At 68.4% G+C, this 54,860-nt stretch carries 57 protein-coding genes, 1 tRNA gene and 1 pseudogene (2 of these 59 cut by a window edge); 33 read left to right on the top strand and 26 right to left on the bottom strand.

Annotation, left to right across the window (positions count from 1 at the left end):
* The 4 genes in view from AB0E63_RS03365 to AB0E63_RS03350 are tightly spaced (at most 4 nt apart) and all read left to right on the top strand, a layout consistent with a single transcriptional unit that may run on beyond the window.
* Positions 1-715, top strand: partial view of an ABC transporter ATP-binding protein gene (locus AB0E63_RS03365; protein ID WP_360360610.1) — the 3' portion only. It extends 305 nt beyond the left edge of the window; the window shows 715 of its 1,020 coding nt (coding positions 306-1,020); the start codon falls outside the window, past its left edge; the stop codon is at positions 713-715.
* Positions 712-1,797 carry a dipeptide ABC transporter ATP-binding protein gene (locus AB0E63_RS03360; RefSeq protein ID WP_360360607.1) on the top strand — a complete coding sequence of 362 codons (1,086 nt, stop codon included), beginning with the start codon at positions 712-714 and terminating at the stop codon, positions 1,795-1,797. The genes AB0E63_RS03365 and AB0E63_RS03360 overlap by 4 nt, the downstream gene beginning before the upstream one ends.
* Positions 1,794-2,753, top strand: a complete 960-nt coding sequence (locus tag AB0E63_RS03355) for an ABC transporter permease (RefSeq protein WP_360360605.1) — start codon at positions 1,794-1,796, stop codon at positions 2,751-2,753. The genes AB0E63_RS03360 and AB0E63_RS03355 overlap by 4 nt, the downstream gene beginning before the upstream one ends.
* A 4-nt stretch (positions 2,754-2,757) precedes the next feature.
* The gene (locus AB0E63_RS03350; protein ID WP_360360602.1) at positions 2,758-3,717 is read left to right on the top strand and encodes an ABC transporter permease; all 960 of its coding nucleotides are present in this window, start codon (positions 2,758-2,760) and stop codon (positions 3,715-3,717) included.
* A gap of 70 nt (positions 3,718-3,787) precedes the next feature.
* Here AB0E63_RS03350 and AB0E63_RS03345 read toward each other — a convergent pair whose 3' ends face one another.
* Positions 3,788-4,204 carry a DoxX family protein gene (locus AB0E63_RS03345; RefSeq protein WP_360360600.1) on the bottom strand — a complete coding sequence of 139 codons (417 nt, stop codon included), beginning with the start codon at positions 4,202-4,204 and terminating at the stop codon, positions 3,788-3,790.
* Between the two features lie 214 nt (positions 4,205-4,418).
* Here AB0E63_RS03345 and AB0E63_RS03340 point away from each other — a divergent pair, with 214 nt between their 5' ends.
* Complete coding sequence (locus AB0E63_RS03340; RefSeq protein ID WP_360360597.1) at positions 4,419-5,270, top strand: alpha/beta hydrolase; 852 nt, start codon at positions 4,419-4,421, stop codon at positions 5,268-5,270.
* 117 nt (positions 5,271-5,387) lie between these two features.
* Here AB0E63_RS03340 and acs read toward each other — a convergent pair whose 3' ends face one another.
* The 4 genes from acs to AB0E63_RS03320 form a co-directional block, all read right to left on the bottom strand.
* Entirely contained in the window at positions 5,388-7,502 is a 2,115-nt protein-coding gene (gene acs, locus AB0E63_RS03335; protein ID WP_360360594.1) for an acetate--CoA ligase, read from the bottom strand.
* Between the two features lie 43 nt (positions 7,503-7,545).
* Positions 7,546-7,833, bottom strand: a complete 288-nt coding sequence (locus AB0E63_RS03330) for a hypothetical protein (protein WP_360360591.1) — start codon at positions 7,831-7,833, stop codon at positions 7,546-7,548.
* Positions 7,830-8,261 (bottom strand): hypothetical protein, encoded by a 432-nt coding sequence (locus AB0E63_RS03325; RefSeq protein ID WP_360360588.1) that lies wholly within the window; start codon positions 8,259-8,261, stop codon positions 7,830-7,832. The genes AB0E63_RS03330 and AB0E63_RS03325 overlap by 4 nt, the downstream gene beginning before the upstream one ends.
* Before the next feature lie 120 nt (positions 8,262-8,381).
* Positions 8,382-9,539, bottom strand: coding sequence for an epoxide hydrolase family protein (locus tag AB0E63_RS03320; protein ID WP_360360585.1), 1,158 nt, complete (start codon positions 9,537-9,539; stop codon positions 8,382-8,384).
* 61 nt (positions 9,540-9,600) lie between these two features.
* On the opposite strand from AB0E63_RS03320, the gene AB0E63_RS03315 reads away from it, so the two are divergent.
* The 3 genes from AB0E63_RS03315 (at position 9,601) to AB0E63_RS03305 (ending at position 11,676) form a co-directional block, all read left to right on the top strand.
* Positions 9,601-10,569: a YafY family protein gene (locus AB0E63_RS03315; protein WP_360360582.1), complete on the top strand. Its 969-nt coding sequence runs from the start codon at positions 9,601-9,603 to the stop codon at positions 10,567-10,569.
* Positions 10,570-10,781: 212 nt separating this feature from the next.
* On the top strand, positions 10,782-11,096 hold the full coding sequence (locus tag AB0E63_RS03310) for a cupin domain-containing protein (RefSeq protein ID WP_360360579.1): 315 nt from the start codon (positions 10,782-10,784) through the stop codon (positions 11,094-11,096).
* Between the two features lie 61 nt (positions 11,097-11,157).
* Positions 11,158-11,676 (top strand): hypothetical protein, encoded by a 519-nt coding sequence (locus AB0E63_RS03305; protein WP_360360576.1) that lies wholly within the window; start codon positions 11,158-11,160, stop codon positions 11,674-11,676.
* Between the two features lie 147 nt (positions 11,677-11,823).
* Here the strand turns inward: AB0E63_RS03305 and AB0E63_RS03300 are convergent, their stop codons facing one another.
* Together AB0E63_RS03300 and AB0E63_RS03295 are read right to left on the bottom strand one after the other, a co-directional pair.
* On the bottom strand, positions 11,824-12,087 hold the full coding sequence (locus tag AB0E63_RS03300) for a hypothetical protein (RefSeq protein ID WP_360360574.1): 264 nt from the start codon (positions 12,085-12,087) through the stop codon (positions 11,824-11,826).
* A gap of 516 nt (positions 12,088-12,603) precedes the next feature.
* Positions 12,604-12,689: transfer RNA gene (locus tag AB0E63_RS03295), tRNA-Leu, on the bottom strand.
* Positions 12,690-12,841: 152 nt separating this feature from the next.
* Between AB0E63_RS03295 and AB0E63_RS03290 the strand changes: the two genes are divergently transcribed.
* A complete protein-coding gene (locus tag AB0E63_RS03290) occupies positions 12,842-13,651 on the top strand; it encodes a maleylpyruvate isomerase family mycothiol-dependent enzyme (RefSeq protein ID WP_360360571.1) in 810 nt (269 codons plus the stop codon).
* 8 nt (positions 13,652-13,659) lie between these two features.
* Positions 13,660-14,148: a VOC family protein gene (locus tag AB0E63_RS03285; RefSeq protein WP_360360568.1), complete on the top strand. Its 489-nt coding sequence runs from the start codon at positions 13,660-13,662 to the stop codon at positions 14,146-14,148.
* On the opposite strand, the gene AB0E63_RS03280 is transcribed toward AB0E63_RS03285, so the two are convergent.
* The 3 genes from AB0E63_RS03280 to AB0E63_RS03270 are packed head-to-tail and all read right to left on the bottom strand — an operon-like array spanning position 14,116 to position 15,685.
* Positions 14,116-14,811: an endonuclease V gene (locus tag AB0E63_RS03280; RefSeq protein WP_360360565.1), complete on the bottom strand. Its 696-nt coding sequence runs from the start codon at positions 14,809-14,811 to the stop codon at positions 14,116-14,118. The genes AB0E63_RS03285 and AB0E63_RS03280 overlap by 33 nt on opposite strands.
* On the bottom strand, positions 14,808-15,437 hold the full coding sequence (locus tag AB0E63_RS03275; RefSeq protein WP_360360563.1) for a hydrolase: 630 nt from the start codon (positions 15,435-15,437) through the stop codon (positions 14,808-14,810). The genes AB0E63_RS03280 and AB0E63_RS03275 overlap by 4 nt, the downstream gene beginning before the upstream one ends.
* Positions 15,434-15,685, bottom strand: coding sequence for a hypothetical protein (locus tag AB0E63_RS03270; protein WP_360360560.1), 252 nt, complete (start codon positions 15,683-15,685; stop codon positions 15,434-15,436). The genes AB0E63_RS03275 and AB0E63_RS03270 overlap by 4 nt, the downstream gene beginning before the upstream one ends.
* A gap of 110 nt (positions 15,686-15,795) precedes the next feature.
* Here AB0E63_RS03270 and AB0E63_RS03265 point away from each other — a divergent pair, with 110 nt between their 5' ends.
* From AB0E63_RS03265 to AB0E63_RS03250, 4 genes are read left to right on the top strand one after another with little or no spacing between them, the layout of a single operon-like run.
* On the top strand, positions 15,796-16,455 hold the full coding sequence (locus AB0E63_RS03265; protein WP_360360557.1) for a hypothetical protein: 660 nt from the start codon (positions 15,796-15,798) through the stop codon (positions 16,453-16,455).
* Positions 16,456-16,463: 8 nt separating this feature from the next.
* On the top strand, positions 16,464-17,012 hold the full coding sequence (locus AB0E63_RS03260) for a DUF6529 family protein (RefSeq protein WP_360360554.1): 549 nt from the start codon (positions 16,464-16,466) through the stop codon (positions 17,010-17,012).
* A gap of 11 nt (positions 17,013-17,023) precedes the next feature.
* On the top strand, positions 17,024-17,419 hold the full coding sequence (locus tag AB0E63_RS03255) for a Rieske (2Fe-2S) protein (RefSeq protein ID WP_360360551.1): 396 nt from the start codon (positions 17,024-17,026) through the stop codon (positions 17,417-17,419).
* Between the two features lie 38 nt (positions 17,420-17,457).
* Positions 17,458-18,789 carry a M20/M25/M40 family metallo-hydrolase gene (locus AB0E63_RS03250; RefSeq protein ID WP_360360548.1) on the top strand — a complete coding sequence of 444 codons (1,332 nt, stop codon included), beginning with the start codon at positions 17,458-17,460 and terminating at the stop codon, positions 18,787-18,789.
* 42 nt (positions 18,790-18,831) lie between these two features.
* Here the strand turns inward: AB0E63_RS03250 and AB0E63_RS03245 are convergent, their stop codons facing one another.
* The gene (locus AB0E63_RS03245) at positions 18,832-23,025 is read right to left on the bottom strand and encodes a hypothetical protein (RefSeq protein ID WP_360360546.1); all 4,194 of its coding nucleotides are present in this window, start codon (positions 23,023-23,025) and stop codon (positions 18,832-18,834) included.
* Between the two features lie 216 nt (positions 23,026-23,241).
* Here AB0E63_RS03245 and AB0E63_RS03240 point away from each other — a divergent pair, with 216 nt between their 5' ends.
* Positions 23,242-24,237: a helix-turn-helix domain-containing protein gene (locus tag AB0E63_RS03240; RefSeq protein ID WP_360360543.1), complete on the top strand. Its 996-nt coding sequence runs from the start codon at positions 23,242-23,244 to the stop codon at positions 24,235-24,237.
* 14 nt (positions 24,238-24,251) lie between these two features.
* Here the strand turns inward: AB0E63_RS03240 and AB0E63_RS03235 are convergent, their stop codons facing one another.
* From AB0E63_RS03235 to AB0E63_RS03220, 4 genes and pseudogenes are all read right to left on the bottom strand, one after another.
* A complete protein-coding gene (locus AB0E63_RS03235) occupies positions 24,252-26,702 on the bottom strand; it encodes a glycosyl hydrolase (protein ID WP_360360540.1) in 2,451 nt (816 codons plus the stop codon).
* Between the two features lie 47 nt (positions 26,703-26,749).
* Positions 26,750-26,890 (bottom strand): lysoplasmalogenase family protein, encoded by a 141-nt coding sequence (locus tag AB0E63_RS03230; protein ID WP_360360986.1) that lies wholly within the window; start codon positions 26,888-26,890, stop codon positions 26,750-26,752.
* A gap of 70 nt (positions 26,891-26,960) precedes the next feature.
* A pseudogene (locus tag AB0E63_RS03225) lies at positions 26,961-27,377 on the bottom strand (lysoplasmalogenase family protein); the annotation flags it as partial.
* A 42-nt stretch (positions 27,378-27,419) separates the two neighbouring features.
* Positions 27,420-28,280, bottom strand: coding sequence for a LysR family transcriptional regulator (locus tag AB0E63_RS03220; protein ID WP_360360537.1), 861 nt, complete (start codon positions 28,278-28,280; stop codon positions 27,420-27,422).
* A 73-nt stretch (positions 28,281-28,353) separates the two neighbouring features.
* Here AB0E63_RS03220 and AB0E63_RS03215 point away from each other — a divergent pair, with 73 nt between their 5' ends.
* Positions 28,354-29,559: an MFS transporter gene (locus AB0E63_RS03215; protein ID WP_360360534.1), complete on the top strand. Its 1,206-nt coding sequence runs from the start codon at positions 28,354-28,356 to the stop codon at positions 29,557-29,559.
* Complete coding sequence (locus tag AB0E63_RS03210) at positions 29,519-30,259, top strand: N-acetyltransferase (protein ID WP_360360531.1); 741 nt, start codon at positions 29,519-29,521, stop codon at positions 30,257-30,259. Before AB0E63_RS03215 ends, AB0E63_RS03210 begins: the two co-directional genes overlap by 41 nt.
* Here the strand turns inward: AB0E63_RS03210 and AB0E63_RS03205 are convergent.
* From AB0E63_RS03205 to AB0E63_RS03195, 3 genes are read right to left on the bottom strand one after another with little or no spacing between them, the layout of a single operon-like run.
* Positions 30,256-31,074, bottom strand: coding sequence for an ABC transporter permease (locus tag AB0E63_RS03205; RefSeq protein WP_360360528.1), 819 nt, complete (start codon positions 31,072-31,074; stop codon positions 30,256-30,258). The two genes, AB0E63_RS03210 and AB0E63_RS03205, sit on opposite strands and share 4 nt — an antisense overlap.
* Entirely contained in the window at positions 31,034-31,861 is an 828-nt protein-coding gene (locus AB0E63_RS03200; RefSeq protein ID WP_360360525.1) for an ATP-binding cassette domain-containing protein, read from the bottom strand. Before AB0E63_RS03200 ends, AB0E63_RS03205 begins: the two co-directional genes overlap by 41 nt.
* Positions 31,858-32,343, bottom strand: a complete 486-nt coding sequence (locus tag AB0E63_RS03195; protein WP_360360522.1) for a MarR family transcriptional regulator — start codon at positions 32,341-32,343, stop codon at positions 31,858-31,860. The genes AB0E63_RS03200 and AB0E63_RS03195 overlap by 4 nt, the downstream gene beginning before the upstream one ends.
* A gap of 110 nt (positions 32,344-32,453) precedes the next feature.
* Here AB0E63_RS03195 and AB0E63_RS03190 point away from each other — a divergent pair, with 110 nt between their 5' ends.
* Together AB0E63_RS03190 and AB0E63_RS03185 are read left to right on the top strand one after the other, a co-directional pair.
* A complete protein-coding gene (locus AB0E63_RS03190; RefSeq protein ID WP_360360519.1) occupies positions 32,454-32,873 on the top strand; it encodes an ester cyclase in 420 nt (139 codons plus the stop codon).
* A gap of 10 nt (positions 32,874-32,883) precedes the next feature.
* A complete protein-coding gene (locus tag AB0E63_RS03185; RefSeq protein WP_360360517.1) occupies positions 32,884-33,912 on the top strand; it encodes a GAF domain-containing protein in 1,029 nt (342 codons plus the stop codon).
* Here the strand turns inward: AB0E63_RS03185 and AB0E63_RS03180 are convergent.
* The gene (locus AB0E63_RS03180) at positions 33,887-34,072 is read right to left on the bottom strand and encodes a DUF5703 family protein (RefSeq protein WP_130448421.1); all 186 of its coding nucleotides are present in this window, start codon (positions 34,070-34,072) and stop codon (positions 33,887-33,889) included. The two genes, AB0E63_RS03185 and AB0E63_RS03180, sit on opposite strands and share 26 nt — an antisense overlap.
* A 15-nt stretch (positions 34,073-34,087) precedes the next feature.
* Positions 34,088-35,029: an aldo/keto reductase gene (locus AB0E63_RS03175; RefSeq protein ID WP_360360513.1), complete on the bottom strand. Its 942-nt coding sequence runs from the start codon at positions 35,027-35,029 to the stop codon at positions 34,088-34,090.
* Between the two features lie 51 nt (positions 35,030-35,080).
* Between AB0E63_RS03175 and AB0E63_RS03170 the strand changes: the two genes are divergently transcribed.
* Positions 35,081-36,133, top strand: a complete 1,053-nt coding sequence (locus AB0E63_RS03170) for an LLM class F420-dependent oxidoreductase (protein WP_360360511.1) — start codon at positions 35,081-35,083, stop codon at positions 36,131-36,133.
* Complete coding sequence (locus AB0E63_RS03165; protein ID WP_360360508.1) at positions 36,133-36,960, top strand: undecaprenyl-diphosphate phosphatase; 828 nt, start codon at positions 36,133-36,135, stop codon at positions 36,958-36,960. The genes AB0E63_RS03170 and AB0E63_RS03165 overlap by 1 nt, the downstream gene beginning before the upstream one ends.
* Here the strand turns inward: AB0E63_RS03165 and corA are convergent.
* Positions 36,957-37,937 carry a magnesium/cobalt transporter CorA gene (gene corA / locus AB0E63_RS03160; protein ID WP_360360984.1) on the bottom strand — a complete coding sequence of 327 codons (981 nt, stop codon included), beginning with the start codon at positions 37,935-37,937 and terminating at the stop codon, positions 36,957-36,959. The genes AB0E63_RS03165 and corA overlap by 4 nt on opposite strands.
* Before the next feature lie 52 nt (positions 37,938-37,989).
* On the opposite strand from corA, the gene AB0E63_RS03155 reads away from it, so the two are divergent.
* The 4 genes from AB0E63_RS03155 to mshC all read left to right on the top strand — a co-directional run bounded on the left by AB0E63_RS03155 (position 37,990) and on the right by mshC (position 41,381).
* Positions 37,990-38,685, top strand: coding sequence for a histidine phosphatase family protein (locus tag AB0E63_RS03155; RefSeq protein WP_360360505.1), 696 nt, complete (start codon positions 37,990-37,992; stop codon positions 38,683-38,685).
* 12 nt (positions 38,686-38,697) lie between these two features.
* Positions 38,698-39,273 (top strand): DUF3090 domain-containing protein, encoded by a 576-nt coding sequence (locus AB0E63_RS03150; protein WP_360360502.1) that lies wholly within the window; start codon positions 38,698-38,700, stop codon positions 39,271-39,273.
* Positions 39,270-40,061, top strand: coding sequence for an SCO1664 family protein (locus AB0E63_RS03145; RefSeq protein ID WP_360360499.1), 792 nt, complete (start codon positions 39,270-39,272; stop codon positions 40,059-40,061). The genes AB0E63_RS03150 and AB0E63_RS03145 overlap by 4 nt, the downstream gene beginning before the upstream one ends.
* Positions 40,062-40,160: 99 nt before the next feature.
* Positions 40,161-41,381 carry a cysteine--1-D-myo-inosityl 2-amino-2-deoxy-alpha-D-glucopyranoside ligase gene (gene mshC / locus AB0E63_RS03140; RefSeq protein ID WP_360360496.1) on the top strand — a complete coding sequence of 407 codons (1,221 nt, stop codon included), beginning with the start codon at positions 40,161-40,163 and terminating at the stop codon, positions 41,379-41,381.
* A 184-nt stretch (positions 41,382-41,565) separates the two neighbouring features.
* Here the strand turns inward: mshC and AB0E63_RS03135 are convergent, their stop codons facing one another.
* Both AB0E63_RS03135 and AB0E63_RS03130 read right to left on the bottom strand, forming a co-directional pair.
* Entirely contained in the window at positions 41,566-42,147 is a 582-nt protein-coding gene (locus AB0E63_RS03135; protein WP_360360494.1) for a L,D-transpeptidase, read from the bottom strand.
* 84 nt (positions 42,148-42,231) lie between these two features.
* Positions 42,232-43,071, bottom strand: a complete 840-nt coding sequence (locus tag AB0E63_RS03130) for a polysaccharide deacetylase family protein (RefSeq protein WP_360360491.1) — start codon at positions 43,069-43,071, stop codon at positions 42,232-42,234.
* 56 nt (positions 43,072-43,127) lie between these two features.
* Between AB0E63_RS03130 and AB0E63_RS03125 the strand changes: the two genes are divergently transcribed.
* The gene (locus AB0E63_RS03125) at positions 43,128-43,499 is read left to right on the top strand and encodes a MerR family transcriptional regulator (RefSeq protein WP_360360488.1); all 372 of its coding nucleotides are present in this window, start codon (positions 43,128-43,130) and stop codon (positions 43,497-43,499) included.
* A gap of 153 nt (positions 43,500-43,652) precedes the next feature.
* On the opposite strand, the gene AB0E63_RS03120 is transcribed toward AB0E63_RS03125, so the two are convergent.
* The gene (locus AB0E63_RS03120; protein ID WP_360360485.1) at positions 43,653-44,501 is read right to left on the bottom strand and encodes a PAC2 family protein; all 849 of its coding nucleotides are present in this window, start codon (positions 44,499-44,501) and stop codon (positions 43,653-43,655) included.
* Positions 44,502-44,700: 199 nt separating this feature from the next.
* Here AB0E63_RS03120 and AB0E63_RS03115 point away from each other — a divergent pair, with 199 nt between their 5' ends.
* From AB0E63_RS03115 to AB0E63_RS03085, 7 genes are all read left to right on the top strand, one after another.
* Positions 44,701-45,354: an HAD family phosphatase gene (locus tag AB0E63_RS03115; protein WP_360360482.1), complete on the top strand. Its 654-nt coding sequence runs from the start codon at positions 44,701-44,703 to the stop codon at positions 45,352-45,354.
* A 67-nt stretch (positions 45,355-45,421) separates the two neighbouring features.
* A complete protein-coding gene (locus tag AB0E63_RS03110; protein ID WP_360360479.1) occupies positions 45,422-47,002 on the top strand; it encodes an ABC transporter substrate-binding protein in 1,581 nt (526 codons plus the stop codon).
* Positions 47,003-47,233: 231 nt separating this feature from the next.
* Complete coding sequence (locus tag AB0E63_RS03105) at positions 47,234-48,226, top strand: ABC transporter permease (RefSeq protein WP_360360476.1); 993 nt, start codon at positions 47,234-47,236, stop codon at positions 48,224-48,226.
* Between the two features lie 55 nt (positions 48,227-48,281).
* On the top strand, positions 48,282-50,057 hold the full coding sequence (locus AB0E63_RS03100) for an ABC transporter substrate-binding protein (RefSeq protein WP_360360473.1): 1,776 nt from the start codon (positions 48,282-48,284) through the stop codon (positions 50,055-50,057).
* Positions 50,058-50,154: 97 nt separating this feature from the next.
* Complete coding sequence (locus tag AB0E63_RS03095; protein WP_360360470.1) at positions 50,155-51,168, top strand: ABC transporter permease; 1,014 nt, start codon at positions 50,155-50,157, stop codon at positions 51,166-51,168.
* Positions 51,165-52,226: an ABC transporter ATP-binding protein gene (locus AB0E63_RS03090; protein WP_360360467.1), complete on the top strand. Its 1,062-nt coding sequence runs from the start codon at positions 51,165-51,167 to the stop codon at positions 52,224-52,226. Before AB0E63_RS03095 ends, AB0E63_RS03090 begins: the two co-directional genes overlap by 4 nt.
* A gap of 14 nt (positions 52,227-52,240) precedes the next feature.
* Positions 52,241-53,326 (top strand): dipeptide ABC transporter ATP-binding protein, encoded by a 1,086-nt coding sequence (locus AB0E63_RS03085; RefSeq protein WP_360360464.1) that lies wholly within the window; start codon positions 52,241-52,243, stop codon positions 53,324-53,326.
* Positions 53,327-53,328: 2 nt separating this feature from the next.
* Here AB0E63_RS03085 and AB0E63_RS03080 read toward each other — a convergent pair whose 3' ends face one another.
* The gene (locus tag AB0E63_RS03080; protein ID WP_360360461.1) at positions 53,329-54,126 is read right to left on the bottom strand and encodes an SGNH/GDSL hydrolase family protein; all 798 of its coding nucleotides are present in this window, start codon (positions 54,124-54,126) and stop codon (positions 53,329-53,331) included.
* On the bottom strand, positions 54,123-54,860 hold the 3' portion of the coding sequence (locus tag AB0E63_RS03075) for an alpha/beta hydrolase-fold protein (RefSeq protein WP_360360458.1). 543 nt of this gene lie beyond the right edge of the window; only the last 738 of its 1,281 coding nucleotides appear in the window; the start codon falls outside the window, past its right edge; it ends in the stop codon at positions 54,123-54,125. Before AB0E63_RS03075 ends, AB0E63_RS03080 begins: the two co-directional genes overlap by 4 nt.

Genomic DNA, 54,860 nt, shown 5'->3' with positions numbered 1-54,860 from the left:
CCCGTACTACCGGGTGGGCTGGCAGATCGTCGAGATGATCCAGGCGCACGACCGGGATATCTCGAAGCGGGACGCACGCGCGCGGGCCGCGGAACTGCTGTCACTGGTCGGGATCCCGCAGGCGGGCAAGCGGATCGACGACTACCCGCACCAGTTCTCCGGGGGCATGCGGCAGCGGGTGATGATCGCGATGGCGATGGCCCTCGATCCCGAACTGCTGATCGCCGACGAGCCGACCACGGCTCTCGACGTGACCGTGCAGGCCCAGGTTCTGCAGGTGATGCGGAGCCTGCAGCTCCGCTTCGGTACGGCGATCATTCTGATCACGCACGACCTCGGCGTGGTCGCCCAGACGGCCGACCACGTGGTGGTGATGTACGCCGGCGCGGCGATGGAGCGGGCACGCCGCCGTGAGCTCTTCTACCGGCACCACAATCCCTATACTGAAGGGCTGTTGACGTCGCTGCCGGTACTGGAATCGGCGGGCGAACGGCTCACCCCGATCAAAGGAACCCCACCGAGCCTGATCGACCTCCCACCCGGCTGCCCGTTCGCGCCGCGGTGCCCGTACGTCTTCAACCGTTGCCGCGTGGAGATACCGCCGCTGGACGACGTCTTCCGCGACCCCTTTCACCAATCCGCCTGCTGGCTGAGCTCCGACGAGACGACACGCAGACAGCAACGCGAGGCGCTGCAGGCAGCCGGGGCATCATGAGTAGCCGCGACGATGCCCTGCTGCGGCTGGAAAGTCTCCACAAGCACTTCCCGGTCCAGGTCGGCGCGCTGCTCAACCGGGGACACGAGTTGGTGTACGCCGTCGACGGAGTGGACCTGCAGGTACGACGCGGCGAGACGCTCGGCCTGGTCGGCGAGACCGGCTGCGGCAAGTCGACCCTGGCTCGCTGCATCGCCCGCCTGTACGACGTGACGTCCGGCTCCGTGTGGTTCGACGGGAAGGACATCACCCGGGTCTCCCGGCGGGCGATGCGGCCGCTGCGCCGGGAGATCCAGGTGATCTTCCAGGACCCCTACGGCTCGCTGAACCCGCGCCGCCGCGTCGGCTCGATCATCGGCGACCCGTTCGCCATCCATGGCGTCGCGTCGGGCGTACAGCGGAAGCAGAGAGTCCAGGAGCTGATGGAGCTGGTCGGGCTGAATCCCGAGCACTACAACAGATTTCCGGCGGAGTTCTCCGGTGGCCAGCGGCAACGGATCGGGGTGGCGAGGGCACTGGCGCTGCGACCGAAGCTGGTGATCTGCGACGAGCCGGTGTCCGCACTGGACGTGTCGATCCAGGCGCAGATCATCAACCTGCTGGCGGATCTGCAGGACGAGTTCGACCTGACCTACGTGTTCATCTCACACGACCTGTCCGTCGTACGGCATGTGAGCGACCGGATCGCGGTGATGTATCTCGGCAAGGTCGTCGAGACCGCGCCGACCCCCGAGCTCTTCCGGACACCGCGGCATCCTTACACGCGGGCATTGCTGTCCGCGCTGCCCGTCCCTGACCCTGATCTGTCGGACAGCCGGCAGCGAGTCATCCTGGCCGGCGACATGCCGTCGCCCGTCGCGCCGCCTTCGGGTTGCCGGTTCCACACCCGGTGTCCGAAGGCTCGCACCGATTGCGTACGACGTGAGCCGCCGCTGGTCGCCGTACTGGGCGATGCCGCCAACCACGCGACTGCGTGCATATACCCGCTCGAGATGGGCGAGAACCTGATGCTCGCCATGCCCCAGATCGAGGACACCGTGATCGACGTCGGCGTCGCCGGGGAGATCGGAGGCGTGGCATGACCTTACCGTCCGAGACCGAGATCCCCACCGGTACGCCGGCGGATGTGAGTGCGCTGCCCCGCCGGATGATCGAGGGCCGCAGCCCCTGGGCGCTCGCGTGGATGCGGCTGCGCCGCGACCGGGTGGCGATGGTCTCTCTCGGGGTCATCGCGATCATCGTGCTGGTCGCGGTGTTCGCACCGGTGTTCGCAGCGGTCACCGGGCACCCGCCGAACGAGCAGTACCGCGAGACCGGCCTGACCCCCGACGGGCTGCCGAAAGGTCCCACCGGCGAGTTCCTCCTCGGCACCGACGACCTCGGCCGCGACATCCTGGTCCGGATCGCGTACGGCGCCCGGATCTCGCTGCTCGTCGGCGTCGCCTCGACTGCGCTGACGGTAGTGATCGGCGTCGTCGTCGGACTCGCCGCCGGATTCCTCGGCGGGATCGTCGACACTGTGCTGGCCCGGCTGATCGACGTCGTACTGTCGGTGCCGTTCCTGCTGGTCGCGATCGCACTGGTCTCGGTCACGGGTCCGAGCCTGACCATCACGGTGCTGGTGATCGGCTTCTTCAGTTGGGCCTCGGTGGCCCGGATCGTCCGCGGCCAGGTCCTGTCGTTGCGCGAACGCGAGTTCGTCGAGGCGGCTCGGTCGCTGGGCGCGAGCGACCGCAGGATCATGTTCGTCGACATTCTGCCGAACGTGCTCGCACCCGTGATCGTCTACACCACGCTGCTGATCCCGGTCGTGATCGTTGTCCAGGCGACGCTGTCCTTCCTCGGCCTCGGATTGGCGCCTCCGACCCCGGACTGGGGCGGCATGATCAGCGAGGCGCAGGCCTACTACACGACGGCCTGGTGGTTCATCGCCTTTCCCGGCGCGGCGCTGCTGATCACCACGCTCGCCTTCAATCTGTTCGGCGACGGCGTCCGGGACGCGTTCGACCCGCGCACCGAGCGGCTGCTGGAGAAGTGACGAGATGACCCGCTTCCTGATCCGCCGGACCGCTCTCGGAGTCTTCGTGCTCTGGCTCATCACGATCTCCGTGTTCGGACTGTTCTTCGTTGCTCCCAACAACGTCGGCCGCACCCTCGCCGGACGGCAGGCCACCCCGGAGACCATCGCTTTGATCGAAGAGCGGCTCGGACTCGACCAGCCGTTGTGGAAGCAGTACACGCATTTCCTCGGCAACGCGGTCCAGGGTGACCTTGGCTACGACTACTACCATCAGGTGGCCGTCACCCACATCATCGGGCAGGCCCTCCCGATCACGGTCTCGCTCGCGCTCGGCGCCGCCGTGCTGTGGCTCGCGCTCGGTGTCTTCAACGGCATCGTGTCGGCCACTCACCCCCGCTCGCTCGCCGACCGTGGGCTCACCTTCTTCGCCCTGTTCTTCTACTCGATGCCCTCGTTCCTGCTCGGCCTGCTGTTGCTGTACTTCCTGTATTTCAAACTCACGCTGGCCGGGTTCCGCTGGTTCCCGGCGGGCGGCTACTCGCCGCTGACGGACGGCGCCGGGCTGTGGGCCCAGCACCTGGTGCTGCCCTGGCTGGCCCTAGCTCTGTTGCTCGCGGCAACTTACACTCGGCTGACTCGCGGCTCGATGCTCGACGTACTCGGTGAGGACTACATCCGGACCGCCCGATCCAAGGGCATCCCCGAACGCCGCGTGATCATCCGGCATGGTCTGCGCAGCGCGCTCACTCCGGTCGTCACCCAGTTCGGCATCGACCTCGGCCAGCTCATCGGCGGGGTTGTCGTGACCGAGACCGTGTTCAGCCTGCCCGGACTCGGCAAAACCGCCATCGACGCGATCAACCAGCAGGACCTGCCGGTCATCATCGGTATCGTCCTGTTCGCTTCCGCAGCGGTCGTCGTCGCCAACATCCTGGTCGACGTCGCCTACGCCCTCCTCGACCCCCGCGTCCGCCTGCATTGATGCATCGGCGTACTCGATCGCCGAGGGCGACCGTCTGTCCGGTGGTGGTGCCGTTGGAGGCACACCATTCCTAGAAATCGAAGAGTGGTCTGATGATCACGAGGCCGAGGTCGTCGCCGAGGTGGGCGAACAACGCGAACAGCATGAGCGAGGCGCCGGCCAGCGCGGTGTCCTTGAAGAACTGGACCTGCTCGGTCTGCTTGGCCTGGGCATCCGACTCTTGCCAAAAGCCGTGCATCAGTAGGGCGGTCGGGACCAGGAACACGACCAGCAAGAGCGCGCCGAGATCCGGCCAGATCCCGAGCAAGACCGAGACCGTGCCCAGAACAAGGAGGACACCGCCCAGCAGTACGGCGAGTCGCGCGGCCGGCACGCCTTTACTTTTCGCGTAGCCGGTCATCGCGTCTGTTTGACCGAAGTGCGCCAGCGCCGACACTGCGAAGAGCGCTGAAAAGAGGATCCGGCCGATGAGTACGACGACATCCATGACAACCTCCTGCGGGAGACTGGCATCCGCGCCGGCGCCGTTCGCGCCCGGTCGCGAGGTGTCACCTTCCATCATCGCCGCTTGAGTGCGCTTTCAACCACAGACGTCAGTACCTGTTTCCCAGCGGTTTCGCCGCTCGGCGAGGTCGGCGGATCCTGCTCGCGAACAAGGATGGGTAGCTCTACCGATGCAGGCCGGGCGCCGCCGGGGGAGCGTGGCAGTACTGGACGAAGGAGTGGTTGCCATGACACGCACGGAGGAACCCACCATCACGCGGGTGGTGTCGCGCGACAGCACCGAGCTGGCCTACTGGACGAGCGGCGACGGGCCGCCGCTCGTGCTGGTGCACGGCACGACGGCCGACCACACTCGCTGGGCGCCCGTGTTGAAGTACCTGGAGCCGCACGTCACGGTGCACACCATGGACCGCCGCGGCCGAGGTGGCAGTGGCGACGCGGCCTACTACGACGGGGTGCGCGAGTTCGAGGACGTCGCCGCCGTGGTGGATGCCGTGGCCGCGACCTCCGGTGCGGCGGTCGACCTGCTCGGCCACTCGTTCGGCGGGTTCTGCGCGTTCGGCGCGGCGACGCTGACCTCGAACATCCGCAAGCTGGTGCTGTACGAGGGCTGGCCCGCGCCGAACCCGGAGGCGCTGGCCATCCCACCGGCGCTTCAGGTGCGGATGGACGCGTTGCTGGCCGAGGGCGAGCGCGACCGCGCGCTGGAGACGTTCTTCCGCGAGATCGTGCGCATGCCTGACCACGAGTTCGAGCGGTATCGCGCCCTGCCCGCCTGGCAGGCGCGCATCGCCGCGGCGCATACGATCACCCGTGAGGACCGGGGGCATACCGAGCGAACCTTCGATCCCCAGGAGGCGAAGAAGATCACGGTGCCGGTGCTGCTCATGGTCGGCGGCGACAGCCCGCCCGCGATGCAGGCCGACTACGAGACCGTCGCCGCCGCCCTTCCGGATGCGCGGGTCACCGTCATGGACGGCCAGCAGCACATCGCGATCGACCTGATCCCGGAGGAGTTCGCGCGACGCGTGCTCACGTTCCTGCGCTGAGACACCGCGCAATCCCATCACGAGTAGGGACGAGGCTGACAGTCGATCCGGCCACCAGCAGCGCGGCGTCTCAGCCGGTCTGCATCGGCCTCGACCCGCGTGTCCGTCTCCACCAGCTCATTCGGTCCGGCCGAACGACTTGACCTCCTCGGCTTCCTGGGGGGTCAGCTCGCGGGGCACCTCGCCGTGGGCGAGCTTCTCGGCCTGGATCCGGTGCCGGATGTCGTCGACGATCTCGGGATTGGCCAGCGTCGAGACGTCGCCGACGTCTGTGAAGTTGGAGATGCCGGCGATCACCCGCCGCATGATCTTGCCCGAGCGTGTCTTGGGCATGTCGGCGACGATCCACACATGCTTGGGCCGGGCGATCTTGCCGATCTCGCGGACGATCGCCTCGGCCACCTTGCCCTCGATGTCCTTGCTCGGGGCAACACCCGGCCTGAGTGCGACGTACATCTCGACGGCCCTGCCGCGCATCTCGTCCATCACCGGGACCGCTGCGGCCTCGGCGACCACGTCGACGGTCAGGCAGGCCGATTCGAGTTCCTTGGTCCCGAGCGGGTGGCCGGCGACGTTGATCACGTCGTCGACCCGGCCGAGGATCCGGAAGTATCCGTCGGCTGCCTGCATGGCGCCGTCGCCGGCGAAGTACGGCCAGTCGCCCCAGTCCTGGCTGCCGGTATTCCGGCAGTACTTCTGGTAGTAGATCTGGACGAATCGGTCGGGCTGTCCCCAGATCGTCTGGAAGATTCCCGACCACGGATTGCGAATGCAGATGTTGCCGGCCCGCTCGCTGCCCGCTTCGATCTCGTTGCCGTCCTCGTCGTAGATCACCGGGTAGATGCCGAGCATCCCGGGTCCGCAGCTGCCTGGCTTCATCGGCTGCAGTGCGGGCAGGGTGCTGCCCAGGAAGCCGCCGGTCTCGGTCTGCCACCACGTGTCGACGACGACCGCCTCGCCCTTGCCGGCCACGTCGTGGTACCAGCGCCACACCTCGGGCTCGATCGGTTCGCCCACTGTGTTCATGTGCTTGAAGCGATAGCGGTACTTGTTCGGCTCGTCCGGGCCCAGCTTGCGCAGCATCCGGATCGTCGTCGGTGCGGTGTGGAAGATGTTCACCCCGAGTCGTTCAGCGATCCGCCAGACCCGGCCGGCATCCGGGTACGTCGGAACGCCCTCGTACATCACGCTCGTCGTACCAAGCGCGAGGGGTCCGTAGACGATGTAGGAGTGCCCGGTGATCCACCCGATGTCCGCGGCGCACCAGTATGTGTCCCCGGGATGGATGTCCTGGTAGTACTTCGAGGTGCCGGCGACGTACGCCAGGTATCCGCCGGTGGAGTGCTGGCATCCCTTGGGGCGTCCCGTCGTACCGCTGGTGTACATCAGGAACAGCGGCGCCTCGGCGGGCATCGACACCGGCTCGACCACCGTGCCGCCGTAGTCGGGCAGCAGCTCGTCCACGAAGACATCGCGACCCTCGACCATCGGGCTCTGTGAGGCGTAGCTGCCGGGGTGCCGCCGCCAGACCAGGACTTTCTCCACCTCGTGCCCGAGCTCGCGGGCAGTCTCGACGGCCTCGTCGGCCTTCACCTTGTGATCGACCAGCTCGCCGTTGCGGTAGTAGCCATCCATCGTCACCAGCACGTGGCTCTGGGAGTCGGCGACCCGGCCACCGCACGCCGCGCCGCTGAACCCGCCGAAGACTTCGGAGTGGATGACGCCCAACCGCGCACACGCGAGCATGGACACGGGAAGTTCCGGAACCATCGGAAGGTGGAACGTCACTCGGTCGCCGGTCTTGACCCCGCAGAAGTTCCGCAGCAACGCCGCGAACTCGTTCACCTGCCGGTACAACTCTTGGTAGGTGATCGCCTTCGTCTCCTCGGATTCCCGCTCCGGAACCCAGATGAGGGCCGCCTTGTTACGGCTGGTCCGCAGGTGCCGGTCGACGCAGTTGTAGCAGGCGTTCAGGCGACCACCGACGAACCACTTCCAGAACGGCGGCCGGCTGGTGTCCAGCGTGGTGTGCCAGTAGGAGTCCCACGTGAGCAGGTCCGCGTACTCCTTGAAGCACTCGGGGAACCGCTGCTCGCCGAATCGCTCGAGGATGTCCGGGTCGGCCGCGTTCGCCTGGGCGATGAATTTCGGCGGCGGCGGGTAGTACTCCTCTTCTCGCCAGTGAACGGCGATCTGCGCCTCCGATAGCTGATCTTCCTGTCCTGTGGCCATGGCTCGACCTCTCGCTCGACGATGGTGACCGGTTCCGTTGGTGTCAGACCTCCTCCAGCAGATGGGCGCACACACCGAACTCATGGATCGCGGCGGCGGCCGCGGCCTGGCGGCTGAAAGCCGCGGTGTCGCCGCGGGCCACGGAGCCCCAGCACATCCCATCGGCACGCGCGATCGCGCGAACTGTCACCGAAGCCAGGGTGTTCAGCGGCATCGACTCTGCCTCCCGGCGCAAGCGATCCAGGTCGCGGGCCGAGGCTTCGTCGGTGGCCACCGCTCGGAGCTGCGCCAGGAGCAATGAGAGCTCGCCGGCCAAGTATTGCTGCGTCACACCGCACCACGACCAACCTTCTGCCTCCTCAGCGTATCCCCAACCAGCCGCTCGGGAGGCGGTCTCCGGTACCACGTTCGGCCTTGGATAGTTTGCTCGTGCTGTGATGCACGGTCCCGGCGTGCGCCAACCAGACGGTCCCCGGAGCGGATGAATCGGTCGATCGCGTCACGCGCCAACTGGACTGTGGTCGCGTCGGCACCGATCGAGTGTGCCGCCGCGGTCCCGTGCAGCCGGCGTTCACGGTCAGAGGCCTCTGCGATCGCCTGATCGAGCTCGGTGCGGGCGCGTCCCTCGACCGTGCGGAGAGCCTGCAGGGTTGCCCTCGTGCCTGCCAGCTTTCCCAGCGCACCGACGATCGCGCCGGTGGCGGGCAGATCGCGCTCGGCCGCCGCAACGCCGTCCAGCAGCGCGGTCGTCGTGCTCAAGCTGTTGACCGGTCCCCTGAAACGCGGCCGGCTCGGCACAACCACAGTGGGCGAACTACTCAGAGGTTGTGCCGTCCCAGCGCCGGTAGCCATGACGGCGGCCCGCCTCGGCGACACGGGCTACGTCAGCGAGCGGATGAAGGCGCGGAGGTCGGCGAGGAGCAAGTCGGGGGCCTCCATGGCGGCGAAGTGACCGCCGCGGTCGAACTCGGTCCAGCGCACGATGGTGTCCGTCTTCTCGGCGAAGCGCCGGATCGCCACATCGGTGGTGAAGACCGCGACGGCCGTCGGTACCGTCGAGCGCTCCTTCGGGGCCCAGGCGGCGGCGTCGTGGAACCGTTCGTAGTAGGAGTTGGCCGAGGAGAGCGCCGTACCGGTGAACCAGTAGATGCTGATGTTGGTCAGCAGCCGGTTGCGATCGACCGCGTCGTCGGGGAGTTCGGCCGCGGGGTCGGTCCAATCCTTGAACTTCTCGGTGATCCAGGCCAGTTGGGCGATCGGGGAGTCCGTCAACCCGTACGACACCGTGAGCGGCCGGGTGCCCTGGACCTGCATGTAGCCGGACTTGTCGTCCTGAAAGTCCTTGAACACGGCGAGCCGTACGCGCTCGGCCTCGGTGAGCGCGGCCATGTCTGCGGGATCGCCGGTGGGGAACGTGACATGGGCGTTGAGGTGGATGCCGATCATCTTGTCGGGGGCGAGTCGACCGAGGGCGGGGAGGATGAAGGCGCCGACGTCGCCACCCTGGGCGGCGTACCGGTCGTAGCCCAGGCGCTCCATCAGTACGGCGAAGGCGGCGGCGGTGCGTGCGTCGGTCCAGCCGGTGTGGGAGATCGGTCCGGAGAAGCCGTGGCCGGGGTGCGAGGGGATGACCAGGTGGAAGGCGTCGGCCTCGTCGCCGCCGTGTGCGACCGGGTCGGTCAGCGGGCCGATCAGGTCGAGGAACTCGACGACCGAGCCCGGCCAGCCATGGACGAGTAGCAGGGGAGTCGCGTTCTCGACGCGTGAGCGGACGTGGAGGAAGTGGATGTCTTCGCCGTCGATGGTGGTGACGAACTGCGGATGGCTGTTGAGTTCGGTTTCGTGCTTGCGCCAGTCGTACGACGTCGCCCAGTAGTCCGCGAGTTGCTTTAGGTACGACGCCGGCACGCCGCGCTCCCAGCCGGCGCCGGGCAGGTCGTCGGCCCAGCGGGCTCGGGTGAGCCGGGCGTGAAGGTCGTCGATGTCGGCCTGCGGGATGTCGATGCGGAAGGGGCGGATGTCCGTGGTGATGTCCATGTCTCGACTCTAGAATCGAAACAGGACAGCTTCGGTCCTCTTTCGGTGACAGAATTCAGTCATGCTGGAGACCTCCGGAAGACTGCTCAAGCTGCTGGGGCTGCTGCAGTCGCAGCGGGACTGGACCGGCGAGCAGCTCGCGGAGCGGCTCGGCGTCACAGTGCGCACGGTGCGCCGCGACGTCGACAAGCTCCGCGGCCTCGGCTATCCGGTGAACGCGACGCTCGGCGTTGCCGGCGGATACCGGTTGGGTGCGGGTGCGCAACTGCCGCCGCTGTTGTTGGACGACGACGAGGCCGTGGCGGTCGCGGTCGGTCTGCGCACAGCCGCCGGTGGCACTGTGGCGGGCATCGCGGACACGTCGCTGCGGGCGCTGGCCAAGCTCGAGCAGGTGTTGCCGTCGCGACTTCGGCACCGGGTGAGCGCCCTGCAGCAGATGACCGTTCCGCTGGCGGGTGGCGCGCCCACCGTCGACCCGGAAATACTGACCGCGGTCGCTGCGGTCTGCCGGGACCATCAGCGGCTGCGCTTCGACTACCGGGACAAGGCCGCTACGTCGACCATCCGCACCACCGAGCCGCACCGGCTCGTCCACACCGGCCGCCGTTGGTATCTCGTTGCCTGGGATCTCGATCGTGACGACTGGCGCACCTTCCGCGTCGACCGGATGTCTCCGCGTGTCCCGGTCGGCCCGCGCTTCGCGCCCCGCGAGTTGTCCGACGAGGATGTCGCGCGACTCACGTCGACGAGTATCTCGACGTCGGTCTACCGCGTTCACGGCCGCTTCGTCCTGCACGCCCCGGCGAAGGAGGTGCAGGAGGTGGTTCCGCCGACCGCGGGTGTGGTGGAGCCGATCGACGACCGCACCTGCCGCCTGATCGTCGGCTCGCCCTCCCTCGAACAACTGGCGGTCTGGGTCGCACTGCTCGGCTTCGACTTCGACATCGAGGAACCGGCGGACCTGCACGACATCATCGGCCCCATCGCCACCCGCCTCACTCGAGCATCAACGGCCCATCTGAGGCGCTGACCCCGCCAGCCGGCTCGGCCGCGAAGCCGAGGCGCCATGACGAGTACTTCGGGCACCAGTCGAGGACGCGTCGCGTGCCGCGTGGAGTCTCCAGCAGCAAGGGTGTGACAAGCCACCAGGTACGCGCGGAGTCGTCCCATGAGTCGCGATCACTGTCGACAGGCCGCCGCGTTACCAGCGTCTGCGATGATCGGATGATGGATGTTGCGTCGATGAACGATATGGCCGCTGACCAGCTCGGGAAGGCAGTGTCCGCGGAGAGTGGGCGCAGCTCGGTGACGGTCTACGGCAGGCTTGGTGCTCGGCTCCGGCAGACGCTGACGGCTCTTGCCGCGGGCAGGGTGATGGGCGAGCACAAGAGTCCGGGGGACGCTTCCCTGCTGTGCCTGCAGGGTCGGATTGTGGTCCATGCCGGGGACGCGGCAGCGGAGCTCGGTCCAGGTGATCTGGTCGCCGTGCCGCCGCAACGCCATGACGTCGAGGCCCTGGGGCCGTCCGTCATGTTACTCACCGTTGCCTTGCACTGATCGCGGGGGAGATGCGTCGTGTGTCTTCCGCAGGCTGTGCGGGGCCGGGCAGACTGACTGCATGCGGTACGTCGAGTTGCGCCGGCACACCGACAACGATGGCGATCGCCTGACGCCGAGGGGCGTGGCGGATGCCGAGGCGATCGGTGGCCGGCTGCGGCCGCCGTATGCGGCGTTCGTCTCGACCGGCGCGGTTCGATGCACGGAGATGCTGAAGATTCTGCGGGCCGCTGCCGATCAGGACGAGGTACCCATCGCAGACGCGATCGGGTTGCGGTCCTCGGTCGAGGACCGATGGCGCTATGCCGCCAAGACTGCCGGAAAGGGCGCGGATGTCGAGGCCATCCGGGAGGTCGATCCGGAGTTGGTCGAGCGGGAGTCGTGGTTGCTGGGTACAGCGCTGCGGCAAGTGGTGGACGCACTTCCAGAGGGCGGCCGGGCTCTCGTGGTCGGGCACAGCCCCACGAATGAGGCTGCAGTGTTGGGATTGACCGGTCGAGCGATGCCTCCGTTGGGTAAGGGCGAAGGAATCCTGTTGATCCAGGACAGCGGGAGCTACCGGATCGAACCACTCACCTGAGAATCAACTCCGGCGAACGACAAGTGCCGCCGAGCCGCCTTCACCGAGCCGGGGGGTGGGCTTCGAGGTGAAGGCGACGCTTTCAGCGTAGGTGCGTTTCCCTGATAGACGACAAGACGCTGGATAACGATTTCACACGCAGCTACGTCAACGCATCAGGCCGAGCTTCCGCCGCTGTGCACCGACCACCCAGCGGGTCAGCCGGAACCGGTGCATCGCCGCCTCGCCTGTCCGAGATGCCTCGATGCCGGATACGTCGCCTCTAGCCGGACGTGCTGCCCGGTTCGCGTCGTTGTCGTGGAGGAACCGGTTGGGGTCGCCGCCGGCGCTGGCGGCGGAGGCTAGCCAGGCGTGGAGTCCGTCGGGATCTCGGCGTTCGAGCACATCGAGGCAGCGCTGGCGAATCATCACGATGCGGAGGCGACCGGTCGGGGATGTCTGCGTGCTCAGGTGCTGTGGCTCCCGCTGGTGCTCGGTGCGGCCTCACCGCCCGCGGTGCGCTGGTATGCAAGGCGACTGGGGCTGACTCGAGCCGCGGAGGACGGAGCGGCTGCTTCTACGGCCGAGTTGTGCCGACAGTGGCGGGACAGGTTCGACGCCCTCAGACTGGCGACGACGCCGGCGGCGCGGCTGCGGATCGTCATGGCGTGTGAACGCTGCCTGGACGAGCTCGAACGGCGTGATCCTGACGGGCTTCACGCTTGGCTCGAGTCGTCCGCAAGTCCGGCAGGCGATCCCACCCGATACCTGAACCGGCCACGACATAGCGCCGTCACAAGACTGATCATCGTGAACGCGACCAGAGCGGCCGACGCGAGGACGAGCGTGGCCGACGAAGGATCGGTGCGCTGAATCACTGGATGTCCAGAGTGAGCTGGCGACGATGGAAGTCTCCATCAGGCCTACCCCGCGTGTGGTTAGCATGTGTGTCCGAGGGGGGACTTGAACCCCCACGCCCCGTAAAGGGCACTAGCACCTCAAGCTAGCGCGTCTGCCTATTCCGCCACCCGGACGAGTGGTCTGACCGCCTCAGCGGTGCTGACCGGAGAACAGTAGCAAAGATCAAGGGTGGAATTCACATCGGGTGGCTGGGGTGGTGACGCGCGGGTGGCGGGGGCGTAGTTTGAAATTCAAGTGCTTGTCGGCGGGTGGGAGGTGAGTGGGCGTGAGCGAGTGGAACGGCATGTCCTTCGAGGGTAAGGAGACGATGCTCGGGGTGGTTCGGCAGGAGGCCGGGCGGTTCTTCGAGCTGGTGGACGCCGACGACGTCTGGGAGGCGCCGACCGGTGCCGGGCACTGGCAGGTGCGGGACGTGGTGGCGCACATTACGGACACCACTGAGGCGTACTTCGTAGCCTTCGACGCAGCTCGGGGCGGCGAGGACGTGCCGCCGGCGTACGGGCTGCCGGGGATGGCGGAGCGGGTGGACAAGCAGGCGCTGGCGCTGCGGAACGTGCCGCGGGCCGAGCTGGTCGAGCGGCTGCGGGTGGACTTCGACAAGATGATGGGGATCTTCGACGCGCTGGGCCCGGAGGAGTGGGGCGGGTTCAATGTCCCGCACTTCTACATGGGGCCGCTGCCGTCGTTCTTCTTCCCGGCGTTCCAGTTGATGGACTACGGCGTCCACTCCTGGGACATCCGGCAGGGGACCGGCCGGGCGCACGGGCTGTCGGGTGACGCCGCGGATCTGCTGGTGCCGTTCATGTTCGTGCTGTGGAAGTACACCACCGGCGCCAAGGATCCGTGTGAGCTCGGAATCCGGATCACCAGCGGCCCGAACGCGGGGGACACCCTGGTGCGGGTCGGCGCGGACGGCATGGATTACGAACCCGGTGAGATCACGGGGCTGCCGACCGTACTCGAGTTCGACCCGGGCAGTTTCGTCCTGACCGCGTTCGGCCGGAGCAACGCCGGTACGATCCGGGGCGATCGCGCTGTAGCCGACCGCTATCTCAACCTGTTCTTCCGGATCTGAGGGGACCCATGACGGATATCGACCTGCCCGCGATCGAGGCCGAGCGTGACCGGATCAGAACGACGTACCTCAAACCGGGCGGGACCAGTTCCGCACGGGGGCTGCACCACACCGCGCTCCTGTGTGCGGACGTCGAGCGCACCATCAAGTTCTACCAAGGCGTCCTCGAGTTCCCGCTGACGGAGATCGTCGGGAACCGGGACTACGAGGGTTCGAACCACTTCTTCTTCGACATCGGCAACGGCAACCTGCTCGCGTTCTTCGACTTCCCCGGCCTGGACCTCGGTCCGTACGCCGAAGTCCTGGGCGGACTGCACCACATGGCGATCTCGGTGGAGCCGGCCAAGTGGCAGCAACTGAAGAAGAACCTCGACGAGGCCGGTGTCGAGTACCTGGAGGAGAGCGGTACGTCGATCTACTTCCGCGACCCCGATGGCGCCAGGATCGAGCTGATCGCCGACCCATTAGGCGAGATGTACGGCCTGAAGGTGCTCTGACCCGCGGGCGCGACGGGCGGCCCGGCGGGCCGCCCGCAACGGCTGGGGAGTCCGATGTCCGTCGAGCGACCCCGAGACGATCCGGATCGCTGTGGCCAGGTCGGTCCGCCAGCCCGGGTGCACCACGACCGGACGGGTGCCTTGCCGGGTGCGGAGCCAGGCCGCGACCTGGTCGGTGCCGATCGTCAACGGTGCGGTCGCGCCACGCTCATCGGCCGGCCAATCTCCGGAGGCGATCAACGGGCGGTGCGTGACGCCGACGGTCGGGAGGTCCAGAACGGCGCCAAGGTGCAACGCCAGCCCGGCGCGTTGTGGGTGATCGCGTCCGGTGGCGTCGACGAGCAGTACGGCGGGACTGGGCCGGAGACGTCGTACGACGTCCTCCCACAGCGGGCCTAGTCGGATGGCCAGCAGTCCGGGAAGGTAAGGACCCGCGACGCGGCCGGTCACCAGCTCCTGTGTGACGACCCGATGGTGATCCAGGACGAGCGCGGCGGCCCAAGCGCGGTCGCCGGCCGAGCCCGGACCCGCCAAGCCGCGCGGGAAACAGGCCCAGACTCCGCCGATCAGGAACCGGTCCGGTGGAGTCCACGGTGTGGGGTGCGCGCCGGCGAGCTGTTGCTGCAGCGAGATCAGTTCGGCGGGTTCGGTCGGCCAGGTCATAGGTGGGTGCGGAACCAGTCGCGGGCCAGTTCGGCCACCCGTTCGAGGGCGCCGGGTTCGGTGAAGAGATGGGTGGCGTCGGCAACGATCTCGAGGTCTTCGGCACAGCGAAGGCGGCGTCGGGCGTCACGATTGAAGCCGAGTACGTCGGTGTCCAGTTCGCCGACGATGAGGAGAGTGGGTGCCGTCACGTCGGCAAGTCGAGCGCCGGCCAGGTCGACTCGTCCGCCTCGGGAGACCACCGCACGCACGTCGTCGGAACCGCTACCCGCCGACCACAACGCGGCAGCACCGCCTGTACTCGCGCCGAAGTAGCCGACCGCGAGGCTGTCCAGGCCGGGACGCCGGCCGGCCCACTCGTGGGCAGCCGTCAAACGCTCGGCCAGCAGCGGGATGTCGAAGACGTTCCGCCGATCCCGGGCCTCCGCCGGCGACAACAGGTCGAACAGCAGGGTCGCGATGCCGGCCCGGTTGAGGACATCGGCGACGTACTTGTTCCGGGGACTGTGACGGCTGCTGTCGCTGCCGTGGGCGAAGATGACCAGACCGGCTGCCGGGGCCGGCACGGCCAGATCCCCTGGCAGTTGCGCATCGCGGGCGTCGACGACGACGTGTTCAGTCTTCATCGGCCCGGGGCTGAACGGTGTCCGTCGGCCGGAGGCTCGCCGGCGGGGTGCTCCACGAGGGCGATCACCCGGGCGGAGAGGAAGCGGGCGGTGCGGATCGGCGTACCGGACCGGGTCACCTCGACGACCTCGATCACGTTGCGGCTGGTGGTGACGTCGACCCGGCGTCCCGCCTTGGTCGCCGCGATCTCGTACACCGAGGCGCCGTTGCCGGTGTCGACGACGATCTCGACCCGATCGCCCTTCATACACCCAACGTACCCGTCCGATCCGGATCCGCACCGGGGCCGGGCTCAGCCGTTGACCGGGTGCGCGGTGGGCGAGATCCTCGTGTCAATGCGCTCCGGGGGGAGACGAGATGGGGCAACGGAGTCCGTTGGTGACGCTCGCGGCCACGGCCGTGGGTCTCGTTGCCCTGCTCGTGGTGAACAGCACCCAGACCGGGACCCCGACAGAGACCGCGGCCGCGACCCCTACGTCGGCACCGACCACAGCGCCGCCGACCACGGAGGCGCCGCCCACAACAGAACCTCCAACCAGTGAGCCGACGCCAACGCCGACGAAACAACTGACGGCCACGTACGTCGGGAAGACGACGGAGCGTGAGGCCACGGTTGCCATTGCGGTCAAGGGTGAGCAGGCCGTCGCGTACGTCTGCGACGGCCGCCGCCTGGAGGCCTGGCTGACGGGGACGGTTGCTGACGGGGAGATCGCACTGCGATCCCGGACTGGTGAACGGCTGGCCGCCACCATCGATGCGCAGACGGCGACCGGATCGCTGAGCCTTGACGGACGCACCCTGCGGTTCGCTATCGACCTCGCTGGGCCGCCGGCCGGGCTCTACCGATCGTCGGGCAGCGGCAGGACCATCGGGTGGATCGTCCTGCCCGACGGCAGCCAGGTCGGGGTCGACAACGACGGCTCACCCGCCCCTGCCCCGCAACTCGATCCGTCCACTGGTTTCGCCACCGGCGTACCGGACCCGGCGCGGTCGATCAACGGCGACGAGACCTTCTGAGGAGAGCTATGACCACGGTGCCGGTCCACCAGGTGAGCAGGGTCGCGATTCCGCTCTCGGTCGGCGCCCTCGTCGCCGTCGCGCTGGGCGTCTACGGCCGGCTCCACGATCCCACCGGCGTCGCCATCAACATCGCGGGCTTCTCGAGCTTCCAGTCGGTCAAGAGCTGGCTGGCGACCGTCGCCCTCGTGCTCGCGCTGGTTCAGATCGTGACAGCAGGGGCGTTGATGGGACATCTCCGCGGCCTGTCCGGACGATCCTGGGTCGGCCCGGTGCACCGCTGGTCGGGCCGCGCGGCCATCGCGGTCACGCTCCCCGTGGTCGCGCACTGCCTGTACGCGCTGGGCTTCCAGTACGGCGAACCGCGCGTACTGATCCATTCACTCCTCGGCTGCTTCTTCTATGGCGCGTTCGTCGCGAAGATGCTCACGTTGAGTCGTACGGACGCGCCGTCCTGGCTGCTGCCAGTCGTGGGCGGCGCGGTATTCACCGGCCTGGTCGGTCTATGGCTGACCTCGTCGCTCTGGTTCTTCAACACATTCGGCGTGATCAGGTGAAAGGACGAGCCATGAACGAACCCGCTCGCCGCACCGTCCTTGCCGCCGTACTCGGCGTCACTGTGGCCGGTTGCTCCACGTACGGCGAACCCGAGAACACGCCGGCCTCGGCACCGGCCAACGCCGTGCTCGGGAAGACCGAGGAGATCCCGGTCGGCGGCGGAAAGATCTTCGCGCCGAACGAGGTGGTCGTCACCCAGCCGGTCAAGGGCACGTTCAAGGCGTTCAGCTCGATCTGCACGCATCTGGGATGCCCGGTCGCGTCGGTCGCGAACGGCACCATCAACTGCGACTGCCACGGCAGCAAGTACGCGATCGCCACCGGCGCCGTGGTCGACGGTCCGGCCCCGAGACCCCTCCCGCCGAAGCAGATCACCGTGTCGGGCGACTCGATCACCCTGACCTGACTCGGTTCCGGACGGCCCGGTGGGGGAGGATGGGCCGCATGACTACACCGACCCCCAGCGGCCGTACGGCGTACACCCCCGACGCCGAGGTGGTGGAGCTCTGTAGCGAGCTGATCCGGATCGACACCACGAACTACGGCAACGGCAGGAGTAACGGTGAGCGGGTGGCCGCCGAGTACGTCGCGGCCAAGCTGGACGAGGTCGGGATCGAGTCCACGATCTACGAGTCGGAGCCGGGCCGGGCGACCCTGGTCGCGCACTGGGAGGGCGAGGACCAGAGCGCCGATCCGCTGCTCGTGCACGGCCACCTGGACGTCGTACCGGCGGATCCGAAGGACTGGAAGGTCGACCCGTTCGCGGGTGAGATCTTCGACGGCTGCGTCTGGGGTCGCGGCGCGGTCGACATGAAGGACTTCGACGCGATGGTGCTGTCGGTGGTCCGGGCCCGGCAGCGGGCCGGTGTGAAGCCGCGGCGACCGGTCCGGCTCGTCTTCACCGCCGACGAGGAGGCCGGCGGTGTGTACGGCGCACAGTGGCTGATCAACAACCACCCGGACACCGTCGCCGACTGCACCGAGGGGATCGGCGAGGTCGGCGGGTTCTCGATCACGGTCAAGGACGACCTGCGGCTGTACCTGATCGAGACCGCCGAGAAGGGCATGAACTGGATGCGGCTCAAGGCCCGCGGTACGGCGGGGCACGGGTCGATGGTGAACACGGACAACGCGGTCACGAACCTGGTCGAGGCGGTCACCCGGATCGGCCGGCACGAGTGGCCGCTGCGGATCACGCCGACGGTCCGGGAGTTCCTGAAGACGCTGGAGGACGTGCTCGAGATCGAGCTCGACCCCGACGACATGACCACGACGCTGACGAAGCTGGGCAGCTTCAGCCGGATGTTCGGCGCGACGATCCGCAACAGCTCCAACCCGACGATGCTGAACGCCGGCTACAAGGTGAACGTGATCCCGGGTGACGCGGAGGCGCACATCGACGGCCGGTTCCTGCCGGGGTACGAGGACGAGTTCTTCGCGACCATCGACGAGCTGATCGGCGACAAGGTGCGGCGCGAGACGGTGGTCGAGGACATCGCGCTGGAGACCGAGTTCAGCGGCGGCCTGGTCGAGGCGATGAAGGCCTGCCTCGCGGCCGAGGACCCGCAGAGCCGGACCGCGCCGCTGCTCATGTCGGGCGGCACCGACGCCAAGTCGTGGAGCCGGCTGGGCGTGCGCTGCTTCGGGTTCGTGCCGCTGCAGCTGCCTCCGGATCTCGACTTCATGGGCATGTTCCACGGCATCGACGAGCGCGTTCCCACGAGTTCTCTGGAGTTCGGCTCGCGCGTCCTGGACCGCTTCCTCGATCAGGCCTGACCACGGGATGGGGAGCGCCGCTCCCCATCCCGAGGGTGGTTACTAGTAGGAGAACTGCTGGATCTGCGTGCCGTCCGGGCTGTACGTCCAGGCCGTCCGGGTCGCCGGATCGAGTTGGAGCGACGTGTCCTGTACGCCGTGCAGGAGCAGGCCGCCCCGGTTCGTGACGATGATCCCGTTCAGGGTGCGGATGACCTGTCCGGTGGTGAGATCGACCACCGCCACCTGGCTGGTCGCGTTGTTGTCGGAGATGACGCCCTGCTGGGAACCGAAGTACACGGTCCCCTCGGGAGCCGCGAACGACACCAGGGCGAGGTGGTGGACGCTGTCCAGAGCGAGCGATGTCGGCGCGCCCTTGCGCAGGGCGAACCCGGCACCGGTGGTCTGCGTGGCCTCGTCGTACGGCGTGAGCGTGGCAGTGGGCGCGATCTTGGTGCTGACCGAGCCGGCCGCCAGGTTGTAGAGCGTGCCCGCGCCGTCCGAGGCGATGCCGTGGCCGCAAGCCGACACCGACTCCGCGGTGGTCACCGTCCTGGCGTCGAGGTCCACCTTGGCCGGCGCGACACCGCCGAGGCAGAGGATCGCGCTGCCGATCTTGCTCAGGAACACACTGCCGGTGGACTGGTCGACGGCCAGCAGGCTGTAGGTCCCGGCCGTGACCTCACCGTTGCCATCAGCAACGATCGGGCTTCCGGCGGCGCCGTCGGCGAGATCGATCGGGATCACCGAGTCGATGTTGCCGGTGATGGCGCGAACCAGGACCGCGGCCCGGTTGCGCTTCGCGTCGACCCGTCCGGCGACGACCCGGTACTCCGTGGCCCGGAGGACCGAACTGCCGACCAGCGTGCCGGTCGCCGTGTCCCAGGTCTCCAGCTGGACGTCGCCCGTTGCCTGGGCCGCGTGGGCGAGCAGCGCCCGGTGCGAATCCGGGGCGACGCCGATCACGTGGTAGTCGGAGCCGGTGCCGGAGTCGGAGGTCAGCGCCGCGCCGTACGTGCCGGTTGCGGTGGAGTAGTGCCGAACCTCGCTGCCGCCGGTGGTGGTGCGCAGGGCGGCGATCGAGTCGTTGCCGGCGGCGACGAAGCTCAGCAGCGTGTCGCCGTCGGGTGCGGTGCCGTCGTCGACGACCAGGTTGGAGACTGGTGAGGCCTGGCCGACGACGTGCTGCCGGTTGTCGAGGGCAAGGATCCGGACACTGTAGTTCGCGGACGTGGCCAGGCCGAGCGACAGCGCGTCGAGCCGGACGGTGCCCGAGGTGCCGGACAGTGTCCTGGTCGCGGTCGACGGGCTGTTCACGCCATCGTCGTCCGGTGCGGATCCGTTGCCGTTGGTGAACGTGTTCAGCGAGCCGAAGAGCGTCGGGGCCGGCGCGGAGAACTCGACGAGCGCCGACTTCGCACCGGGGATGCCGCGTACGTCGTAGCGCAGCTCGAAGCCCGGCGTGGTGCGGGTGACCTCGGCGGTGTGTCGGTCAGCGCCCTTCTTCAGACCGTCCTGGAGGGCGGCGGCCCCGACGATGGTCGGTGCGTCCGGTCGGGTGGCCTCGGATCCACCGGCGATCCGGATCGGAGCGAACTCGCCGTAGCTGGTGAAGGCGGGGTTGCCGCCGAAACCGGACTGGGCGATGCCGATGCCATAGATCCCGCCTCCGCCCTGGAACGCGTCAGCTGGGATGGTGACGGTGCCGGTGGACGCGGTGAGGGGCTGGTGCCAGGCCGCTGAGAAGATCGGGCCGAGGACCGGATTCCAGTGGCCGACGGTGGATACGACCAACTCGGGGGCGGTTGCGGTGGTGACACCGGTGAGGTCGTACGACACGGTGACCGGGCGCCCTGCCTGGGCAGTCGCCGGGGCGAGCGGCGCGGTGGACTCGACGTACCGGCCATCGCTCGGGCCGATGATCAGGGTGCGGTGCACGGTGGCCTGTGCCTTGCCGTCGATCAGCAGTTGGAAGGTGTAGTCGACGCTGCGGTCGGTGGTGGAGACCAGCGCGAGCCCTGCCGACGACAAGAGCTGACGGGGCGTCACCCGGATCGACGGGGTGTCGGAGGAGAACGTGACCGGATGCTCGGTGCCGAGGGTGAGGGTGTACCGGGGCGTGGTGTTTCCGGGCAGTCCCGTGACGTCGGCGGCGAAGGTCACGGGGCCGACCAGGCCTTCGCCGTTGCCGCCGGAGGCCATGTCACCGAGGTCGATCCGGTCCTGGTCGGTGGTCTCCAGGAAGGTGCCGCCGAGGCTGCCCACAGTGACTCGGTGGGCGACAGACAGCCGCGCGATCGACGGGTGGGCGCTCTTCAGTTTGCCGCCCAGCGCCGTCTCGGTCGCGGCGGTCACGTCGATCTGTGGCCCGACGTGCAGCGTTCGGTCGATCTGCGGCGGAGTCTGGACCGCGCGGCCGGTCTCCTTCAGCAGATCCCGGACCTGTTGAGGGCTCAGTCGATGGCCGGCCAGCCGACCTGCCTGGAGCACAACCGCAGCGGCCGCGGCGATCTCGGGCGCGGATGCCGACGTACCACCGTTGAACACCGGAGTGACGGCTTGTGCGCTGTCGCCCTGGGAGTGCTGGAAGGCGATGATGTTGTCACTGGGAGCGGACAGGTCCACCCGGCTGCCGAAGCCGGAGGAGAAGCTGCCGAAGCCGCTGATCCGGGTCTCTGCGTAGGTGCCGATCTGCGATCCGCCGGCGTTCGCCGGCACCGCGAGCGTGTCGTCCAATGTGGTGCCGCCAGCGGCAATGGCGCCGCTGTCGGGTACCTGGGACGGCGTGGTGGTCAGCGAGACATCGTCGATCGTGGTGGCGGAGGCGGTGTTCGCGGCCTTGTCGGTCGGGGTGCTGCCACCGTCGGGGCCGACCGCGGCCGGGGTGTAGAGCCGGGTGCCGTCGTTCGAGGAGATCGCGACGACGATGCCGTCCTGCTTGACGATCGAGGCGACCACGGACCGGACGTACGGGTCGTCCTCCAGGTAGCGGCCCGGGAACCCGACCGAATCGGTGCCGAAGCCGAGGCTCGCGGTGATGACGCTGGGGCGCGGTGTCTGGTGGGCGGCGGCCAGCAGCGCGCCGGCGATCTGCTTGATCGTCGGCTCCTGCGGCACCACCAGCCGGTACTCGGCGCCGGGCGCGATCCCGAGCAGGTCGGTGTAGCCGCTCCCGGTGGCGCCGTCGCGCTGACGATCGTGGGGCAGCGGGGCCATCACACTGAAGTCGAGGAGCACCTCGCCGAGCGCGGGATCCTGGTTCTTGGTCGAGCCGGCCGGGTCGAGCGAACCGTCGGCGCCGGCGACGTACGTCGGGATCAGCGGCATCGACGGCAGATCGAGGTAGCGGCGGCCGTCCTTCAGGACCGTGGTCGGGCCGTAGCCCTTGACGTAGTCGTCCCCGGCGTCGGCCATCGACTGGTCGGTGAGGTCACCGATGGACACGTTGGTGATGATCTCGCCGGTGCCGGGTTGCTGGCCGTAGCCGTCCTGAAGGGTGGTGAAGGCGCCGATCGCGTTCACCCCACCGGCGTTGAGGAAGGCCTGGGCGGAGTTCGACACGGCGTAGTTCGACGGCACGCCAGCCGGGTTGTTCCCCGCGGGGGCCTTCGCGGCCGGCGGTGCCGTGGCGAGGGACTTCGCGGCGGCGGGCAGGGGCTGGGGGCCGGCGTTCATGGTGTTCACGTAGCGGTCCGGTTCGGCGTACGCGACTCCGGAGGTGCCCTGGAGGGCGCTGGCAACGGCCGCCGAGTCCTTCTCCGTCACGTTGACGACGTAGGTCCGTGACAGGTCAGGTACATCGGTGCCCAGTTGGCCGCGTGCCGACTCGGTCAGCGAGCTCGCGGCAGTCGTGGAGAGCGTCGGGAACAGCGGGTGTAGGGAGGTGGCACCGACCGAGCGCAGCTTTGCGTCGAGCGCCTTGTCGCTGGTCTGCGGGCCCCGGGCGGCCAGCCTGCTCTGGGCCTTTCCGGGGAGTGCGGGTCCGGTCACCGAGGTGTCCTGGTTCAGTGTGACCAGCACCTGGCCCGGCACCACTCCTTGCCGCTGGGCAGGTGGCTTGGCGGCGCCTCTGGTCGAGCCGTCCAGTGGGGTTGCGCCGATGGGCAGTGGACCGGCACCGCCGGGCGCGGCCTCGGTGGCCGCGACGGCGGCTGACTGGGAGGCGGATGCGGTGCCGGAGGTGACGGCGGCGGTCACGCTCGCCAGGGCGAGAACTGCGGCGCCGAGCCGTCGGTACCGCAGACGAAGGTGATGCATGGGCAGGCCTTTCGGGCAGGACACAGCAGGCAGCCGGGGGGAGCGGCTGCCAGTGGGGGTCGACGGGGCGGGCGTGGACGGGGCGGGCGTGGACGGGGCGAATGATCCGCCTGTCACTGATGGAGGATGTCAACGCAGACAGCAACGGCACAAGGCATGCTGGTGGCCGAAGTACGCCGGGTGGCGGAGAGTCGCCACCGGCTTGGCGGAGGATTCATGAAACTCGACGTGCTGGGACTCACGGGCGAAACAGAGCACGTATATACCGCCTTGGTCGGGCAGCCGCGGTGCACGGCTTCGGAGCTGGCCGAGACGTGCGGACTGACCGCGGCGGGTGTCGGGCGGCTGCTGTCCGCCCTGGTCAAGGACGGCCTCGCAGCCCGGACCGCCGGACGGCCGCCGCGCTTCTCGGCCACGGTCCCCGACGTCGCGGTGACCGCGCTGATCGACGAGCAGCAGCATCGCCTGGACGAAGCGCGCTCCGTGGTCCACCAGTTGATGGAGACGTATCGCGAGGCGGCCCGGATCACGCATCCCGAGATGGCGGTCGAACTGCTCACCGACCGCGATGACATCAGCTCGGCGGTGGGAAGGCTGACGGCTGACGCTCGCCGCGAGGTCCGTGCGTTCGACCGGCCGCCGTACGTCGACCGGCCGGGGTCCAACCTCGATCTGCAGATCCAGCGACAGCGCAGCGGCGTGGTCCACCGGGTGATCTACAGCCAGGAGGCGGTGGCCTGGCCGGGGCGGATGAACTCCGACATCGGACCCAGTATCAGAGCGGGGGAGAAGGCGCGGGTACGCCCCGAGTTGCCGCTGAAGCTGGTGATCAGCGACAACCGGGTGGCCATCATCCCCTTCAGCCTCGCGGCCGGCGGCCAGTCGGCGGCCTACCTCATCCAGCCGTCGCCGATGCTCGTTGCACTGGAGTCCCTGTTCGAAGCCGAATGGGAACGGGCGGTCGTCCTGTCAGACCTACGGCCACACCCCGCCCACGGCGCGACGCTGGGCGCCGGGTCCGGCGAACCGGATGCTGACACTCGGTGCCTGTTGACTCTGCTTGCCTCCGGCCTCACGGATGCGGCGATCGCCCGCTCACAGGGCTGGAGTGAGCGGACGACGCAACGGCGTATCCACCGGCTGATGCATGAGCTCGGCGCCTCGACCCGCTTCCAGGCCAGCCTCACTGCAGCGCGCCGCGGCTGGCTGTGAGGCCGTGGATCGGTTCAGGCCTGACGCTGGAGGACCACCACCGGCGGGTTGAACAGGCCTGAGTTCAGGAAGTCGGCGGCGTTCTCGATGTTCTGCATGTCGAATCGGTGGCCGTATTGGGCGGTCACCGATTCGACCAGCGGCTCGAGGTGTTCATCGGCTGCCAGAGCGTTGGCCAAGGTGTTGTGGACGACGATGCGCAGCGCGTTGGGCCCGGGCTTCGCCGCGTGCGTCAGATCGAGGCGGTACGGCGGCGCCCAGAGCGCACCGCACGGGACGCCGTTGAGCCAGACCTCCGCGGCGACTCCGATCGGCGGCACGAGCAACGCCCGGTAGGAGTTGTCCGGCAGGTAGCTCTCGATTCCGGCCGGTACGGCGTCACCCACGCCGAAGTCGAGCAGCACGCGCGTGGTCGCGTCGAGCTGCGGAATGTCGATCTCGGTCTCGTAGACCGCGGATCCCGAGTACGTCGCTCGCGCGGGATCGTCCTCCCATCGGTGCGGAAGGGTCACGGGCGTGGTCTCGCCGTCGAAGTCGACCACCCACGCCCCTCCAGCCGAGCCGACCGTCACCTCCTCCACCGCAGTGCGTTCTACCGACGAGCTGCCCGGGACGAGGACGGTCGCCTCGTAGGCATGCAAGGTCACCTCCGAGCCGTCGACGACCGCGACCGCGCCGGTTGACGGATCCCACTGCTCCACCGGCCCGTCGCAGCGGACTGTCCGCGTCTCGTTGCCGGTGTTCGCGACGAAGTACACGTCCCCGTCGGCCAGTCGCCGGTGCACCACCCCGACGTCGGCCGGCGCTGTCACGGGTGCGGCCGGGAGTACCGCCGACGGATCGCTGACCACCGAGCCACCGGCCGCGCGGACCGCATCCAGCCAGCGTGTAGTTGCCTCCGGCATCGTGGCCGCATCGGCCACGACGACCAGCGGCACCTCGGCCGGATCGAGCGCAGCCAGAGCGTCGTCGTCGATCAGGTCGAAGTCGAGTCCCGCCGACCGGATGATCCGCGGGATCTCGTCACCGATCAGCCGTCGTACGACGCGGTAGAGGTTGAGTGACCCGCCGACGTCGCCACGCATGGCGGCGTACGCGTCGGAGGCCGGCACGTAGACCTTGACCGGGCGGACCGGGGTTCCCTGCTGCAGCAACCAGGACAGGCGGTGCAGGTAGCCGAAGAGATCCGTTGCCATCGGCCACCAAGGGTTGCGGTCGTCCAGCGCGCCGGCGGCGTAGAAGATCCAGCCGAGCCCGGGTCCGCCGGACGGCGAGTACGGCCAGCCGTGCCCGATCAGCTGATTCACCCCGGACAGGAAGTGCTCGTGCGCTTCACCTTTGAGATCGAGTGGGGTCGCACGGAACGACGGCGAGTGGACCCAGGTCCAGGCCTCCGCCGACACGACCGAGCGGCCATGGATGCTCGCGGCCGAGGACGCCCACCGCGTCTCCGGGATGCTCGTCCACCCCCAGCCCTCGCCCTCGAAGAGGTCGGCGAAGCGGTAGCTGCTCATCGTCGCCGGCGGCTCGCCGTAGCTCTGGATCCGGAACGGTACGCCGTGGCCGGACGCCCAGCGCTGGAAGACGGCGACGAAGTTCTCCTCGTACAGCTCCGACAACGTCCGGTGGAAGTCGATGCGCAGCTGCCTCGAGCCGGGCGTGTCGACGAGCAACTCGTACAGACGCGGCCGGAGTTCGTAGCCCCGCCGGCGGCCGAACTCCTCGAGGATGCCAGGCGTCCAGTCGGCCCGGTAGACCTCGAGGCTGTCGCAGAACACCGAGCCGACCAGCTCCGGAGTGGCCGCCATCAGCAGCGGCTCTGCGACGCACCTGATGTGTTCTACCGCCGCGGCCGCCGAGTAGTGGTCGAGCGCCGGTCCCTCGGCGCCGGCCGCGGCCCGCTTGACGTTCTGGCCCGTCAACCGCGAGTACGCGAGCAGCACCTCGCGCGGCCCGTTCCCTTGCGGGACCCGGATCCTGCCGTCGGTCACCGGAACCTCGACGTACGTCGAGGGCACGCCGGAGGACCCTTCGCCCACGAACGCGGCGACCAGCTCGTCTCCCGGCCAGGCCTCCACCACGGGGACGTCGTACGCCTGGAGAGCGATCTCTCGCCGTTCCCAGCAGAGCCTGCGCGCGGCCAGGTCCGGTCCGATGTGACCGCCGCCGAACGACCAGCCGCTGCCGAGCGTCAGATCGAAGCGCAGCCCCAGGTCGCGGGCCGAGCGAGCGGCGTGCCGGACGTCGCCGAGGAACTTGTCCGAGCCGAACGGCGTGTCGACCGGACTCAGGGGATAGACGAAGGCGACCTCGACGCCACCGAGCCCGGCGGCGGCCATCGCCTGCAGTTGGCGGTCGAGCTCATGCCGGTCCACCGACGGCCCGAACCACCACCACCGCATCATCGGCCGCCCCTCGGGCGGCGGAGTCCGGAACTGGTTGCGTACCTCGTTCACGGTCGGCATGCGACCAGCCCACGTGATCCCGGATCAGAGGTCAACGCCGGTGACCACTACCGGTCAGGATCGGCTCGCGATGCGGTCACCCCGGACGTGAGCAGGTACTGGCCGACGGCGTACGTCGCCATCGTGAGCGCACCGCGGCCCGGGAAGTCGCGGCCGGCCATGCGCAGCGCGATCAGGGCGTCGGAGATCAGGAAAAGGGTGCCGCCGAGCCCGCTCCGCGGGTTGTGCCAGCGGGAGGCGATCGCTTGTTGCCGTCAGCAACAAGGCGTAGGCGGCGACGGGGACCCGCTGACTGCCCAAGCCCGGTGCGAGGACCGCGATCAGGGCCGCCCAGAGAGCGCTGTACGCGGCCAGGACACGCCACGAGCGTTCTGCGGGGTTGGCGAGGTAGACGGCGAGGTAGCAGGCGTGGGCCGCGGCGAAGGCGGCGATGCCGGCCAGTTGGAGGTCGGTCTCGAGGAGCAGGTCACCGGCGGCTGATGCCAGCAGCGCGGCCTGGAGGAGTGGTGGTGCGTCTTGCGTCCGCGACCACGACCACAGCAATGGCATCAGTGACACCTTGCTGGCTTGCTTGAGGATGTTGACGTCGAAGGCAACGGCTGCCACTTGCACGACCGTCGTACCCCAGAACGCCGTCAACAGCCGTCGCCCGCCCGCCAACCGCCCCAGGTTCATGGGGCCGAGTGTGCCGTACCTCGGGTCGCGGCTCACCGGTGTTCACGACAAGTTCAACGTGGTGCGGAGTTGGGGGAGGTGGCGGAGGAGGGGTTTGGGCGGCGTCGGGGTCGTGACGACGGAGAGGGTGAGGCGGTAGCGGAAGGGGGCGGCGATGAGGTGCTCGCCGGGGCGGAGCTCGGTGGCGAGCGCGCTGCGGGGGATCAGGGCCAGGTGGGCGCGGCGGCGGGCCATGGCGACCGTGGTGCTGAGGGTGACGCCTCGGCGCGGGATAGCGCCGAGCGCGACCAGCCGGGCGTGGATGTCCTCGCTACCGCGGTCGTACGTCGAGTATGCGATCGGCCGGTCCTTCAACGGCTGCCGGCCGCGACCTGGTGGGCGAGCGCCGGGTGGCACGAAGAGAACGAGTTCGTCGTGGCCGACGCGGCGGGCGATGGTGCCGCGAGGCAGGCTCATCTGCTCGGCGATCGCGATGAAGGCGGCGTCCATGGTGCCTTCCGCGACGCGTTCGACCAGGAACTGACCATGGTCGACCTGTTGCTGGATGTCCAGGTCGGGCAGGTCGGCGTCCAGGATCGGGAACAGGATCGGTGCCAGGCTGGAGAAGGTGCCGACGACGAGTTGCCGTCCGGTGGCGGCCGCGCGGGTGGCGCCGTACACCTCCTCGAGGTGGCCGAGGATGTGGTCGGCCCGGCGGCTGAGCTCGGCGCCGGCCGGGGTCGGGCGGGCGCCGCGGGTGTCGCGTTCGAACAGTTTGGCGCCGCAGGCGCGTTCCAGCCGGGCCAGCCGCTGAGAGGCGGACGGTTGGGAGATGCGCAGCTCGCGGGCGGCGGTGCCGACGGCGCCCGTCCGGGTGACGGCCTGGACCAGCCGCAGATCATCGACCGACGGTAATGAGGGCATAGGTTCAGCCTATGGCCACCGCCAAACGTTTGCCGGCTACCTGGACGACCTGAAAACTCGAAGAATCAAAGGCATGAGAGCGAGGTTCGAAGCGCTGGCGCTGCTGGCCGGCGGGGGAGTGGCGGACTTCGCGCTCCGGATCACGCAGGTTGCGCTGCCACTGGTGATCTTGCGAGAGACGGGGTCGGTCGCCGCGACCGGACTGGTCGGTGGTGCGGCCGGCGTACCGGTGCTGCTGTCGCCGTGGTGGGCGCGGAAGGCCCGCCAGTGGGTGGACTCGGGACCGCGGTTGGCGATCGTCGCGATGGTGTCAGCGATGGCTTTGGCATTGGTGCCCGCGGCTGCCGCACTCGGGCTGCTCACACCGGAGGTACTGGTGGCCGGCGGGCTGCTACTGGGCTGCGGTGATGCGTTGTCCACCCCGGGCCGGTCGGCGCTGTTGGCTGATACGGGAGACCGGTGGGGCGAGGGCAAGGCCGTCGTACTGCTCACCTGGCAGGACGGTCTGCGCAGAATCGGCATGATGATCGGACCGGCCATCGGCGCGCTGGCGGTTTCCACCGGCCTCACCAACGGCCTGCTCTGGATCGAGGCGGCCGCTGTGTTCGCCGCCGGTCTTCTGGCGTGCAGCGTGCGGGCCGAGCGAGCGCCCGACGGTCCGGCGCCACCCTCGATCCGGGCGAGTCTCGCAGGACGTCGCGACGTGCTCTACGGCTGGATCGTCCGCGGCACCGGCTGCGTGACGTGGTTCGCGTTCACGCTGGGGTTGTCGATCATCGGGGAGGAGCGCGGCCGGCCCGGCATCTACCTGGCTGCCGGCATGACCGGGTACGGCGTGGGTTCGGTCATCGGCACCGCGATCTCGCTGGCGGTGGTACGGCGTACCAAGCCGGTGCCGCTCGCGTCCGTTGCGTGGGCCTGCATGGGGCTGTGCTGGATCGGGATGGGTCTGTCGACCACGCCGGCGGTCGTCGCCGTGATGGGTGCGGTGTCGGGACTGACCGTCGTACTGGGGATCGCCGCGATCTCTGTCGTGATCACCCGGTCGTCGGTCGGGGCTGAGCGGCGGGCGCTGTTGTCGGGTCAGAGTGTCGTGGTGAGCGCGGGGAGTTCCGCGGGGATGCTGGCCGGTGGACCGATCATCGCGGCGGCCGGCGCCGAGCTCACCCTGGTCGGAGCGGGGGTGATTACCACGCTTGTCGCCGTACTGGTCCTGGTTCAGTGCCAGACTGCGAGGCATGTCCGAGATCGTGATCACCACGTTGGCCGAGCGGCCTGAGTACTTGGAGCGGATGTACGAGTTCGCCGACGCATGGCCGGAGTTCATGCACAACGATCCGATCGGCAACGCGTTCATGGGTCAGGTGCCGGTCCAGTTTCCCGACCAGTGCGTGGTCGCGACCGAGGACGGTGAGTTGGTCGCGCACGGCCGGAGCATTCCGTTCGTCTTTCCGGACGAGAACCGTACGGAGCTCCCGACCGGCGGCTGGGACCGCGTCCTGCACTGGGGCTTCTGGGACCTGCGCAACGGCCGTCAGCCGAATGTGTCGAGTGCCCTGGAGATCCTGATCCGCCCGAGCCACCTCGGCCGTGGTCTGTCTCACGAGATGCTCGCCGCCATGCGTGCCGCGGTGAAGGCCAAGGGCCACGAGACCCTGTACGCGCCGGTCCGCCCGAACGGCAAGACCGACGCGAACCAGCCGATGACGGAGTACATCAATCAACTCAGAGACGACGGCCTCCCAACCGATCCCTGGCTACGAGTCCACCTCAAGGCAGGCGGCAAGATCATCCAGATCGCACCACGCTCGATGGTCATCGCAGGCACCCTGGCCGAGTGGCGCGAATGGACCGGCCTCCCCTTCGACACCACCGGCGATGTCATCGTCCCCAAGGCCCTGGTCCCGGTCCACTGCGACGTACGCCACGACCACGCCGTCTATGTAGAACCCAACATCTGGATCCGCCACGACCTCTAACGGGCGAGGCGGCCCATCAGGGATGCGGCTGCGCAGATGCCGGCTATGGCGGCGACGGTGAGGACTCCGAAGTCGAGCCAGTAGTTCGTGGGTTGGCCGATGAGGAGGCCGCGGAGGGCGCTGACCTCGTAGGTGAGGGGATTGACGTGGCTGATGACTCGGAGCCACTCGGGCATCAGGCTGACGGGGTACAACGCGTTGGACGCGAAGAAGAGTGGCATGGTGATCGCCTGGCCGATGCCCATCAGGCGGTCGCGTCGCAGGACCAGGCCGGCGATCGTCATCGACAGGCACGAGAAGAACGCCGCACCGAGGACGACGACCACGAGCACGGCCAGCAGTTTGAGCGGGTTCCACGTCATGCTGACGCCGAGCAGTGCGGCGACGATGATGACCACGATCGCCTGCGAGATCGTCCGTACGCCGGCCGCGAACGCCTTGCCGGCTACCAGCGCCGAGCGCGGGCTTGGCGTGACGAGGAGCTTGGTGAGGATCCCCGCGTCGCGTTCCCAGATGATCTGGATGCCGTAGAAGATCGCCACGAACAGCGCGGACTGCGCGATGATGCCCGGCGCGAGATAGTCCAGGTACGGAACGTCGCCGGTGGGGATCGCCCGGATCCGGCTGAACGTCTGGCCGAAGATGACCAGCCACAGGATCGGCTGGATCGCGCGGGTGATCAGCTCTGTCCGGTCGTGCCGCAGCTTCTGCAACTCGACCAGGCAGAACGTTCCGATCCGCGAGAGCAGCCGGACGGCGGCCCGGGGCCTGGACTCAGCCCATGCGCTGGGCGGTGCGACGGGTGCCACGGACATCGCGCAGGCCTCCCTTCTCGGCAGCGGCGAGACTCTCGCCGGTGTGGTGGCGGAACACGTCTTCGAGGCTGGCCTCGGGTCCGAGCTCGGCCTTGAGATCGTCCGGCGAACCGACCGCGCGCAACCGGCCCTCGTGCATCAGGGCGACCCGATCGCACAGCAGATCGGCCTCCTCCATGTAGTGCGTGGTCAGCAGCACGGTCATCCCGTACCGCTCCTGCATGTCCTGAACACGCGCCCAGACCGAGTCGCGAGCGACCGGGTCGAGGCCGACCGTTGGCTCGTCCAGCACCAGCAGAGCCGGCCGGTTGACCAGCGCCTGGGCCAGCTCCAGGCGGCGCACCATGCCACCGGAGTACGTCGACGCGAGCCGATCGGCGGCGTCGGTCAGGTCGACGATCTCGAGCACCTCGGCGACCCGAGCAGCCCGCTCCCGACGCGGTACGTCGAACAGCCGCGCGAACCATGACACGTTCTCCCGGGCGGTCAGCGCCCCCTCGATCGACAGCTGCTGCGGGACGTAACCGAGCATCCGTCGTACCGCCATCGCGTCGGTGTGGACATTCAGCCCGAACACCCGGACCGTGCCGGACTGCGGTGGGTAGAGGGTGTTGAGGACGCGCAGCGTGGTGGTCTTGCCGGCGCCGTTCGGACCGAGCAGGCCGAAACACTCGCCTGGCGAGACGGATAGGTCCAGATTGTCGACGGCAAGATGGTCGCCGAACCGATGGGTCAAGCCGTCGATCCGGACGGCCGGGACTGACTCGGGCGCTGCGTCCGCACTCATCCTCGCTCCTTTCCTTGCTGGACCAGGGCACGTTCGTCTTGCTGCGGGTGCAACCGCTCCGCGAGCACGCCGAGAACCGGCAAAGCGGCTCGCAGTGCCTCACGTTCGTCCCGCTCGAGGCCGTCGAGCGCCTCGGTGACGAGCGCCGTACGGCGGTCGCGCCAAGCCTCGACCTGTTCACGGGCCGGCTCGGTCAACGTCAGCCGGGCGACACGCCGGTCGGACTCGTCCGGGGCGCGCACCAGGAGCCCGCGCTCGATCAGCTGGCCGACCAGCGTCGACACCGTGTTCGCGACCAGGCCCAGCTCGGCGGCGGCCTCGGTCACCGAGATGCCTGGGTTGCGGCGGACTGTCCGGACCAGCTCGGCCTGCGAGCCGGTCAGCGTCGACAGCGGCGCGGGCCGGCCCGCGGATCGGCGGAGGTGACGACGCACCAGGCCGATGGCGGCCAGCAGCTCCTCCGCGAGGACGTCGGTGCTCATGCTGATCAGAATACCTCTGTCGCAGAGATATTTCAGCGAAACCCCAACTAGAGCGAAACCCCAACTAGTAGGGGTACGCCGGGGAGCCGGGCCGTCGGAGCATCGGTGCCATGAACACGACAGAGAGCAACAAGGCCGTCGTCAGGGACTTCATCGACGGACTGTTCACCAAGGGGGACCCGAGCGCGGTCGACACGTACCTCGCGGAGGACTTCATCAATCACGATCCGCCGTTCGGGGTCACGCCGGATCGTGAGGGGATGCGGATGGCCGGCGGGATGATGCGGGTGGCGTTCCCGGACTGGCACAGCGAGTTGCACGCGCTCATCGCCGAGGGCGACCTCGTGGTCGAGCGGTTCACCGCCGCCGGCACGCAGGAGGGCGAGGTGCTGGGAGTGGCGCCGACCAGGAAGGAGGTCAGCCTCCCGGGGATCAACATCTTCCGGCTGCGCGACGGCCAGATCGTCGAACGCTGGGGGCGGCTCGACGAGCTCGCCTTTCTGAAACAGCTCGGCGTCGTACCGGCGTAGCATCGCGATCATGGGGGCGGCGGATCGCCTGGAGGTACTGATCCAGCGCTGTTACGCGGGGCTGGACGCCGACGAACTGCGGTCCGAAACCGTGACCCGGCTCAAGCGGCTGATGACGATCGACGCGGCCTTCTTCGCGACCGTCGACCCCGCCACGGTGCTGTTCACCTCGGCGAGCGCGGACGAGCCACTCGGCGAGGTGACCGAGCAGTTCCTGGCGAACGAGTTCGGCCGGCCGGATGTGAACAAGTTCGCCGAGCTCGCCGCCGCCCGCGACCCGGTCAGCTCGCTCGGGCGGGCGACGAAGGACGACTGGGCGAGCAGTGCCCGGTACGTCGAGGTGATGCGACCGCTCGGACTCGGCGACGAGCTCCGCGCCGCGCTGATGTCGAACGGGCGCTGCTGGGGTGTCATCTGCCTGCACCGGGAGGACGCCGCCACTGGGTTCTCGGAGCACGAGCTTCAGTTGGTACGGCGACTTGGGCCGCACCTGGCCGAGGGACTACGGCGTGGGTTGCTCACGCGGGGCGCGGACAACGGCGAGGTCGGTCCTGGGGTGGTGGTGCTCGACGCCGGCCTGAATCAGGTGTCGGCAAACGCCGAGGCCGGACATTGGATGGCTGAGCTGCAGCCCGGACGGGGGACGGAGACACCGGTCGCGGTGCGTGCGGTCGCTGCGCAGATGATGCGCGTGCAGTACCTGCCGGGACCGCCGCAGGTGAAAGTGCGGACCCGTGGTGGTCGATGGCTCGCGCTGCACGCCTCGATGCTCGACGAGCAGATCGTGGTGGTGATTGAACCCGTTGGTCCCGGCCAGCTCGGGTCGTTCCTGCTCGACCTGCACGGGCTGACGCCGGCACAGCAGCGGGTGACCGAGTTGTTGCTGCGGGGATTCTCCACCCGGCAGATCGTCGAACGGTTGTGCCTGTCGCCGCACACCGTGCAGGAACACGTGCGGGCGGCCTACGACAAGGTCGGCGTCGGCAGTCGCCGGGAGTTGGTGAGCGCGTTGCTCAGAGGGTCCGCATCACCCGGATGATGCGGCGGCGGAGCCAGACCCGCCGGGTGCCGTCGGGGTAGCGTCTCAGCCGGGCCAGCTCCCAGCCGCCGTACTCGGCGTGCTCGGTCAGCAAACGACGGACCGCGCCACGCGATTCCGTCCTGGACACCTCGAACTGCTGTAACTCGTATTCGGCCATCCGCACCTCCGACTGCTACGACACATCCTCCAGCGCTGCGACGATCGCGGGCGGGAGAGTGAGCTCCTCCACACCCAGGACCGACTTGAGCTGCATCGCCGTCCGCGCTCCGACAATCGCCGCCGACACTCCCGGCCGGTCCCGCACCCAGGTGAGCGCCACCTCGAGCGGAGTCCAGCCGAGCCCGTCGGCGGCTCGTGCGACCGCTTCCACGATGCCCGAACCGCGGCCGTCGAGATAGGGGTCGACGAATCTGGACAGATGCTGAGACGCCGCCCGGGAGTCCGCGGGGATCCCCGTGCGGTACTTCCCAGTCAACACACCGCGGCCAAGGGGCGACCAGGCCAGGATCCCGATCCCGAGCCCGCCGGCCGCCCGGATCGCGTCCGCCTCGGCGTCGCGGGCGAGCAGCGAGTACTCCACCTGGTTGGACACCGGCACCGCGCGACCCGGCCACGCCTGCTGCCAGGTGACGGCCCGGGCCGACTTCCAGCCGGCGTAGTTCGAGATTCCGACGTACCGGACCTTGCCGGAGCTCACCGCGTGGTCGAGCGCGGACAGCGTCTCCTCCAGCGGTACGTCGTCCGACCAGGTGTGCAGCTGCCACAGGTCGATGTGGTCGACGTCGAGCCGTCGCAGGGAGCCCTCGAGATCACGCAGCAAGGCACCGCGGGACGTATCGGTGATCCGCTCACCCCGCCGGACGCTGAACCCGGCCTTGGTCGCGATCACCAGGTCGTCCCGCTCCACGACGTCACCGAGCAGCGACCCGATCAGTCGCTCGCTGTCGCCGTCGCCGTACGCCGCCGCCGTGTCGATCAGCGTGCCGCCGGCGGCGACGAACGCGGCGAGCTGCTCGCGCGCCTCGTGCTCGTCGGTGTCACGGCCCCAGGACATGGTGCCCAGGGCGAGCCTGCTCACCGCCAGTCCACTGTGACCGAGATAGCGCTGCTGCATGACCCGAGCCTATTGCGGCCCACCGACAACGGCTCGCTAGGCTCGCCAGTCATGCGACTCGGACTCAACATCGGCTTCGTCTTCGGCGGCGACGACCACCTCGACCACCTGAGGCTGGTGAAGGAGGCCGAGCGGCTCGGCTACTCGGTCACCTGGGCGGCGGAGGCGTACGGCTCGGACGCCGCCACGCTGCTCAGCTGGATCGCCGCCCAGACCACCAGGATCGACGTCGGTGCGGCCGTGTTCCAGATCCCGGCCCGGACGCCGGCGATGACCGCGATGACCGCGGCCACCCTGGACCGGCTGTCCAACGGCCGGTTCCGGCTCGGCCTCGGCGTGTCCGGGCCGCAGGTGTCGGAGGGCTGGCACGGCGTCCGGTTCTCTCAGCCGTTGCTCAGGACGCGTGAGTACGTTGCCATCGTGAACTCCGCCCTTCGCCGCGAGACCGTCGCCTACGAGGGCAAGTACTTCACGCTGCCGCTGCCCGACGGCCCGGGCAAGGCGCTGAAGCTGACCGTCCGGCCGATCCGCGACCACGTACCGATCTACCTGGCCGCGGTCGGCCCGAAGAACCTCGAACTGGCCGGCGAGATCGCCGACGGCTGGCTCGGTATCCTCAACGACCCCGCCTATCTGGGAGAGCAGTTGAAGCACATCAAGACGGGTCGCGAGACCCGCCAGGAAGGACTCGACGGCTTCGATGTCGTCGCGTCCGTACCGGTGATGACCGGCGACGACCTGCAGGTCGCGGCCGACCCGATCCGTGGGTACGCCGCCCTGTACATCGGCGGCATGGGCAGTCGGGAGAAGAACTTCTACAACGCGCTCGCGGTCCGGATGGGCTACGCCGACGAGGCCAAGGAGATCCAGGACCTCTACCTGGACAAGAAGCACCGCGAGGCGATGGCGGCCGTACCGCACGGGTTCATCGACTCGATCTCGCTGCTCGGCGGCAAGGAGCGGATGGCCGAGAAGCTCACCGCGTACGCCGAGGCCGGGGCGACGACCGTCGCAATCACCCCGTTCAAGTCCACCGTGGACGAGCGGATTGCCGACCTGCGGACGGTCGCCGAGGCGCTCGACCTGGCCGGAGTCGGCCACTGATGACGATCTGGGACTCCATCATCCTCGGCATCGTCGAGGGTCTGACCGAATTCCTCCCGGTCTCCAGCACCGGGCACCTGACCATCGTGTCCAAGATGCTCGGACTGAAGATCGACGACCCGTCGATCACCGGCTTCACCGCGGTGATCCAGATCGGCGCCATCGCCGCGGTCGTCCTGTACTTCTGGAAGGACATCCAGCGGATCGCCGTCGCCTGGGTCCGCGGTCTGGTCAAGCCCGAGCACCGTGGTGAGTTCGACCACCGGATGGGCTGGTACGTGATCGTCGGCTCGACACCGATCGTCATCGTCGGGTTCCTTGCCCGCGACATCATCTCGGGTCCGCTGCGGAGCCTGTGGTGGGTGGCCGCCGCACTGATCGGCTGGTCGTTCGTAATGGTCGCGGCCGAGCGCATCGGCACCAAGCAGCGGCCGCTGACGCGGATCACGCTGGTGGACGCGATCGTCATGGGTGTCGTGCAATGCCTCGCACTGGTCCCCGGTATTTCGCGGTCCGGTGCGACGATCACGGCGGGCCTGTTCCGTGGGCTGGAACGCGTGGCGGCGACCCGGATCTCGTTCCTGCTCGGCATCCCGGCCCTCGTCGGTGCGGGCGTCTACGAGCTGAAGGACGCCTTGAGTGGCGATGTCGGCGCGGTGCCACTGATCGTCGGGACCGTCGTCAGCTTCGTGGTCGCGTACGCCTCGGTCGCCTGGCTGCTGCGGTTCGTGGCCAAGCACTCGATCGAGGTCTTCGCCTTCTACCGGGTCCTCCTCGGCATCGTCCTGGTGATCCTGCTCGCCACCAGCACGATCACCGCGACCTAGAGCCAGCCGACCTTGCGGAAGAAGCCGTACATGGTGACGCAGACGGCGGCCATCACCAGGAGGATGGCGTAGTAGCCGTAGTGCCAGCGCAGTTCGGGCATGTTGTCGAAGTTCATCCCGTAGATGCCGGCCACCATGGTCGGCACTGCGGCGATGGCAACCCAGGCCGAGATTCGGCGCATATCGTCGTTCTGCTGCACCGAGACGCGGGCCAGGTGCGCGTTCAGGGCCGAGCTGAGCAGCGTGTCGAGTCCCTCGGTCTGGTCCGAGACACGGTTGACGTGGTCGGCGACGTCGCGGAAGTACGGCGCGGCTTTCGGGTTGATCCCGGGAACGCCGTGGGCGAACTGCTCCATCGGCTCACGCAGCGGCTGGACCGCGCGGCGCATCTCCAGCACCTCGCGCTTGAGCTTGTAGATCCGCTCGGCGTCGCTGGTGCGTTCGGGGGAGAAGACCGAGCTCTCGATCTCGTCGACGTCGATCTCGACCGACTCCGCGACCGTCTCGTAGTCGTCCACGACCGAGTCGCAGATCGCCCACAGGACGGCGGCCGGACCGTGGCCGAGCAGGGACGCACGCTCTTCCAGTTGCTGCCGGGCCGTGGCCAGCTCGCCGCCTTCGCCGTGCCGGACGGTCACGACGTACCGCGGGCCGATGAAGACGCTCAGCTGACCGGTCTCGACCGCGTCGCCCTCGTCGACGTACCAGAGCGTCCGCAGTACGACGACGATCGCGTCGCCGAACCGCTCGATCTTGGGTCGCTGGTGGGCCTTCAGTGCGTCCTCGACCGCGAGCTCGTGCAGGCCGAACAGCCGCTGGACCCGGCGCATCTCGGCGTCCGTCGGCTCGTGCAGGCCGACCCAGCCGAAGCACTCGCCGTCGTCGTCGATGGCCTGGGCAACGGTCTCGGGATCCCGCGGCAGGTCCTGCCGCTCGCCCTCGGCGTACACGCCGCAGTCCACGATCACGCTACCCATCATGGCAGCGCCGGTCCTCAGCCGTTTGCGCAGACGGGATAACGTGCAGGTCATGCCCACGGTGATTCTGGTCCGGCACGGCCGCAGCGACTCGAATACGTCCGGCACATTGGCCGGCCGGACGCCGGGAGTGAAGCTGGACGAAACCGGGATCAAGCAGGCCGAGGCAGTCGCCCAGCGGCTGGCCGAACTGCCGCTGGCCGCGCTCGTCACCTCACCGCTGGATCGCTGCAAGCAGACCGCGGCTTTGATCGCGAAGCACCACGAAGGGTTGCGTCCGGCAACGGATCGGCGGCTGACCGAGTGCGGGTACGGCGACTGGACCGGGCAGAAGATCGCGACCCTGGCGAAGGACCCGCTGTGGGCCGTGGTCCAGCAGCACCCGTCCGCGGTGACGTTCCCGAACGGGGAGTCGATGCGCGGGATGCAGCAGCGCGCGGTCGACGCCGTACGGGCGCATGACACGGCGCTGGCCGCGAGCCATGGACAGGGCGCGATCTGGGTGGCGGTCTCGCACGGCGACGTGATCAAGTCGATCGTGGCGGACGCGCTTGGTCAGCACCTGGACACGTTCCAGCGGATCGTGGTGGACACCGCGTCCACGACGATCATCACTTACACCGCGACCCGCCCGTTCCTGGTCCGGCTGAACGATTCCGGCAGCGAACTGGCCTCCCTGATCCCGAAGCCACCGGCCAAAGGCAGGGCCAAGAAACAGACTTCCGACGCGGTCGTCGGCGGACGGTAATAGGGTCTAGACATGGCGCGCGTTGTTCATTCGTACGACGAACCGGATCGGTTCGTCGCCGGCACCGTGGGGGAACCCGGTGCGAGGACGTTCTTCCTACAGGCCCGGGCCGGCGTCCGGCTGACCTCGGTGGCCTGTGAGAAGGAACAGGTGATGGCGCTCGCGGAGCGGCTGGACGTGATGCTGGACGAGGTCGCCCGGCGGTTCGACCGCGATCCGGTCACGCCCGGACCCGTGGACGACACCGATCCGCTGGAGCAGCCGATCGAGGAGGAGTTCCGGGCCGGCACCATGACGCTGGCCTGGGAGGCCGACGCCGAGCGGGTGGTGATCGAGGTGTTCGCGGTCGTCACCGGCGAGCAGGCCGACCTGGAGGAGACCGACCCGGTGGCGGCCGCGCTGGAGTCCGACGACGCCGAGGTGTTCATCGTCCGGATCACCGAGGAGCAGGCCCGCGCGTTCGCCCGGCGGGCGGTGGCGCTGGTCGCGTCCGGCCGGCCGAGCTGCCCGTTCTGCGGCCGGCCCATCGACGCCGAGGGCCATATCTGCCCGCGCGCCAACGGCTACCGCAGGCACCTGCCGGAATGACCGATCCGGACCTGCTCGCCACCGGGGAGCTGTCCCTGCACGGCCGCCTGGTGGCCGCGTCGAACGGCACCTTCCAGGGATCGGTGAGCCTCGGCGACCAGTCCGCGACCGTGGTCTACAAGCCGGTCCAGGGGGAGCGGCCGCTGTGGGACTTCCCTGACGGCACGCTGGCCCAGCGCGAGTTCGCGGCGTACGTCGTCTCCGAGGCGCTCGGTTGGTCACTGGTGCCGCCGACGCTGCTGCGTGACGGGCCGCTCGGCGAGGGCATGGTGCAGTTGTGGATCGACGAGGCCGAGGCCGCGCCGGGGGAGACCGAGCTGGTCGACATCGTCCCGCAGGGCCGGGTGCCGAAGGGCTGGGTCGGTGTCCTCGACGCGCTCGACGGGCGGCACAACCCGGTCACGCTGGTTCACGCCGACAATGACGTGCTGCGCCGGATGGCGGTGTTCGATGCCGTGGTCAACAATGCCGACCGCAAGGGCGGCCACGTGCTGAACCCCGGCGACGGCCGGGTGTTCGGCGTCGACCACGGCGTCACCTTCAACGCCGACGACAAGTTGCGGACGGTCTTGTGGGGCTGGGCCGGTGATCCGATCCCGCCCGACCTGCTGGACGACGTACGGCGGCTGGCCGACCAGCTCGCGGGTGGACTCGGTCAGCAGCTGAGCGAGCTGATCACCACGGTCGAACTCACCGCGACCCGAGAACGCTGTTCGTCCCTGCTCAAGACCGGAACCTTCCCCCTACCAAGCGACGACTGGCCCGCCATCCCCTGGCCCGCGTTCTGAGCGGTCTTGCATACCTCATGCTGTGGCGGGGTGCACGGGGGACCGGGGAATGGAACCGTGTTGCCTCGTTGAAAAGCGGACTGGCATAAGCTCCGACACATGCAGGCGTGGACTAAACCAGACATCCCGGTCGTGCCGGGCCCGGCACGGCGGCTGCGCCTCTACGACACCGCCTCGGCTGGATTGGTCGAGGTGCCGCCGGCTGACGGCGGTACGGCGCGGATGTACGTGTGCGGCATCACGCCGTACGACGCCACCCACATGGGACACGCGGCGACGTACGTGACGTTCGACTTGGTCAACCGGCTCTGGCGGGATGCCGGGTACGAGGTCCACTACACGCAGAACATCACCGACGTCGACGACCCGCTGCTCGAGCGGGCGGCCGCGACCGGTATCGACTGGACCGAGCTGGCGTACCGCGAGATCCAGCTGTTCCGCGACGACATGACCGCCTTGCGGGTGATCCCGCCGCAGCACTACATCGGCGTCGTCGAGTCGATCGACCTGGTGTCGAAGGCGGTCGAGGACCTGCAGCGGGCCGGCGCCGTCTACTCGGTCGACGGCGACCTGTACTTCGCGGTGAAGGCGGATCCGGCCTTCGGCAGCGTGTCCGGGTACGACCGCGAGACGATGGGGGAGCTGTTCGCCGAGCGCGGCGGCGACCCCGATCGCGACGGCAAGCGGGACCCGCTGGACAGCCTGCTGTGGCGGCACGAACGCGAGGGGGAGCCCGCGTGGGACTCGCCACTGGGCCGCGGCCGCCCGGGCTGGCACGTCGAGTGCTCGGCGATCGCGCTCGAGCATCTCGGCATGACGTTCGACGTCCAGGGCGGCGGGACGGACCTGATCTTCCCGCACCACGAGATGTCCGCGAGCGGTGCGCAGGTGGCGACCGGGCAGTACCCGTTCGCGCGGGCCTACGTGCACCAGGCGATGGTCGGCCTGGACGGCGAGAAGATGTCCAAGTCCAAGGGCAACCTCGTGCTGGTGTCGAAGGAACGCCTGGCCGGTGCCGACCCGATGGCGATCCGGCTCGCGCTGCTCACGCATCACTACCGCACGGACTGGTTCTGGACCTCGTCCGATCTGCTCGACGCGCAGGAGCGCCTGGACGTCTGGCGCGGCGCGATCGGCCGCGGTTCGGGTCCCGACGGTGCCGCCGCGGTTGACGCCGTACGCGCGGCTCTCACCAACGACCTGGACACGGTCGCGGCGTTGTCGGCCGTGGACACCTGGGCTGCTACCAACGGGGACGACGTGGAGGCGCCCGGCCTGGTGGCCCAGGCCGTGGACGCGCTCCTCGGAGTAAAGCTCTAGCCAGTCACCGGCTGGTGGGTCTTGACCGGCGTCGGGACCGGCGCAGCCGGCGGTGTGTCGAGCTGCGCGGGAGCAGGGTTGTTCGGGTGGGTCGGCTTCGGCGTGGGCTTCGGCTTCGCCGCGGGCTTGGCGCACGTGGCCGAGGCGAGGCGGATGACCTGCGTACCGCCGCCGAGGTCGATCGTCAGGCCGGTGATCGTGAACGATCCGTCCGAGCGCTTGGTCTGCTCGAGCCGAGCAGGAACGTGCGGCCGGGTGGTGTCGGTGTCTTCTTCGCACCGACGCCGGCCTTCCATTCACCGAGCCGCTTGTTCTGCTGGAACAACTCGATGGTGCGCGAGCTGGTGTGCACGCGGATCAGGTACGACGAGGACGCACGGTCGAGATCCTCGTCCGCCAGCCAGCCGGTCGAGCGGTTCGGCTTGGACGGCAGTAGCACCCGCACCCAGCCGTCGGTCTGTTCCACCACCGGCAGCCAGGTCGGCCCGAACTGCGTCGGCCCGATCTTGCCGAAGGGGTCCGCGTCCGGTGCGCTGTACAGCGCGGTCTCTGCCCGCGGGTGCACGACCAACCCGTCCGTGCCGGCGAACGGCTGGGTGTCGAGTGGCGCGGTGGTGATCGTGGTCGCGGTCGTCGAGGCTGTCAGCGTGGCGAAGTCGACGTCGTCGTGCTTCTTGCCGCCGAACACTCCGACCACCGCGACGACGCCGAGCAGGACGAGCACAGCCAAGGCAGGGACCGAGCTCCCGCCCCGCTCGTCGCGCATGTCCGTGCTCCCCGTGATCCCCGTGCCCGTCGTCCGGTCGAGAATAGGCCGATCACCACCATTGCGCCACTGTTGGTGACACAGTCACGTTGTCACATAGTGTGCGGCAATGTCGTCACTCGTCGTCAGCCAGACGTCGCTCTGAGACGCAATGTACTCCAGCGCCAGGTCCAGGTACTTCGCCCGGAACGGCTGCCCGATGACGAACGGGTGCAGCGCCAGCGCCATCACCCGGCCGGTGTGCTCGGAGTCCGCGCGGAGTACGTCGTACTGGTCCTTGACCATCTGGAGGAAGTCGGGACCGGTGAGGCCGCGGAGGAAGAGGCCGAGGTCGTTGAGCTCGACGGTGTACGGGACGCTGAGCATGCCGGGCACGTTCAGCCGGTAGGGCTGGTCGTCGTTGGTCCAGTCGAGGACGTAGTTGTAGCCGAGCTCGGCCAGCAGTTCCGGGGTGTTGTGGGTCTCGGTGAGGCCGGGGCCCATCCAGCCCTTCGGGCGGTGGCCGGTGGCGGTCTCGATGGTGCCGGTGATCTCGGTGAGGATCCGGCGCTCCTCGTCCGGTGCGTAGCCGGTGTGCAGGATCGAGTTGGTCGAGCCGTGCGCGAGCCAGGCCCAGTCGCGTTCGACGCCGGCCTTGATGATCTGTGGGTTGTGCTCGGCAACCATCGAGTTCAGCAACGCGCTGGCCCGGATGCCGTGCCGGTCGAGGATGTCGATGGTGCGCCAGACGCCGACCCGGGCGCCGTACTCGCGCCAGCCGTGGTTCAGCGGGTCGGGTTTGAGGTCGAGCGGCCGGATGCTGGTCGAAGGTTCGTCGGGGAGGAAGTGCTCGAGGTTGAGGCCGACGTAGAAGGCGACTCGCTTGCCGTCGGGCCAGGTGAGGCGCGGGCGTTCGGTGATCGGGCTGTAGTCGAAGAGCGTCATACCGGCACGGTAAAATCTGACATCAGTGTCAGGTTCAAGTGCTTGGGGGATCGGCGATGCGGATCGGTGAACTGGCCCGGCGGACCGCTGTGAGCGAGCGGTCGCTGCGGTACTACGAGCAGCAGGGCCTGCTGGTGTCGGAGCGGACCCCCGGCGGACAACGCGAGTACGCCGAACGCGCGGTCGACCGGGTGATCCTGATCCAGGAGCTGTACGCCGCCGGCCTCCACAGCCGCAAGATCGCCGAGCTGCTCCCCTGCATGCGCGACCCCGACGGCGGCCCCAACGAGCGCGCCACCCCGGAACTGGTCACCGAACTAACCGCCGAACGCGACCGCATAGACCGCCTGATCGCGGATCTCACGACCTCCCGAGCAGTCCTGACCGACGTCATCACCGCCGCCGCCCGAGACTTGCCCACCAGCTGATCCACCGAGTGATGCGGTCGCCGGGGGAGGACGCTCGTCGGTGGGTGGGGAGTTTGGACATGGACCGGGGGCCGGAGACAGGGAATAACTTGTCTTTGGCCCCCGGAAGTTGTCCAAGGCCCCCGGAGTTGTGCGGGCTTTGCCGGGGAGTGGCTAGTCGCTGGGGTGGTTTTTGTTGCGGCGGCGCAGGTAGCGCTCGAATTCGGCGGCGATGGCCTCGCCGGTGGCTTCGGGGAGGTCGGCGGTGTCGCGTTGTTCCTCGAGGGAGTGCACGTACTCGGCGACTTCCGGGTCTTCTTCGCTGAGTTCGTCGGCACCGCGTTGCCAGGCTCGGGCCAGCTCGGGGAGCTCACCCTCGGGGATCGGCAGGTCCAGCAGCGCCTCGACCTTGCCGAGGAGCGCGAGGGACGCCTTCGGGCACGGGGTGCCGGCGATGTAGTGCGGGATCGCGGACCAGATCGACACCGACGGTACGCCGAGAGTCCCGCAGAGGTCGGCGAAGACACCGGTGATGCCGGTCGGGCCCTCGTAGGTCGACGGCTCGAGGCTCCACGACGTGTTCAGCTCCGGGTCGGACGAGCTCGCCGAGACCGGGATCGGCCGGGTGTGCGGCGAGTCCGCGAGCAGGGCGCCGAGCACGACGACGATCTGCGCGTTCGACTCGTCGACGACCTCGAGCAGCTCCTGGCAGAAACCGCGCCACCGCATGTTCGGCTCGATGCCGCGGATCAGCAGCACGTCCCGGTCGGTGTCCTCGGGCCGGGCCACGTACACCCGGGTGGTCGGCCAGGTCAGCCGCCGTACGCCGTCCTCGTCGAAGCCGACCTGGGGCCGGTTCACCTGGAAGTCGTAGTAGTCCTCGGGGTCGATCGCGGTGACGAGCTCCGCGTCCCACTCGTCGATCAGGTGGTCGACCGCTCCGGTGGCCGCCTCGGCTGCGTCGTTCCAGCCCTCGAACGCGGCGATCACGACCGGGTCCCTCAGGTTCGCGAGGTCAACCACTCGCAGGCCCCCTGTCGTCTCTAGTAGCCATCCGGCGGGGTCGCCGGAAACCGAACTGCCAGCCTACGTGGTCCACCGGCTCGCTGCGCCGGGTTTCACGTCCGGCACACCGTGTCGGTGAGACGCGATTTGTCCGGACTTGGAGCGGCACGGGAAACTGGACGGACGTGTTCGGCTGAGTCTGACGGAGGAGCTGGAGTTGCCACCCCTGCAAGCGGTGCTGTGGGACATGGACGGGACGTTGGTCGACTCCGAGAAGGTCTGGGCGGAGGTACAGCTGCGGCTGCTGGCCGAGCTCGGCGCGACCTGGACGGTCGAGGACAGCATCGGGCTGATCGGCAGCGACCTGCGGGACGCGGTGCGGGTGTGGATGTCGCGGATCCCGGCCGGTGCGATCACCGCGGAGGAGCTGGCCGACCGGATGTTCTCCGAGGTGGTCGAGTCGCTCCGCCAGGAGGTGCACTTCCAGCCGGGCGCGATGGAGTTGCTGCGGGCGCTGCGCAAGGAAGAAGTACCGTGCGCGCTGGTCTCGGCGTCGTACCGGGTGATGATCGACGCCGTGCTCGGCCACCTGCCGCCGGAGCCGTTCGACGTGATCGTCGCGGGTGACGAGGTGACGCTGGGCAAGCCGCACCCGGAGCCGTACCTGACCGCCGCGGCCAAGCTCGGCGTCGACCCGGCGCGCTGTGTGGTGATCGAGGACTCGGTCACCGGCACCGAGGCCGGTACGGCGGCCGGCGCGTACGTCGTCGCCGTACCGCAGTGGGTGACCATTCCGGAAGCGCCCCGCCGGCTCGTGGTCAAGTCCCTCGAGCCGCTCACCCCGGAGTCCCTTCGCGACCTGCTCCGTTGACCAAGTACCGTCACTTGGGGCCCTCGGGGGCGTTGAACGGGGTATCGGGCTGGGGAAGGGTGGGGTCGTGATCGAGTGGGTGCGCCGGGGGACGGCGACCGCGCTGAAGGCGACGCTGGTCGGCGCGCTGGGCGTGTCGCTGGCCGCGTGTGGTCAGCCGGACGACAACGCGCCGCACCCGGGTGATCCGACGCCGAAGCTGATGATGCTGCGGCTCGTGACCGCCGGCGCGCTCGGGTCCCTCGACCCGGCCGGACCGTACGACGTGGCCTCGCGGACCGTGCAGGCGAACCTGTACCAGACCCTGCTGACGATCCTCCCGGACAAGCCGACCCCCGTGCCGGACGCCGCGGACTGTCAGTTCGACTCGCCGACGACCTACACCTGCAGCCTGAAAGAGCACCTGACCTTCCCGAACGGGCACGAGCTGACCTCGTCGGACGTGAAGTTCAGCATCGACCGGATGCTTCGGCTGAAGACGCCGGGTGGCGCGGCCGGCCTGTTCGGCTCGGTGAAGTCGGTGAGTACGCCGGACGACCTGACCGCGGTGTTCAACCTGAAGACCCCGGACGCCCGGATCCCGTACCTGCTGACCACGACCGCCGCGTCGATCGTGGACGAGGAGTCGTACCCGGCGAACAAGCTGCTCGAGGCCAAGGCCATCGGCAGCGGCCCGTACCAGCTGTCGGCGTACAAGCCGGGCGAGCAGATCATGCTGGCGAAGTTCACCGGGTACCGCGGTCCGCGCGGCGCGCAGAACGACGGCGTCGAGATCGACCGGCTGAAGGACTCCACGGCGCTCTACCAGGCGATCACCACCGGCAAGGCCGACCTCGCCTTCGACGGCTTCGGCCCGAGCCTGCTGGACAAGCTGCGCAAGTCCGACCAGGTCCAGGTGATCGGGGCCGACTACGCGGAGATCCGCTTCTTCTCCTTCCACATGAAGTCCGCGATCGCGCGGCAACCGGCGGTACGGCGAGCGGTCGCCCAGCTGATCGACCGCCCCGCGATCGCCAAGAAGGCGTACGGCGACCACGTCACGCCGCTGTACTCCGTCGTGCCGCCGGGGTTCGGCGGGCAGACCGACGCGTTCAAGGCCGAATACATGCAGCCCAGCAAGACGGCTGCCGCCGCGATCCTCAAGGACGCGGGCATCACCGTGCCGGTGCCACTGACGGTCGGCTGGACGCCGTCGCAGTACGGCGTGGGCGCGAAGGCCGAGGTGCTCGAGCTGAAACGGCAGCTCGAGGCCTCAGGGCTGTTCCGGGTCACCTTGCGGAGCGCCGAGTGGCCGCAGTACCGGCAGCTGACCCGGGCCGGGGCGTACGACCTGTTCCAGGCGAGCTGGATCCCGCAGTATCCGGACGCGGACGACTACCTCGCACCGTTCGTCGCCACCAACGGAGCGTTCCAGAACGGTTACCGTTCGACGGCGGCCGCGAAGCTGCTGCAGCAGGAAGCCACCGAGCAGAACGGGTTGAAGCGCGACGACCTGGTCGGCCAGCTGCAGGGCGTGCTGGCCCGGGAGGCGCCGGTCATCCCGAGCTGGCAGGGGCGACTCACCGTAGTCGCGGGCAAGGATGTGGAGAACATCACGGCCGCGGTCGACCCGCTCTCGTTCCTGCATCTGTCCGCTCTGCGGAAATGACACAAAGATGCCATGGCAGTAACGGTTCGCGAGGTGGCGGCGACCGTGGGTGTGGCCCCGTGGTTTACTGCGGATTGTCCACGATACGGGACGATTTCCTGACGATCACGATCGGGCAACGCAGCCCTTCCGGCGTTTGACTCCGCACTGTAATGGCGGCAGGTTTAGGCGGCAGCCAGCCAAACCGGTCTCGTATCGGTCCGTACTGAATCAGGCAGGGGAACCTATCGCGTGACTATCCCACTCGACGTCGAACCCGGATCGTCGGCAGCCGAGCCGGAGGCCGTCGTCGCGGGTGTGCGCAAGATCGAGGGGCGCTCGCTCTGGCAGATCTCGTGGATGCGCCTGAAGCGCGACAAGGTCGCGATGGCCGGCGGCGTCGTGGTGATCCTGCTGATCCTGGTCGCGATCTTCGCGCCGCTGATCTGCAAGATCGTCGGGGTCACCCCGAACGACTTCCACCAGGACCTCGTCGACCCGTCGCTGCAGACGCCGATCGGCAAGTGGAACGGGATCAGCTGGGACCACCCGTTCGGCATCGAGCCGGTGAACGGTCGCGACATCTTCGCCCGGATCGTGTACGGCGCCCGGATCTCACTGCTGATCGCCTTCCTGGCCACTCTGGTGGCGGTGGTGATCGGGGTCGCGATGGGCGTCATCGCGGGCTACTTCGGCGGCGTGGTGGACACCCTCATCAGTCGCTTGATGGACATCTTCCTCGCCTTCCCGCTGGTGTTGTTCGCACTCGCCCTGGTCGGTGCGATCCCGGACTCGGCCTTCGGCCTCGAGGGTGACTCGTTGCGGGTCGCGCTGATCGTCTTCATCATCGGGTTCTTCAGTTGGCCGTACATCGGACGGATCATCCGCGGTCAGACGCTGTCGCTGCGAGAACGGGAGTTCGTCGACGCCGCCCGGAGCCTCGGCGCGCGGCGCCCGTACATCTTGTTCACCGAGTTGCTGCCGAACCTGGTCGCACCGATCCTGGTCTACGCGACTCTGCTGATTCCGACGAACGTGCTGTTCGAGGCGGGTCTGTCGTATCTCGGTGTCGGCGTCCGGCCGCCGACCTCCAGTTGGGGCGACATGCTGTCCGGGGCCGCGAACTGGTACCAGGTCGATGCGCTCTACATGGTGCCTGCCGGCCTGGCCATCTTCGTCACGGTGCTGGCCTTCAACCTGTTCGGTGACGGGCTGCGGGACGCCCTCGACCCACGCTCGCACTGAGACCTACCTCCAACCAGGGAGCCTGGCTCTCACGAAAAAAGGGGTGCAACAAGAGATGAGATGGAATCGCATCACGACGGCAACAGCCGTCAGTGCGGTCGTCGCACTGGGCCTCGCGGCTTGCGGGGGCTCCGACGACGCCGGGGGCGGCACTAGCACCGCCGGTGCCACCAAGGCCGAGTACAACGCGGCCGTCGGCAAGGTGTTCAAGCCGACCGACCAAAAGGGCGGCACGCTCCGGATGGCCATCACGGAGAAGTGGGACTCCACGGACCCGGCTGACACTTACTACGGCTTGTCCTGGAACCTCATCCGCAACTACGTCCGGCCGTTGACTGTCTTCAAGGCCGCTCCCGGCGGGGGCGGTACGGAGGTCGTTCCGGACCTCGCCGAGACCCTCGGCGTGCCCAGCGACAACGCGAAGACCTGGACCTACAAGATCCGCAAGGGCGTGAAGTTCGAGGACGGCACGCCGGTGACGTCGAAGGACGTCAAGTACGCCGTCGCGCGCTCGATGGACAAGACGACCTTCCCGAACGGCCCGACGTACTTCAACGACTTCCTGCTGGATGTCCCGAAGGACTTCAGCCCCTACAAGGACAAGGCGCTCGCCGGCATCGCGAAGGCGATCGAGACGCCGGACGACCAGACGATCGTCTTCCATCTGAACAAGCCGTTCGCCGGCTTCGACTACTTCGCCCAGTTGCCGGCCACCGCTCCGGTGCCGGCGGCCAAGGACACCGGAACGAAGTACCAGCTGCACCCGATCGCCACCGGTCCGTACAAGTTCGAGAGCAACGACCCGAACAAGGGCATTGCGCTGATCCGCAACGATCAGTACGACCCGTCGACCGACCCGGACTCGGGCCGCAAGGCGCTGCCGGACAAGATCACCGTCGCGTACAACGTGAACAGCGCCGACATCGACAACCGGCTGCAGTCCGGTGACCTCGACGTCGACATCGCAGGCACCGGCGTGACCGCGGAGACCCAGGCGAAGGTGCTGGCGAACCCGGACCTCAAGGCTCACGCCGACAACGCCGCAGCCCCCCGGCTGTGGTTCACCGTGCTGAACAGCGACGTCAAGCCGCTGGACAACGTCAACTGCCGCAAGGCCGTGCTGTACGCCGCCGACCACGAGGGCTACCAGCGCGCGTACGGCGGTCCGGTCGGTGGTGACATCGCCACCAACCTGATGCCGCCGCTGGTCGCGGGCGCTGAGAAGTTCGACGACTACGGCTTCGAGACCGACAAGAACGGCAACCTGGACAAGGCCAAGGAAGCGCTGACGGCATGCGGTCAGCCGAACGGCTTCAGCACCAACATCAGCTACCGCGCGGACCGGCCGAAGGAGAAGGCGACCGCGGAGTCGCTGCAGCAGTCGCTGAAGCGGGTCGGCATCAACCTGACCACCAAGCCGTACCCGACCGGTGACTACACCAAGCTCTACGCCGGCAAGCCGGACTTCGCGAAGGCCAACAACCTCGGCCTGATCGTGTACGGCTGGGGTGCTGACTGGCCGGACGGCTTCGGCTTCCTGAGCCAGATCGTGGACAGCCGGGTCATTCGGGCGGCCGGTGGTAACACGAACCTCGGCATCAAGATCCCCGAGGTGGACCAGCTGATCGACAAGGCCCTGGAGACCACCGACAAGACCGCGCGCGAGAAGATCTGGGTCGACGTCGACAAGAAGGTCATGGAGCAGGCCGCCGTCCTGCCGGGCATCTGGGCCAAGGGTCTGCTGTACCGGCCGGACACGCTCACGAACGTGTTCATCAGCGACAGCCAGAACATGTACGACTACACCGCACTCGGCGTGGCTCCGAAGTAGTCGGCCCGCCGTCCGATCGACACTTCCCATCCAGAGGTAGGTGAAGGCTAGCGGTGGCCGGTGATCCCCAGGGACCACCGGCCACCACGCCGACCAGGTGTTCGCATACTTAGTCCGCCGGGTGATCGGGGCAGTGTTCCTGCTCGTCATCGTCACGGCCGTCACGTTCTCGATCTTCTTCCTGGTGCCCCGGCTCGGTGGCGCGACCGCGGACGACCTGGCGTCGCGCTACGTCGGCAAGAGCGCCGGCGAGGCGCAGATCCACGACACGGCGGTCAAGCTCGGCTTCACCGACCCCATCTACGTACAGTACGGCCGCTTCCTCAAGGGCTTGGTCGCCGGCCAGGACTTCAACACCGGTCCCTCCACCGAGCACTGCCCGGCGCCGTGCTTCGGCTACTCGTTCCTCTCCCAGCAGCCGGTCTGGCCGGACCTTGTCAACCGAATACCGGTCACGATATCGCTGGCGGTCGGTGCTGCCGTGATCTGGCTGATCGCGGGTGTCGGCACCGGTGTCATCTCGGCGCTCAGACGTGGATCGGTGCTGGACCGATCACTGATGTCGGTGGCGCTGGCCGGTGTCTCGCTACCGATCTTCTTCACCGGTCTGCTTGCGTTGTCGATCTTCAGCTACGGTCTTGGCTGGACCGCGCAGGGCGGGTCCAACCCGATGGACGCGTCCAATCCGCTCGAATGGGCCTACGACCTGATCCTGCCCTGGACCACACTCGCGTTCCTGTACGCCGCGGCGTATGCACGACTCACCCGGGCGGGCATGCTGGAGACCATGAACGAGGACTACGTCCGGACCGCTCGGGCCAAGGGCCTGACCGAACGGACCGTGGTGACCCGCCACGGCCTGCGGGCGACACTGACCCCGATTCTGACCATCTTCGGCCTGGACCTCGGCCTGTTGCTGGGTGGTGCGATCCTGACCGAGACGACGTTCTCGCTGCCCGGCATCGGTCAGTACGCCGTCATCGCACTGCGGGCGAACGACCTGCCCAAGGTGCTCGGCGTGACTCTGGTCGCCGCGTTCTTCATCGTGCTGGCGAACCTGATCGTCGATCTCATGTACGCCGTCGTCGACCCGAGGGTGCGCATCTCGTGACCGAGCCGAAACAAGACACCGTGCAGCGGATCGAGCGAGGCGAGGCGTTCCTCGACGTGCGCGATCTGAAAGTGCACTTCCCGACCGACGACGGAGTGGTGAAGTCGGTCGACGGGATCTCGTTCAAGCTCGAGCGGGGGAGGACGCTCGGCATCGTGGGCGAGTCCGGCTCGGGCAAGAGTGTGACCAGCCTGTCGATCATGGGCCTGAACCCGCCGGGTGCGGCCAAGATCAGTGGCGAGATCTTCCTCGACGGCCAGGACCTGGTCTCGTCGACGCGCGAGGAGGTCCGGCAGCTCCGCGGCAAGCGGATGGCGATGATCTTCCAGGACCCGCTTTCCGCGATGCATCCGTTCTACACCGTCGGGCACCAGATCATCGAGGCGTACCGGGTGCACAACCAGGTGAGCAAGCAGGTCGCGCGCAAGCACGCGATCGAGATGCTCGACCGGGTCGGCATCCCGCAGCCGGACAAGCGCGTGGACGCGTACCCGCACGAGTTCTCCGGCGGTATGCGGCAGCGCGCGATGATCGCGATGGCGCTGTCCTGCGACCCCGACCTGCTGATCGCCGACGAGCCGACCACCGCACTCGACGTGACCGTGCAGGCGCAGATTCTGGACCTGATCCGGGACCTGCAGCGTGAGTTCAATTCGGCCGTCATCATCATCACCCATGACCTCGGCGTGGTCGCCGAGCTGGCCGACGACATCCAGGTGATGTACGCCGGCCGCGCGATCGAGTACAGCACCGCGGAGGATATCTTCGACCGCCCGCAGCACCCGTACACCTGGGGTCTGCTCGGCTCGATGCCCCGCATCGACCGGGAGCGCAGCGAGCGACTGATCCCGATCAAGGGCACGCCGCCGAGCCTGATCAACGTGCCGAGCGGATGCCCCTTCAACCCGCGCTGCGACTATGCGCACCTGACCCGCGGCGCCAGCGAGACCGAGCGTCCCGAGCTGCTGGACATCGGCGACGGTCACATGGTCGCCTGCCATCTGACCCCGGAGCAGCGCAAGCAAGCCTGGGAGACCGACATCAAGCCGAAGCTGTGAACGGGACGACGACTGTGACGACTGCGAATACCGACCCCACCGCCGTCCCGGGCGTTGTCACGCCGAAGATCGGCGAGGAACTGCTGTCGGTCAACGGCCTGGTGAAGCACTTCCCGATTCGCAAGGGCCTGCTGCAGCGTCAGGTCGGCGCCGTCCAGGCGGTCGACGGTCTGACGTTCACCGTCACCCGCGGCGAGACCCTGTCGCTGGTGGGTGAGTCCGGGTGCGGCAAGACCACGACCGGCCGGCTGCTGACCCGCCTGCTGGAGCCGACGTCGGGCACGATCACGCTCGAAGGCCGGAACATCAGCCACCTCCGCGAGGGCCAGATGCGGCCGCTGCGGCGAGACGTGCAGATGATCTTCCAGGACCCGTACGGCTCGCTGAACCCGCGGCACACGGTCGGCAAGATCGTCGGCGCGCCGTTCAAGCTACAGCACGTGAAGACCGAGCAGGGCGTGAAGAAGTCCGTGCAGGAGCTGCTCGAGCTGGTCGGCCTGAGCCCGGAGCACTACAACCGCTACCCGCACGAGTTCTCCGGCGGTCAGCGTCAGCGCATCGGCATCGCCCGTACGCTCGCTCTCCGGCCGAAGCTGATCGTCGCCGACGAGCCGGTATCGGCGCTGGACGTGTCGATCCAGGCCCAGGTCGTCAACCTGCTGGAGGACCTTCAGAACGAGTTCGACCTGACCTACGTGATGATCGCTCACGACCTGTCCGTCGTACGGCATGTGTCGGACCGGGTCGCGGTGATGTACCTGGGCAAGATCGTCGAGCTCGCCGACCGCGTCGACCTCTACGAGAAGCCGATGCATCCCTACACGGTCGCGCTGCTCTCGGCGGTCCCGGTGCCCGACACCAAGCGCAAGGCCAAGCAGGACCGGATCCGGCTCCAGGGCGACGTCCCCAGCCCGATCAACCCGCCGCCCGCCTGCCGCTTCCACACTCGCTGCTGGAAGGCCCAGGACATCTGCAAGACCATCGAGCCGCCGCTGCTCCAGCTTGCCCCCGGGCACCAGACCGCGTGCCACTTCCCGGAGAACCAGCCCAGCGACAAGCCGGTCGCGCCGGCCCCGAGCCCGGACACCGACGCCGGCTGACGTCAGTGGAAGGTTGCCCTGGGCAACCCGGTGTTCGCCAGGAGTTGGGCGATCAGGTGATGGCCGGCCGCGTTGGGATGGTCGCCGTCCGGGGCTAGCAGGGCGGTGACGTCCGTACCAGGGCGCTCGAAGGGTGCGTAGAGGTCGACGTAGGTCGCACCGGTCGCGGTGGTGACGTTGGCGATGATCGCGTTGACGCGCAGGGTCAGGTCGGTGGTTGCGGCGCGGCCGGTGGCGGGGAAGGTACGGCGGGCGACCTCGCCGTCCTCGAAGACGTTCCAGTAGCCGGTGACGAGAACTGTGGTCGCGCGGCCGGTGCGGAGGGCGCCGATCCGTTCGAGGATCCGGTGCAGGTTGGCGCTGAGTTGCTCGAGCTCGTCGGCGACGCAGTCGGTGTCGGTGCACCGGCCGGTGGTGATGTCGTCGTGGTGGTCGCCGAAGTCGTTGGCTCCGATGGTGACGAGTACGACGTCGGCCGTGGAGGTCGCTGCTTCGGTGGGGGAGTCGGGTTGGTCCAGCCGGCGGAGAAGGCCGGCGCTGTCGAGGCCACCGGCGCCCAGGTTGTCGACGGAGACTGCGGAGCCGGTGCGGGTGTGGAGCAGAGCGCCGTATATCGCGGGGAAAGCAGCACAGTTGCAGGCGGTGCCGGAAGTGACCGAGTCGCCGAGGGCAACAACCTCGAGCTGACCGGGGTGCGCGGTCGCCGTGCGGACGCCTGCCACCGCACCGCCGCCGGCCGTCGTGGCGACGAGGGCGAGGAGAAGGAGCGCGGTGGTGAGACGCCGCAATCTGGGGATCACGCCGGTTTGGTCGACCTCGCTGGTTTCGAAAGGAGCTGGTTCGCGAGCCAAGGGTAGGCAGTGGCGAACGCGGGACCGGCGAACTGCCAGACGTGAGTGCCAGGGGAGACCTGGACCCGGGACCAGATGCCCACCTTGGCGGCCGCCCGGGACAGCTCGGCGGCCTCGTGCTGGTGCGTGAGTTCGGCGGTGCTGGTGAGGAACAGGCCGTTCACGCCCTGATAGGGGCCGTGGGCATGCATCACCAGGAGCGGTTCGTTCGCGTGCTCGGCCGCGACGTTTCCGCCGTACAGGTCGGACAGGGTCTGCGCCGGGTCGCCGGTGTACGGGGCCAGGTCGCCGGAGATGTCGACGAAGTGGGTGAAGGTCGACGGGTGCTCGACCACCAGGTCGAGGGCGCAGGTGCCGCCCATCGAGAAGCCGGCGACGGCCCACTGCCGGGGATCCTTCGAGGCGCCGAAGGTGTTCTCGACGAAGTGCGGGATGTCCTGGTCGAGGTGGTCGGCGGAGTTGCCGCGCGGGCCGTTCACGCACTCGGTGTCGTTGTCGAACCTGGCGATCGGATCGGTGAAGACGAGGATCGGCGCGAACCCGTGATGCCGGTGGGCGTACGCGTCCGAGACCTGTACCGCGTTGCCGAGCCGGACCCAGTCACCTGGGCCACCGCGCTCACCGCCGATCATCTCCACCACGGGCAGCGCCGGCCGATGACGTCCGCGGAACCAGATCGGCGG

The organism is Kribbella sp. NPDC026596 (assembly GCF_040638415.1).
GTDB lineage: Bacteria > Actinomycetota > Actinomycetes > Propionibacteriales > Kribbellaceae > Kribbella.
This window is presented reverse-complemented; position numbering and strand designations above follow the sequence as displayed.

What these genes read in the sequence shown, in the direction of transcription:
- AB0E63_RS03360 (WP_360360607.1), top strand. Translation starts at nt 712, where the DNA reads ATGAGTAGCCGCGACGATGCCCTGCTGCGGCTGGAAAGTCTCCACAAG.
- AB0E63_RS03355 (WP_360360605.1), top strand. Translation starts at nt 1,794, where the DNA reads ATGACCTTACCGTCCGAGACCGAGATCCCCACCGGTACGCCGGCGGAT.
- AB0E63_RS03350 (WP_360360602.1), top strand. Translation starts at nt 2,758, where the DNA reads ATGACCCGCTTCCTGATCCGCCGGACCGCTCTCGGAGTCTTCGTGCTC.
- AB0E63_RS03345 (WP_360360600.1), bottom strand. Translation starts at nt 4,204, where the DNA reads ATGGATGTCGTCGTACTCATCGGCCGGATCCTCTTTTCAGCGCTCTTC.
- acs (WP_360360594.1), bottom strand. Translation starts at nt 7,502, where the DNA reads ATGGCCACAGGACAGGAAGATCAGCTATCGGAGGCGCAGATCGCCGTT.
- AB0E63_RS03320 (WP_360360585.1), bottom strand. Translation starts at nt 9,539, where the DNA reads ATGGACATCACCACGGACATCCGCCCCTTCCGCATCGACATCCCGCAG.
- AB0E63_RS03315 (WP_360360582.1), top strand. Translation starts at nt 9,601, where the DNA reads ATGCTGGAGACCTCCGGAAGACTGCTCAAGCTGCTGGGGCTGCTGCAG.
- AB0E63_RS03310 (WP_360360579.1), top strand. Translation starts at nt 10,782, where the DNA reads ATGAACGATATGGCCGCTGACCAGCTCGGGAAGGCAGTGTCCGCGGAG.
- AB0E63_RS03305 (WP_360360576.1), top strand. Translation starts at nt 11,158, where the DNA reads ATGCGGTACGTCGAGTTGCGCCGGCACACCGACAACGATGGCGATCGC.
- AB0E63_RS03285 (WP_360360568.1), top strand. Translation starts at nt 13,660, where the DNA reads ATGACGGATATCGACCTGCCCGCGATCGAGGCCGAGCGTGACCGGATC.
- AB0E63_RS03280 (WP_360360565.1), bottom strand. Translation starts at nt 14,811, where the DNA reads ATGACCTGGCCGACCGAACCCGCCGAACTGATCTCGCTGCAGCAACAG.
- AB0E63_RS03275 (WP_360360563.1), bottom strand. Translation starts at nt 15,437, where the DNA reads ATGAAGACTGAACACGTCGTCGTCGACGCCCGCGATGCGCAACTGCCA.
- AB0E63_RS03270 (WP_360360560.1), bottom strand. Translation starts at nt 15,685, where the DNA reads ATGAAGGGCGATCGGGTCGAGATCGTCGTCGACACCGGCAACGGCGCC.
- AB0E63_RS03265 (WP_360360557.1), top strand. Translation starts at nt 15,796, where the DNA reads ATGGGGCAACGGAGTCCGTTGGTGACGCTCGCGGCCACGGCCGTGGGT.
- AB0E63_RS03260 (WP_360360554.1), top strand. Translation starts at nt 16,464, where the DNA reads ATGACCACGGTGCCGGTCCACCAGGTGAGCAGGGTCGCGATTCCGCTC.
- AB0E63_RS03255 (WP_360360551.1), top strand. Translation starts at nt 17,024, where the DNA reads ATGAACGAACCCGCTCGCCGCACCGTCCTTGCCGCCGTACTCGGCGTC.
- AB0E63_RS03250 (WP_360360548.1), top strand. Translation starts at nt 17,458, where the DNA reads ATGACTACACCGACCCCCAGCGGCCGTACGGCGTACACCCCCGACGCC.
- AB0E63_RS03245 (WP_360360546.1), bottom strand. Translation starts at nt 23,025, where the DNA reads ATGCATCACCTTCGTCTGCGGTACCGACGGCTCGGCGCCGCAGTTCTC.
- AB0E63_RS03240 (WP_360360543.1), top strand. Translation starts at nt 23,242, where the DNA reads ATGAAACTCGACGTGCTGGGACTCACGGGCGAAACAGAGCACGTATAT.
- AB0E63_RS03235 (WP_360360540.1), bottom strand. Translation starts at nt 26,702, where the DNA reads ATGCCGACCGTGAACGAGGTACGCAACCAGTTCCGGACTCCGCCGCCC.
- AB0E63_RS03220 (WP_360360537.1), bottom strand. Translation starts at nt 28,280, where the DNA reads ATGCCCTCATTACCGTCGGTCGATGATCTGCGGCTGGTCCAGGCCGTC.
- AB0E63_RS03215 (WP_360360534.1), top strand. Translation starts at nt 28,354, where the DNA reads ATGAGAGCGAGGTTCGAAGCGCTGGCGCTGCTGGCCGGCGGGGGAGTG.
- AB0E63_RS03210 (WP_360360531.1), top strand. Translation starts at nt 29,519, where the DNA reads ATGTCCGAGATCGTGATCACCACGTTGGCCGAGCGGCCTGAGTACTTG.
- AB0E63_RS03205 (WP_360360528.1), bottom strand. Translation starts at nt 31,074, where the DNA reads ATGTCCGTGGCACCCGTCGCACCGCCCAGCGCATGGGCTGAGTCCAGG.
- AB0E63_RS03200 (WP_360360525.1), bottom strand. Translation starts at nt 31,861, where the DNA reads ATGAGTGCGGACGCAGCGCCCGAGTCAGTCCCGGCCGTCCGGATCGAC.
- AB0E63_RS03195 (WP_360360522.1), bottom strand. Translation starts at nt 32,343, where the DNA reads ATGAGCACCGACGTCCTCGCGGAGGAGCTGCTGGCCGCCATCGGCCTG.
- AB0E63_RS03190 (WP_360360519.1), top strand. Translation starts at nt 32,454, where the DNA reads ATGAACACGACAGAGAGCAACAAGGCCGTCGTCAGGGACTTCATCGAC.
- AB0E63_RS03185 (WP_360360517.1), top strand. Translation starts at nt 32,884, where the DNA reads ATGGGGGCGGCGGATCGCCTGGAGGTACTGATCCAGCGCTGTTACGCG.
- AB0E63_RS03180 (WP_130448421.1), bottom strand. Translation starts at nt 34,072, where the DNA reads ATGGCCGAATACGAGTTACAGCAGTTCGAGGTGTCCAGGACGGAATCG.
- AB0E63_RS03175 (WP_360360513.1), bottom strand. Translation starts at nt 35,029, where the DNA reads ATGCAGCAGCGCTATCTCGGTCACAGTGGACTGGCGGTGAGCAGGCTC.
- AB0E63_RS03170 (WP_360360511.1), top strand. Translation starts at nt 35,081, where the DNA reads ATGCGACTCGGACTCAACATCGGCTTCGTCTTCGGCGGCGACGACCAC.
- AB0E63_RS03165 (WP_360360508.1), top strand. Translation starts at nt 36,133, where the DNA reads ATGACGATCTGGGACTCCATCATCCTCGGCATCGTCGAGGGTCTGACC.
- corA (WP_360360984.1), bottom strand. Translation starts at nt 37,937, where the DNA reads ATGGGTAGCGTGATCGTGGACTGCGGCGTGTACGCCGAGGGCGAGCGG.
- AB0E63_RS03155 (WP_360360505.1), top strand. Translation starts at nt 37,990, where the DNA reads ATGCCCACGGTGATTCTGGTCCGGCACGGCCGCAGCGACTCGAATACG.
- AB0E63_RS03150 (WP_360360502.1), top strand. Translation starts at nt 38,698, where the DNA reads ATGGCGCGCGTTGTTCATTCGTACGACGAACCGGATCGGTTCGTCGCC.
- AB0E63_RS03145 (WP_360360499.1), top strand. Translation starts at nt 39,270, where the DNA reads ATGACCGATCCGGACCTGCTCGCCACCGGGGAGCTGTCCCTGCACGGC.
- mshC (WP_360360496.1), top strand. Translation starts at nt 40,161, where the DNA reads ATGCAGGCGTGGACTAAACCAGACATCCCGGTCGTGCCGGGCCCGGCA.
- AB0E63_RS03135 (WP_360360494.1), bottom strand. Translation starts at nt 42,147, where the DNA reads ATGCGCGACGAGCGGGGCGGGAGCTCGGTCCCTGCCTTGGCTGTGCTC.
- AB0E63_RS03130 (WP_360360491.1), bottom strand. Translation starts at nt 43,071, where the DNA reads ATGACGCTCTTCGACTACAGCCCGATCACCGAACGCCCGCGCCTCACC.
- AB0E63_RS03125 (WP_360360488.1), top strand. Translation starts at nt 43,128, where the DNA reads ATGCGGATCGGTGAACTGGCCCGGCGGACCGCTGTGAGCGAGCGGTCG.
- AB0E63_RS03100 (WP_360360473.1), top strand. Translation starts at nt 48,282, where the DNA reads ATGAGATGGAATCGCATCACGACGGCAACAGCCGTCAGTGCGGTCGTC.